We start from the raw sequence: 55,326 nt of genomic DNA on the forward strand, positions 1-55,326 counted from the left end.
ACCGTTTTATATCGGTTAGCTATAGCCTGCCTGATGTTTTGGTCCAATCGTTGGTCGCTCAAATCCAGCAGCATCTCATCCAGTTCTTTTCGCAGTACATAATCAAGCTCTTTGCACTCTTTTTCATTGAATAGCATTCCCAGCATGATAGGACCTCCTTATATAGTTAAGCGAACATGTAACGTCACTTCAATCGGATTAAAGCTGCTCTTGCCTATGTAAAGGTGATTAACCGTATTGGCGGGATCTCTAAACCGAATGTATGCTGTCTGCAAATTATGATGAACGCCCTGTCCACGCAGCTCTCTCTTTACTCTGCTAAGCTGCTTTATTAGGTATGCACATTTTCAGGGAAAATTATGACATCAGCCACAACGTAATTGTACTTTCGATCATTGCGGCGACGAGCAGCAGCACGACAACCCATACGGAAGCAGTACCCAGCTTGCGCCAAAAGCCGCGCCACTCCGCGCCTATCCCGCTTCTGCTCTCGCCCCTCGCCGTGACACTTCTCAATACCAGCCCGCCAAAAGCAAGACCATATCCGCAAGCAATCACTATGACCGGGATCTCGATGATCCCGTGAGGCAGCAGCCCTTTCACAATCAGATCAAACAGACTCTCTCCGCTCTCCCCCACGACTTTCACCAAGAAACCAATCACCATACCATTGATGATCAAGAAAAAGAACGGTATCACACCAAGCAGCAAACCTGAGAACATGACCAACACACTCTTAATGCTGTTGTTAAGAAAGATAAAGACAAAGAAGCTCCATTCCGGATGATCAGAGGAACCGAGCTGCTGGCTAATCTCCCCTAATCCTTGAAGCTGACCTAGAAGGAATTGCTCGAACCCCTCTGAGCTTGCTCCCGCCACAATTCCGGCTATAAATAAGACCGTTGCCAAGAGCAATGCCTTCCGGATGGATCTTAAATCTCTGAGAAAAATGCTAAAACGTAACATTCGAGAACCTCCTAAATTGGTATAACTCGCAAGTACGAGCATATGTTGAAAGTAAACAAGCTATTGCACACTGAAGGGAGAGGGGCGCACGTATTATGAATTCTTTTTATGTATTCAACGGCAGAAAGATTAAGCGGTTTTTCTTTGTCCTTGCCGCGGCGATCTTTGCAATCGGCGTTATTTATGTGGAGAGTGACAACATCTCGGTCTTCTCCGAGAACAACCCGTCAGCGATTTACAGCGTGTCTACGGACAAGAAACAAATCGCGCTAACGTTTGACATCAGCTGGGGCGAAAAACGCGCAGAGCCTATTTTACAGGCTTTAAAAGACAATGGAGTTCAAAAAGCAACCTTCTTCCTGTCTGCCCCATGGAGCAAAACGCATCCCGATATTGTGAATGCCATTAAAGAAAACGGGTATGAAATCGGGAGCCATGGCTTCAAGCACGACAATTACAGCACACTCACCGATGAGGAAATACGCAAGCAGATTTCTTCGGCACATACTATTTTAACCGCAATGACCGGACAAGAACCCAAATTAATACGGATGCCTAACGGGGATTTTGACAAAAGAGTGCTCGGTATAGCCCAAAGCCTTAACTACACGGTGATCCAGTGGGATACCGACTCCAGGGATTGGAAGAATATCGGCGTCGACAAAATTGTGGACCGCGTCGTCTCCAAAGCGCATCCGGGAGACATCGTGCTAATGCACGCCAGTGACTCTGTGAAACAAACCCATGAAGCACTCCCTCTCATCATCAAGGAACTTCGTAATAAAGGGTATGAGTTCGTTACGGTAACCGATCTGCTTCAACAGGGTAGCACCCAAGGCACTGAGGTTCGTGATCACGCATCATTGCAAAAGAGCATCGAGGATGCCGGCGGACTATAGAGCCCTGTAATTGAATAATGCTTAACAAAAAAAGAGCTAAGGTGTTAGCTCTTTTTTTCGTCTTGTGTAACTTTATGAAGCGTCAGAATTTGGTATGCATTACAGATCAGCAATGGTACCACCATAAAGATTGTGGCATTGCTGACTCCAATTTGCAGTACACCGATAATCTCCACAATGGAAATCGCCATCATAAAGAAGAGGGTCGGAATCCATGCATTAGCATTTGTACTCTTCACTTTGAGATAAGCAACAACAACGGCAATCACCAAAATGGAAATACCCAAAATCAAATCTTGCTGCAAGCTAGTGGATCCGCCAACAAAGGTACGGAAGAACATCAGCTCCAGCAAGGCAAGAACAGCCAACACAATCTGAATGTATTGCCAAGTCTTCCTGCGGAATATGCCTATCCCCATATAATTCAAAGTCAGGTATGCAAAAAAGCCCATCTGGGAATATACGCTCACCAATGCCCCAGAGCCCAACAAAATCAGCGGGTATATTAATAAATCGGCCATTCCCGTGAATTCGATCGCGCCATTAAACAACTGCAGGATCAGACCTACGATTAATGCCGCCACTGCCCCAACGAGCAGCGTTTTCAAAAACAATTTAGACCACTTTCGTAAGCTCAACTAACTTCCACCCCCACAGATCATTATTTTACCAACGTTCACAATAAAAAACCATTCTGAATCCGACATATTTCTGCAAATCCATCACATACTATGCGAAGAACCGTAAGAAAAACAACTATGGCGTACTTTCACAGAAGATAAACCCGCATGCAGAGGATGTTTTTCTTACGATTATCGAATTTGTTCGGCTTCGCTGAAAACTTATAAATTCAATGATTTTGAAAAAAGGAGGACAACGGTAATGAAATGGCCGTTATTTCGTTTATGTATTATCGTCTTCGTTGCTGCCGTGATGCTTACCGCTTGTGGTACAGAACAAAGTTCGTCCCCGCAGCTCGGATATAAAGAAATCAAATCCATGGTGGTCGACATTCTGAAAACCGACGAAGGTAAAAAAGCGGTAGAGGAAGCGATTAGCAGCGGATCCGGTTCCTCCGGCGGTGGCGGCTCGATGGGGATGCGGATGATGTCCGCCCAATCAGGGGATCAAATTCGGGTGGCTGTTAAGGATACACTGGTGTCGGAGGAATATAAAAAAGAAATTGAGAAGATTATGACCGATCCGAAATTTGCCGGTGATTTTGCCAAAGCCATCAATTCTGAGAGCAAGCAGCTGCATATGCAGCTCATCAAGGACCCGACATATCAAAAATCGATTCAGGATATGTTAAAGTCTCCCGATGTAATGAAATCGTTTCTTGAATTGACCAATACCCCGGACTATCGCAAACAGTCCATGACCGTGATGCAGGAAGCTATGCAGAACCCGCTGTTCCGCATGGAGGTAATGGAACTGCTCAAAACGGTTGTGAAAGACGAACTTCAGCCTAAAGTGGAGAAGAAAAAACAAGGCAAGGGACAAGGGCAAGAAGAGCAAGGCGGTAGCGGTGGCGGTGACGGTGACGGTGGCGGCGGTGGCGACGGCGGTGGCGGTAGTGAAGAAGGCAGTGGCAGTTAGGCCATTTTTCATAAACAAAACAAGCTCCCTACACAGGGAGCTTGTTTCATAATATGGATATAAGGACCTCGTCTAAACGGATTTCCCAAGCTTGGCTGCAATTCTAGCAGCTATCTCATCGTAGATCCCTGCGCTCTCGGTACCTGCCTTATACACAGATGGGGAGAAATCCGGCTCTGAAGGGTGGTTATCCGGCGCTCCTAATGGAAGCTGCGCGAGGAGCTCGGTATGAAGCGTCTCGGCGAGCTTCCCTCCGCCTCCACGACCAAATACATAATCCTTCTCCCCGCCATGGGAGCAGACATAATAGGACATATTCTCCACGACGCCCAAGATTTCATGATCGGTCTGCAAGGCCATCGCACCCGCTCTGGCAGCAACAAAAGCCGCCGTAGCATGCGGGGTGGTTACAATGATCTCTTTACTCTGGGGAATCATCTGATGCACGTCAAGAGCTACATCCCCTGTTCCTGGCGGGAGGTCAAGCAGCATGTAGTCCAGATCCCCCCAAGCGACATCCGCGAAGAATTGACGCAGCATTTTGCCAAGCATCGGCCCGCGCCAAATCACCGGACTATTCTCGCGGATGAAGAAGCCCATGGACATTACCTTGACACCAAAACGCTCAACCGGATGGATGACGCCCTCTTCGGTTACGGATGGCCCCTCTTCAATGCCCATCATGTCCGGTACGCTGAAGCCGTAAATATCCGCGTCAATCAAACCGACCTTCTTGCCTTGGCGTGCCAAAGCTGCAGCTAGATTCACTGTAACAGTGGATTTACCGACGCCGCCTTTGCCGCTTGCAATCGCAATGAAATGAACGCCGGACTGCTCGCTAAGAAGCGTATTCTGCTCCATGCCGGCAGCATGCCCTTTTGTCAGCTTCTCGCGATCGTTAGCTTCCTCCTGGGCTGCTCCGCTAACGGCATTGTCTAGAGGGCGCATGCGGATATGAATATCCTCCGCCCCCATAGCTTCAAGAATTTCTCTGATCTGCGCTTCCAGGGAAGCGCGTACATCTTCACTACTGTACGTCACGGATAATCGGACCGTGCGTTCCTTTACAACAATATCTCGAATACGCTGGAGCTCCATCAGGCTCTTCCCGGTTTCGGGATCGCGTAAAGGCTGGAGTATCTCCTGTACCGTTTCTCTAGTCAGCATATAAGCACCTCTGCTCTATGTAATGGAATAGACACTGTTTCGATATTTCCTGTCCATTATACCATTACTCTGCAGCTTGTGACGACTCGCTGGCGGACTCTCCGGAGGTATACCGCAAAATGCCATTATATACGGAAGCTGCGACCTTTCTTTGATACTTCTCATCACGCAGCAATTCGGATTCCTCGGGATGGGACAAGAAACCGACCTCTACCAGTGCAGATGGCATGCGTAGGGCTTGAAGCAAAAATATTTTGTCATCCGTTTTGGCCAGACGCTGCGTATTCTCCAGGTTATGTCTGATTTCAGCCTGAATCAATTCGGCGAGTTTTTTACTCTCTCCGTTATTCGGAGGAAAAAAGGTCTGCGCCCCTCTCCATCGATTAGATGGAATACTGTTCAGATGCATGCTGATAAACAGATCCGCTTTACTATCCTCGATCATCCGCACACGTTGTTTGAGGTCTTCCGTTTTCCGCTTGGAATACCCCTTTGTGCTTTCTGCAGCCAGGTCGTAGTCTCCTTCTCTTGTCATAATGACGAGCGCACCTGCCTGCTGCAAATAATCACGCAAATACAAGGTGATGGCCAGGTTTACATCCTTCTCTATAACACCTTGTCGGCTTACCGCCCCGCCATCTGGCCCGCCATGTCCTGCATCAAGGGCAATGACTTTACCGGCAAGCGGTAAACTCCAGGTATTCGACGTTTTGGCAGAGGGGATTTCGTATGTCACAACGATAATGAGCAGTGCCAGAAGCACAGCTCCAATCAGGGTCTGCTTAATTCTCTTCAACGATATCCACAACGTAACCTTATCCGTTCTCCGCCTGGACATAACAAAACCACCTCGTCCCATGAGTTGTTCTACTCCATCATATGGGACAAGGTGGCTAATTATGCCTTGGTTATACCGTAATCTGCTCTTTCATCCCTTCGATCAGTACTTGCGCGACTTCCGGGCGCGTAAATTCCGGCGGCGGACACTGCCCTTCGCGAAGCAAGCCACGGACCTTCGTACCGGATAAAGTCAAATGATCTTCCTTAGGATGCGGGCATGTTTTGCTTGAGGCCATGTTTCCACAAGTGGTGCAGAAGAAGCTGTGCTCGAAGAACAGCGGGGTAATACCCAACTCTTCTGCAGTGAAATTTTTAAAAATTTCCTGTGCCTCATAGGTGCCGTAGTAGTCACCGACTCCTGCGTGATCCCGGCCCACGATAAAATGGGTGCATCCATAGTTTTTACGAACCATGGCATGGAATATGGCTTCCCTAGGACCCGCGTAACGCATGGCAGCCGGAAATACGCCCAGGAAGGTGCGATCGGCGGGATAGTAGTTCTCCAACAAGGTCAGATAGCTCTTCATTCGCACATTGGCAGGAACGTCATCCGCTTTGGTCTCTCCTACAAGCGGATTGAGGAACAGTGCATCTACGATTTCCATTGCACTCTTCTGAATATATTCATGTGCACGGTGAACCGGATTACGTGTCTGAAAGCCTACAACCGTATTCCAGCCCTTGGCTTTGAACTGTTCGCGAGTCTCTGCCGGATCAAAATAAAACTCGCCAAACCGTTCCGGCTGTGGACGACTAAGTACTTGGATCGGTCCGCCTACATAGGTCGAAGGACGTTCAAAAAGCTTCTTCACGCCTGGATGCTCCGGATCATCCGTCTTAAATACTTGAACAGCCTCGACTTGCTGATCCACCTGGTAGACGCTCTCTACATCGATAACGCCATAGACGACACCATCTTCTTCGCCTACAAGTGCCGCCTTCTCGCCGACGACAAGTTTAGCCGCTGTAAACTCATCAACAGCCAGTGTAACCGGTATGCTCCAGACCGTACCGTCCGATAAACGCATAGAGGAAACCACAGACTTGTAATCCTGCTCGTTCAAAAATCCTTGCAAAGGCGAAAATGCCCCGACCCCAATCAAATCCAGGTCCGAGATGCTCCAAGCGTTTACAGGGATCTTATGAAGAGTGTCGACCTGTTTCAATAAATCTTCACGCTCTGCTCCTTGGGCTACCCGCTGTACCAGCGTGCCGCCATGAGGGAGTATGGCTGTCATGAATAATTCCTCCTTCTTATGCTGTAACTGTACAATCCTAAGTCAATCATGATTGGTTTATTTATGAAGTCCGCATTCCGTCTTCTCATGGCCTGACCAGCGTCCAGCACGTGGATCTTCTCCTGGCATCACCTGTCGTGTGCAATATTCGCAGCCAATACTCGGATAATTCTGATCATGCAGCGGGTTGTAGATGATATCGTTAGCTCGGATGTAGTTCCACACATCCTCGCTAGTCCAGCCTGCGATCGGATTGAACTTCACCAACCCGAACTTGGTATCGTACTCAATCTTCTTCGAGTTAGCTCGGGTAGGCGCTTGATCTCTTCGTATCCCTGTAATCCAAGCCTCATATTGAGACAGAATCCGAGTCAATGGTTCTACCTTTCGGATGTTGCAGCACTCAGTCGGGTTGACGCTCCATAATGCTTCACCATGCTGAGCCGCTTGCTCTTCCGGCGTAATGAGCGGAGAGACCCGCACGAATTCCAGGCCGTAACGTTCGGCCATACGATCCCGCGTTTCGTATGTTTCTGTGAAATGAAAATCGGTATCCAGATAAAAAATATCCGTCGACGGGCTAATCTTTTGAATCATATCCACCAATACCACATCTTCTGCTCCAAAGCTGCAAGCAAACGTTATATTGGGAAATGTCTTGATCGCAAATGCGATGACTTCCTCAGCTGATGCATGCTCAAGCTCTTCTGCTTGCACTCGGATCAAATCCTCTTTCTCCAGCAAATTCATGATTGATGCCTCCCCCGATATTAATCCCGATAATCCTACTGAAATAATATGAATTAAATACAGTATAAAACATTCCTAATAAATGTCAACCATCAAATCGATACCATGAAAAACGAAAAAACCCTTCCTGCATAAGCAGAAAGGGTCTTCTGTCTCTTCGATTTCCAAACATTTTGACAAATACCAATCTTAGTCTGTTGTTGCCACCGATACCTCTTTAACTTTAGTAGCAGCTCCGGCACTTTTCCCTTCCGAATCCTCGGGTTTGGGAGCAGGTGTCTGATTCGACGTCCGCAGCGGAATCTCCTTCAAGAAGAATACGAGTAGCAATGCAACGACGAGCACTAACGTGCCTGTGAGAAACACCATCGATAATGTATTTCCAAGTGCATCGCGGATACTGTCGATCATTTGCACGAATAAAGGTTGTACATCAGCAGGAAGACTTGCCTGCGTCTGCTCGATCAGCGGTTTATTCATCAGTGTCTGTGGATTAGCGAAGGAGAGCATCTTCTGGGCTAGCTGCGGATCCACAGCGCTAAAATCCGGTGCATTAGCCGACTGAAGAGATTCCTTCAGGTTCTTCGTCAGGTTATTCGACATAACCGTACCCATAACCGCGATCCCGATTGTACCGCCAAGATTACGGAACAATTGAGATGATGCCGTTGCTACACCAAGCTCTTTGTGGGGTACCGCATTCTGCGTAGCCAGTGAGAATACCGGCATACCCAAACCAAGACCGATACCGAAAATAATGGTACTAACTACAGTGAGCCAGATGTTGTCCATGAACACCATAATTCCCATGCCGACCATCATAATTGGAACTCCAAGAAGTGCGTAACGTTTATACTTACCACTCTTAGCAATAAGCTGACCTGCTACGGCACTCGTACCCATCATGAAAATCGACATAGGTATAGTTACATATCCCGCATAGGTTGGTGAAATACCAAGTACGCCTTGAACGTAGAAGGAAATATAAATCATGGCACCCATCAGACCGAAGTTCATAAAAAATCCAATCAGATTGGAAACCGTAACGACACTATTTTTGAACAAACTAAGCGGCAGTACCGGTTCCTTCGCTTTCATCTCAACAAGGATAAAGATGAGGGCTGATACGACCGAAGCCGCTATGAGACCGATAATTTGCGGTGATCCCCAAGGATATTCCGTACCTGCCCAAGAGAAGGCAAGCAGTAAAGGAACGATAGACGTTGTAAGGAACAGGGAACCCAGATAGTCAATAGACTGACCATGTTTGCGCTCGACCTTGGGAAATAACGTCCAGATCATGATAAAGGCTACTACACCCAGCGGCAGGAAGATCCAGAATAACCAACGCCATTCGATGTTATCAACCAAGTATCCGCCTAGCGTAGGACCAAGGACACTGGAGAAACCGAATACCGCTGTCATCAGCCCCATCCACTTGCCACGTTCCCGCGGTGGGAATAAGTCACCGACCGACATAAATGCGGTTGACTGAATAATACCGGCACCAATACCTTGAATACCACGATAAATAATGAATTGGTACACGTCTGTTGATGTACCCGTTAGGAAAGCCCCTAACATGAAAAATAATATACCTATCAAAATAAACGGCTTACGTCCGAACATGTCGGACAGCTTACCTACCAGTATGGTTGCGATCGTTGATGTTAACAAATAAATATTGATGGTCCATGTGTAATAATCCATGCCATCCAGAATGGCGATAATCCGCGGCATTGCGGTGCTCGTTATCGTCTGGTTAATGGCTGCGAAGAACATCGCAGCCATGATTGCTATCATAATTGAAACTTTACGTTTAAGCGTTAAATGCTCCATGCTATATGCTCCACCTCTACCCTTTGTTGTGATTGTCTTTATCTAGGTTTGACAGCATCAAGGAGAAGATTCTTCTCAAATGCCGAATGTCTTCCTCAGCGAGGATATTAAAAAAACCCTGAATCATTTCCTTCTGATCCTTCTTCACTTTCCTAATTACATCCAGACCCGGTTCCAAGAGTGTAATGTTGACAACTCTCCGGTCATCCTCAGCACGCTCTTTCTGTAAGTATCCTTCCGCAACCAATTTGTCTGTTAGACCAGTTATAGCCGGCGGTGTCAAAGACAAAGCTTCGGCAAGCTCCGATACCTTCAGAGGCCCCCTCAGCTTTAATACATACAGCACCTGAAATTGAGGAAAGCTTAAATTGTATTTCCCGGCACTCGACTTGTTCCACTCTTGAGAAATGTTCTTCAGCAGTGCCCGGAACATCGACGACACCTTGAAAATCTCTTCATTGCGATCCAACCATATCCCCCCTTCTCTTCTTCTGTGCTCCGAAAATTACTTATTTAATTAATGTTTAAATATTAATTATTTAAGTTGTTAATTAATTCGCAATTAATAATATATCTCTATTTACATATGAAGTCAAGTGGTTAACGATGTAAGTTCATCCATATGTTCATCCTTCTATCCGCAGGTTGTGCACATGGTGTGCACAACCTGTTCAATTGTGGCGACCGAATTCCACATGTGTTGTCAATGATGTGCATATCTTTGTGGACAAACTACGTTCAGATAGCATAAAAAAGCCCTTGACCGTAATGGCCAAGGGCTTGGTAAATCGTAAATATTAACGTTTGGAGAACTGAGGAGCGCGACGAGCCGCTTTAAGACCGTATTTTTTACGTTCTTTCATACGTGGGTCACGAGTCAGGAATCCAGCTCTTTTCAGAGAAGGACGGAATTCTGGATCTGCTTTCAGAAGAGCACGGGAGATACCGTGACGGATTGCTCCAGCTTGACCGGAGATACCGCCACCGTGAGCGATGACAAGCACGTCATATTTGCCCAATGTTTCTGTCAGATTCAAAGGTTGTTTAACGATCAGTTTGAGTGTTTCCAAACCGAAATATTCATTAATATCACGTTTATTGATGACAATGCGTCCTTCACCCGGTACGAGGCGTACACGTGCTACCGAGTGTTTACGACGACCTGTCCCATAGTATTGTACTTGTGCCATGAAACTGTCCTCCTTTTTAATTAACCGCGAAGTTCGTAAACTTCTGGTTTTTGTGCTTCATGTGGATGTGCTGTGCCTGCATATGCTTTCAGTCTCAGCTTCATTTTCTCGCCCATGCGAGTTTTAGGAAGCATGCCGTGAACCGCGCTTTCGATTACACGCTCTGGGAATTTCGCAATCAGGTCTTGAGCTGTAGTTACTTTCAATCCACCTGGATGCATGGAGTGACGATAGTATTTTTTGTTCTCCATCTTTTTGCCAGTGAGGTGGATTTTCTCGGAGTTGATAACAACCACGAAATCCCCTGTGTCAACATGTGGAGTGAATTGAGGCTTATGTTTGCCGCGGATCAGAGCCGCAACTTCACTTGCCAAACGGCCAAGCGTCTTGCCTTCGGCATCAACGATGTACCATTTGCGCTCAACTTCATTTGGCTTCGCCATATAGGTGGTACGCATGTATAGTTCCTCCTTGTATTCGTCCGAAAATCATCATTAATTTTCATTATTTATCTTCGTTCATGTTTAAAGCATTGTTATGTTATTGCAGTCTTGCATTCGGCATTTTCTTAACCGGGGCTGTGGGAGAGCCGTTAAGAAAACACAACTTATATAATACAGGATTACGCCCACATCCGCAAGTGTTTTTTGGTTTTCCACCTTACACCATGCGTGTTATTCAAACAAGCCGCCTATCACAGCCATAAGGAATTTCTTCTTTTTGTTGTGATAGCCCTTTCCGTGGTCTGATATCAACGGTCATTGAGATTAATCGTTTCCGGTGATATCATACTCCACTCCCCATAACATCAGGCCCTTGCCCATGGCTGTTGGACCGGCTGCTGCCCGGTTTTTGGCTTCCAGTATGACCAACATGTCATCCGGATGGCGCTTGCCTTCCCCTACCTCAATCAACGTCCCCATAATGATCCGAACCATATGCTGCAGAAACCCGTTCCCGGATACGTACGTATGAATGACTCCTTGATCTCTCGTACCCGGACGGCACATGGACGTGTCCTTCTCGATCCAAGCATCAAAAATAGTACGAACGTGGGACGGCTTCGTCGACTTCCGTGACGCAAACGTTGTATAGTCATGCGTTCCGATCAGATGAGAAAGTCCCTGCTCCATCGCTGCGATATCAAGTTTCCCATGATGGTGGATCTGGTACCGCCGGTTGAATAGATCCGGATATTGGTTTGCATTGATGGTAAAACGATAGGTTTTGCGTTTCGCTGCGTGGCGGGAATGGAATTCCATGGGTACCTCCATCGCATCCGAAACCACGATATCTTCCGGCAGCCAGGTGTTTAATGCCATACACCAACGCTCTACGGGAATTGGAGAAGCAGTGTAGAAATTGAATACTTGGGCACGAGCATGCACCCCAGCATCTGTCCGGCCAGAAGCCGTAATCTTGAGCTGTTCACCAGACAAACGGCGGATCGCTTCCTCCAAATAATCCTGAATCGTGTGGCCACCGGGCTGGGTCTGAAAGCCGTTATAATCGGTACCGTCGTAACTGACCTTCATCAGAAGATTACGCATTGCTGACCTCCTGAGTGCTTTCATCGAAAAACACTGCGCCAACGAAAGCCTGTACACATTATAAGAAAAACTTCTATCGACGTACTTTCACAGATGAGAGACCGCATTTAGCGGAAGTTTTTCTTGCGATATCAGGAAGTCACAAGCTTCGAAGTTTATACTTTCTGATATCTTAAGAAAACCTCTATCGGGGATTTTACTGATAACTTATAATTCTATATCCATCAAAAAAGAGCCCCATAGGAGCTCCTTTTCATCATGTTAAGCCGAACCCTTCGAGTCAGCCACATGACTAGAAGGCCCCGTTATTATTGCCCATGGAGTAGTCGAGACGAGTCGAACCAGATGATCGACTATATCTCGCACCACTTCCCGTTCATGGCTCCAAGAATAAACATCTACAGAGCCGGGCATACATAACTACAGTCACTTCAATGGAACAAAGCTAATTTACGCGCGATCTACCAGTTCCAAGTAAACCATTGGAGCTGCGTCACCACGACGAGGACCCAGTTTCAGGATACGAGTGTATCCGCCTGGACGCTCGGAGTAACGAGGAGCGATTTCGGAGAACAATTTTTGGATTGCATCTTGTTCACCGTCTACTGTTTCACGACGCACGAATGCAGCTACTTGACGACGAGCGTGAAGATCACCTTTTTTTGCTTTTGTGATCAACTTCTCAGCGATCGAACGAACTTCTTTCGCCTTGGCTTCAGTCGTTTGAATGCGCTCATATAAGAAAAGGTCGGTTACCAGGTCACGGAACAACGCTTTACGCGCACTGGAATCGCGGCCCAACTTTTGGTATGCCATGTGTTTTTCCCTCCTTTGCTAAGCTAAGCCGAATCTATGCTATTCTTCCGTACGAAGTCCCAGGCCCAACTCTTCAAGCTTCTCTTGAACTTCCTCCAAGGATTTGCGTCCGAGGTTCCGAACTTTCATCATATCCTCTTCGGTTTTCGTGGTCAGCTCCTGTACCGTATTAATGCCGGCACGTTTCAAGCAGTTGTAGGAACGAACGGAAAGATCCAGCTCTTCGATCGTCATTTCAAGTACTTTTTCTTTCTTGTCTTCTTCTTTCTCAACCATGATCTCTGCATCCTTCGCTTCGTCGGTCAGACCTACGAAGAGGAACAGATGCTCAGTCAAGATTTTCGCGCCGAGACTAACAGCTTCTTCCGGGCGGATGCTGCCATCCGTCCAAATTTCAAGCGTCAGTTTATCGTAGTTGGTTACTTGACCAACACGCGTATTTTCCACGCCGTAGTTAACACGGCTAATCGGAGTATAGATCGAATCGACGGGAATGACGCCGATAGGCTGGTCATCGCGTTTGTTCCGATCCGCCTGGACATAGCCACGACCGCGACTGGCAAAAATACGCATATGAAGTCTTGCACCAGGGCCGAGCGTTGCAATATGAAGATCTGGATTCAGAATCTCCACATCACTATCCGCACGGATGTCACCAGCAGTAACAACCCCTTCACCCTCCGCATCAATCTCGAACACTTTCTCTTCATCGGAATGAATTTTCAGAGACAAAGCTTTCAGGTTCAGGATGACCTCGGTCACGTCTTCCATGACACCCGGAATCGTGGAAAATTCATGCAGTACGCCATCGATTTGAATCGATGTGACTGCTGCGCCCGGTAGTGAGGATAACAAGATGCGGCGAAGCGAGTTCCCCAGCGTCGTGCCATACCCTCTCTCCAGAGGCTCAACTACGAATTTCCCATAGGTTCCATCTTCATTGACATCAACGGTCTCAATTTTCGGCTTTTCGATTTCAATCACGCAAGTACCCCTCCTTCAAACGTCGCTCCTATATGAAACTGTCATCTTATCCAGTAATCCATGTAGTAGTATGCCTAAACAACCATTATTAGCAGATTGCAACGGATTTATACCACATTAACAGGATGACTTCATTATACGCGACGACGTTTTGGTGGGCGGCATCCGTTATGTGGAATTGGTGTAACGTCTTTGATCAGGTTTACTTCGAGACCTGCTGCTTGCAGAGAACGAATTGCTGCTTCACGACCAGCACCAGGACCTTTAACCATTACTTCCACCGCTTTCATACCGTGTTCCATAGCCGCTTTGGCAGCTGATTCAGCAGCCATTTGCGCAGCGAACGGGGTCGACTTACGGGAACCTTTAAATCCAAGGCCGCCGGAGCTTGCCCAAGAAATCGCGTTTCCGTGAGGATCCGTAATCGTTACGATTGTATTGTTGAATGTGGAGCGGATATGAGCCACGCCACTTTCAATATTTTTGCGGTCACGACGTTTAGTACGTACGACTTTTTTTGGTTTAGCCATTGTCTATTATCCCCCTTTCTTATTTCTTCTTGTTCGCTACGGTACGACGAGGACCTTTACGTGTACGAGCATTCGTTTTAGTACGTTGACCACGAACAGGCAATCCACGACGGTGACGAATACCGCGGTAGCAGCCGATCTCCGTGAGACGTTTAATATTTAAGGAAATTTCACGACGCAGGTCACCTTCTACCTTAACCATACCGTCGATCGTTTCGCGCAATTTGCTGACTTCATCTTCTGTCAAATCACGGACACGAGTGTCTGCATTGATTCCAGTTTCTTTCAATACTTTCTGGGAAGTCGTTTTACCGATTCCGAAAATGTAAGTCAAGGCGATCTCAACGCGTTTGTCACGTGGTAAATCCACACCAGCTATACGAGCCATTTTACGCTACACCCCCTTCTTTAACCTTGTTTTTGTTTGTGTTTCGGATTTTCACAGATAACCATTACGTTCCCTTTGCGGCGAATGACTTTGCATTTTTCGCAAATAGGCTTTACAGAAGGTCTTACCTTCATGCTAATTACCTCCTCCAAGTTTTACGTTGTAAAACCAGCTTCGAAACTAAAGTAGTTTGTTACCGCTGCTGAGTTTTACGTCAGTAAAACCGCTTCGCAGCTTTCCTTGATTCCCCAGGGGAACCTTAAATCTATTTACGGTACGTGATACGACCTTTGGTCAAATCATACGGCGAGAGTTGTACAACCACTTTGTCTCCTGTAAGGATACGGATAAAGTGCATCCGCAACTTTCCGGAAACATGAGCGAGAATCTGATGACCATTCTCCAGCTCGACTTTAAAGGTAGCATTCGGCAACGGCTCAATGACCGTTCCTTCGACTTCAATGACATCTTCTTTAGCCACAGTTAGTCTCCTTTCTGATCTGCCTTGGATTTATCGGATACAAACCGGTCCAGTGCGAAACGCAGTTTACCGTTTGTAACCCGACCGCTTTCTTGCAAACTGTTTACCACTTCACTGCTAATGTAGGATTGAGGTTCAAGATGAAGAACGTTCTTCTTCTTGGCCCCGTCAAACTTGCGTTTGTCCCCATCCGCGATCCACACGAACCTGCTGTCCTCAATCGAAACGATAACGGCATACTGTCCGGCATCTCTGCCTTTCAGTATCTTAACAATCTGACCGGGTTGAAGCGTGAATTCATTATTCAATTTCATCACCCTATTCCGGCAGCTTCGTCAAAATTTCCATGCCATCCGGCGTGACTGCTACCGTATGCTCGAAGTGAGCACATAGTGAGCCGTCTACCGTTACAACCGTCCAGTTGTCTTCCAGCGTCTTGACATTCCGCTTCCCCGCGTTGACCATCGGCTCGATCGCGAGCACCATGCCCGGTTTGAGTCTTGGTCCACGGTCAGGGATGCCATAGTTCGGAATTTGCGGATCCTCATGCAGTTCGGTACCCACACCATGACCAACGTACTCCCGGACGACAGAGAAACCTGCATCCTCGATATGACGCTGTATGGCATGAGAGATTGTAAACAAGCGGACATCGGGTTTGATTAGCGCAAGTCCAGCATAGAGCGATCCTTCCGTTACGTCCAGCAGACGCTGGGCCTCTTCGGAAATCTCTCCTACCGCGTAGGTCCATGCCGAGTCACCATGGTAACCCTGGTACTGTGCACCGATATCAAACGTAACGATATCACCCTCGATTAATTTGCGTTTGCCTGGAAATCCATGCACCAATTCTTCGTTGACTGATGCGCAAATGCTGGAAGGAAATCCGTTGTAGCCTTTAAAAGATGGCACAGCGCCTTGGCTTCGAATGAACTTGTCGGCCATAAGGTCAAGTTCCCCGGTCGTAATGCCCGGTTCTACATGAGCGGCAAGGAGTTTGTGGCATTCTGCCACGATCCTTCCTGCTTCTCTCATCAAGCTCAGTTCCGTTTCGGATTTACAAATGATCATTATACTTAACCTCTCAGTATAGACGCAATTTGTGATGAAACCGCGTCGATTTCCTGATCACCATCGATTTGACGCAAAAGACCTTTGTTCTCATAAAACGTGAGGAGTGGTGCTGTTTTGTTGATATATTCGTCTAAACGAATGCCGACGCTCTCTTCGTTATCATCGGAGCGCTGGTACAATTCGCCGCCGCATTTATCACAAATGCCTTCCTGTTTAGGAGGATTAAAGATCACATGATAAGTCGAACCACAGTTTTTGCAAATCCGGCGGCCAGTAAGGCGAGCCAGAAGCTTTTCCCGATCAACTTTCAGGTTGATGACGTGATCGAGACCAGTATTCAAGCGGGCGAGAATGTCATCCAGCGCTTCCGCTTGCGAAAGGGTTCTTGGAAAACCGTCCAATAAAAAACCTTTTTCGCAATCGGACTGCTGCAGACGCTCTTCCACAATACCAATCGTTACGTCATCCGGTACCAGCAGACCTTGATCCATGAATTCCTTCGCTTTAATCCCGATGGGAGTTCCTTGTTTGATCGCGAGACGAAATGCATCGCCCGTTGAAATATGAGGAATACCGAATTCATTCACGATGTTTTCTGCTTGCGTCCCTTTTCCTGCCCCAGGAGGACCCATGAATAAGATGTTCACCTTACGTCACTCCCTCCCCTTGATTGACTAGCAAGAACAACACAATAGGCGCCGGGAAGCGATACAGACCACTCGCCGGAACCTATCGCCTATTTATTGATAAAACCTTTGTAGTGACGTTTGATCAGTTGGCTTTCGATCTGCTTCATCGTATCCAGTGCAACACCGACGACGATCAAGAGTGAAGTACCACCGATCTGAACCGTACGAGGAAGACCTGCAAGTGATCCAAAGAACACCGGAAGCACAGAGATCACGGCCAAGAACAACGCTCCTGTCATGGTCAGACGGGTCATAACCCGAGTCAGATACTTCTCGGTAGCTTTACCAGGACGAATGCCCGGAACATAGCCGCCGTTCTTCTTCATATTATCAGCCATTTGGTTCGGATTCATCTGCACGAAGGTGTAGAAGAACGTGAAACCAATGATCATGAGTACATACAGTACCATTCCAAGCGGGCTGTCATAAGCCAGGTTCGCCGTAATCCACTTCGCCCAATTCATGTGTGCCCAGAAGCTGGCTAGGATAACCGGGAATTGCAGCAATGACATCGCAAAGATTACCGGGATAACGCCTGCACCGTTAATCTTGAGTGGAATGTGTGTGTTCTGTCCGCCGTACATTTTGTTTCCTACAACACGCTTCGCGTATTGAACCGGAATTTTACGGATACCTTGCTGAATGAATACAACACCGGTAATGATCAAAATCAAAATCAGAAGGATGATAACACCCTTCAGAATGTTCATAAACACTTGACCATCCTGAATGAAATTCGATTCGATCGTTGTCCGAATGTGCATTGGAATACCAGCAGCGATACCACCAAAGATAATGATCGAAATACCGTTACCGATTCCGCGTTCCGTAATCTGTTCGCCGAGCCACATCAAGAATGATGTACCTGCGGTAAGCACAATTGCGATCACGACAAAGTCGATAGTGGTTGCTCCAGGCACCATATCCATGCCATACAGGCGGTTAAACCCGACAGACATACCGAACGCCTGAATCAATCCCAATATTACCGTACCATAACGAGTAATTTGAGCCAACTGCTTCTTCCCGTGTTCCCCTTGTTTGTTCCATTCCGCAAACTTTGGAATGACGTCCATCGACAACAACTGCACGATAATGGACGAAGTAATATATGGAAATATCGAAAGGGCGAAGATCGAAAACTGCGATAGTGCGCCCCCCGAGAACGTGTTAAGAAGACCGAACAACTCATTGCCTGCCTGATTCGTCTGGGTAAAAACATCTTTGTTAACGCCGGGAACTGGAACAAATGATCCAATACGGAAGATGATCAGAACGAATAAGGTGAACAAAATACGCTTGCGAAGGTCATCCACACGCCATATATTTTTCAGGGTCTTAAACATTAGATCACCTCGGTTTTACCGCCGGCAGCCTCGATCTTCTCTACCGCAGATTGAGAAAACTTATTAGCTTTTACAGTCAAAGAAACGGTAACTTCACCGTTGCCAAGAATTTTGATTCCGCTCTTTGTATTGTTAACAATACCGCTCTCAACCAAAACTTCTGGAGTCACTTCAGTACCTGCTGCAAAGCTGTTAAGTTCTTCGATGTTCACAATCGCGTACTCTTTCCGAGTTGGGTTTACGAAACCGCGCTTCGGAAGACGACGGTACAATGGGTTCTGTCCACCTTCGAAGCCTGGACGTACACCACCGCCGGAACGAGAGTTTTGTCCTTTGTGACCGCGACCCGATGTTTTACCCGTACCACTACTAGTACCGCGTCCAACGCGCTTGCGCTCTTTGCGGGATCCAGGTGCTGGGCTCAGCTCATGTAACTTCATCGTTCGTTGCACCTCCTTAATATGTCCGGGAATACGTTGCCCGGGATTAACCTTCGATTTCTTTAACAGAAACCAGGTGATTTACTTTCTTGATCATTCCGCGAATTGCAGCATTGTCGCTTTGAACCACGGAATGGTTGAGTTTACGAAGTCCGAGTGTTTTCACGGTTGCACGCTGATCCTCTGGACGACCAATCACGCTGCGTACGAGGGTGATTTCAAGTTTAGCCATGAGATTCCCTCCTTAACCCAACAGCTCTTCGACGGATTTGCCGCGAAGCTTGGCAACATCTTCAACACGCTTCAGGCGGGACAATCCCTCCAAAGTCGCATTGACCATGTTCATGGAGTTCGAAGAACCTAGAGATTTTGTCAAAATGTCGCCTACGCCAGCCAGTTCAAGTACTGCACGAACCGGTCCGCCAGCGATAACTCCAGTACCTTCAGATGCCGGCTTCAACAATACTCGGCCTGCTCCGAAGTGACCTGTTACGAGGTGAGGAATAGTTGTTCCAACAAGTGGAATGTGAATCAGGTTTTTCTTAGCATCTTCAATACCTTTGCGGATTGCATCCGGTACTTCGCCTGCTTTACCGATACCTGCTCCTACCCAACCTTTGCCATCACCGACAACTACCAGTGCGCTAAAGCTAAAGCGACGTCCGCCTTTTACAACTTTAGCAACGCGGTTAATGTTTACTACTCTTTCAGTCAGTTCTAAAGTGTTAGGATCTACACGCAAGTCGTTTACCTCCTTTTGAAAATATCTTAGAATTCAAGGCCTGCCTCGCGAGCTGCCTCTGCAAGTGCTTGAATACGTCCATGATACAAGTATCCACCGCGATCGAATACGATCACTTTGTAACCTTTGTCTGCAGCACGTTTTGCAACGAGTTCGCCGACTTTACGAGCGGATTCAACGCTTCCGCCGTTCTTGATATCAGTAGCCAATTCTTTATCCAACGTAGAAGCTGATGCCAAAGTCACGCCAGCCACATCGTCGATCAATTGAGCATAGATGTGTTTCGAAGAACGGAACACGTTCAGACGTGGACGTTCTGCTGTGCCTTGGATTTTCTTACGGACACGCAGGTGTCTTTTCAGACGAGCTTTGTTCTTGTCTTGTTTCGTGATCATGTTTCCATTTCCTCCCTTCAGTTTTGCCTTAAGAGCTTCGCTTTTAGACGCATCGGGTAAGTATGGGAGAAGAAGTAAGTTATCCACCAGGTGAGACCCCGGTTAGCTAACTTATTTCTTCTTACCAGCTTTACCTTCCTTACGGATAATGCGTTCACCTTCGTATTTAATACCTTTACCTTTGTATGGCTCAGGCTCACGTACGGAACGGATCTTAGCTGCGTATGCACCTACGCGCTCTTTATCGATACCGCGAACGGTGATTTTTGTGTTTGTTGGTACTTCGAATTCGATACCAGCTTCCGGTGTAATTTCAACTGGGTGGGAGTAACCCACGTTCAGAACGATTTTATCTCCGGTTTTGCTTGCACGGTACCCGACACCTACCAACTCAAGGTTTTTCGAGAATCCTTCAGTTACACCGTTGACCATATTTGAGACAACGCTGCGGGTCGTGCCGTGAAGAGAGCGATGTGTTTTGTTGTCGGAAGGACGAACAACATTGATCTCGTTGTTTTCTACTGTAATTTGCATGTCTTTATGCAGTTCACGAGTCAAGGTACCTTTAGGTCCTTTTACAGTGATTACAGTGTTATCCAGTGTGACTTCCACACCGTTAGGAATAGCAATTGGTTTACGACCAATACGGGACATTCATTACACCTCCTATCTTGTGACGTTGATTACCATACGTAGCAGAGAACTTCTCCGCCAGCTTTGGATTGACGAGCTTCTTTGTCGGTCATAACTCCCTTAGACGTGGAGATGATCGCAATACCCAAACCACCAAGTACGCGAGGTACTTCGTTGCTCTTCGTGTAAACGCGAAGACCTGGTTTGCTGATTCTTTTCAGACCTGTGATTACACGTTCGTTGTTGGAACCATATTTCAGGAATACACGAATGATCCCTTGTTTATTGTCTTCCACAAACTCTGCATCACGGATGAAGCCTTCACGCTTCAAAATGTCAGCGATTTGTTTTTTAATCGTCGAAGCAGGCATTTCTACTGTTTCGTGGCGAACCGTGTTCGCGTTACGAATACGAGTTAGCATATCTGCAATTGGATCGGACATAGTCATGTAGGATAAACCTCCTTCCCGTTTATAAACTTCTTACCAGCTTGCTTTTTTCACGCCAGGAATCTGGCCTTTATAAGCTAATTCACGGAAACAAATTCTGCAAATTTTAAACTTCTGCAGTACCGAATGTGGGCGACCACAACGTTCACAACGGGTATATGCCCGTACTTTATATTTCGGTGTACGTTGTTGTTTAACTTTCATCGAAGTTTTTGCCACTTAGCCTGACACCTCCTAAATAGTTTCGGAGAAAAGGACAACCGTCTTATTTCGCGAAAGGCATGCCCAGTTGAGCAAGCAGTTCACGGGATTCTTCGTCGGTTTTAGCTGTCGTTACGATAACGATGTCCATACCGCGAACTTTATCCACTTTGTCATACTCAATTTCAGGGAAAATGAGTTGCTCTTTCAGACCGAGCGTATAGTTACCGCGTCCGTCAAATGCTTTCGTGGACACGCCTTGAAAGTCACGTACACGTGGAAGTGTAACGTTGAACAGCTTGTCGAGGAAGTAGTACATACGCTCACCGCGCAGTGTTACCTTCACACCGATAGGCATGTTCTCACGCAGTTTGAATCCCGCGATGGATTTCTTCGCACGGGTGATAACCGGTTTTTGACCAGCAATCAGCTGCATGTCGTTCACAGCGGAATCAAGCACCTTCGAGTTAGCTACAGCGTCACCTACACCCATGTTGACGACAACCTTCTCGATTTTTGGTACTTGCATTACTGTCTTATAGCTAAACTTCTGCATCAGAGCAGGAGTTACTTCGTTCAAAAAACGTTCTTTCATTCTTGCTGCCATGATTCAAGGACCTCCTTTCTAAACCGTCTTATTTATCGATAACTTCTCCGGATCTTTTTGCTACGCGAACTTTTTTACCGTTGTCCAGTACTTTGTAACCGATACGGGTTACTTTTCCGCTCTTCGGATCAACGTGCATAACGTTCGATACATGGATCGGAGCTTCCTTCTCGATGATACCGCCTTGTGGGTTCATTTGGTTTGGCTTCTGGTGCTTCTTGATCATGTTCACACCTTCAACCAAAACACGATTTTCACGAGGGTACGCTGCGATGACACGGCCTTTTTTGCCTTTGTCTTTACCGCTGATGACGATAACAGTATCATCCTTTTTCACGTGCAGTTTGTTGCTATGGGATTCCAGATCTTTTTTCACTTTAGGCATTCGTTACACCTCCTATGACTAGCCAGTTCAACTATTTATCGGGTTCCCGAAAAGTTACGTCACTTTTTGGGGTGTTATTTAGATTACTTCCGGAGCCAAGGAAACGATTTTCATGTAGTCTCTTTCGCGAAGTTCGCGAGCAACTGGTCCGAAAATACGAGTTCCGCGTGGGCTTCTGTCGTCTTTAACAACAACAGCTGCATTCTCGTCAAATGAGATGTAGGATCCGTCTTTACGACGTACAGAACGCTTCGTACGAACGACTACCGCTCTTACTACATCACCCTTTTTGACAACGCCGCCTGGTGTTGCTTGTTTGACGGAACATACGATCAAATCACCGATTTGAGCTGTACGACGACCAGTACCACCCAATACGCGGATACACATCAGTTCCTTCGCACCGGAGTTGTCAGCAACAGCTAAACGTGTAAATGGTTGAATCATTTAAATTTCCTCCTTCCATCAAAAACTGATCATATCTTAGATGATAACCGCTTTTTCAACCACTTCTACCAATCTCCAGCGCTTGTCTTTGGAGAGAGGGCGAGTTTCCATGATTTTAACGGTATCTCCGATTTGAGCTTGATTGTTCTCATCATGCGCTTTAAATTTTTTCGTGTATTTAATGCGTTTGTGATACAAGTCATGCTTCTTATAAGTTTCAACAGCTACAACAATGGTTTTATCCATTTTATCGCTGACAACTTTACCAATTTGCACTTTACGAGCATTGCGTTCTTCGCTCATTTGTTAGCCTCCTTCCTGAATTCAGAACAGTGAGTTCCGTTTCATTAACTAATCCCAAGTTCTCTTTCACGGATAACGGTTTTAGCACGAGCTATTTCTTTGCGAACGTCACGGATCCGAGTCGGGTTGTCAAGCTGGCCTGTGGCCAATTGAAAACGGAGGTTAAAGAGTTCCTCTTTAAATCCGGCGATTTTTTGCTCGATTTCTGCAGTGGTTAAGTTGCGCAGTTCATTAGCTTTCATTTGCTTCACCACCCACTTCTTCTCGTTTCACAAACTTCGTTTTAACAGGCAGCTTGTGAGCGGCGAGACGCATCGCTTCGCGGGCGATTTCCTCGGACACGCCTCCAAGTTCAAACATGATCTTGCCTGGTTTTACAACGGCAACCCATTTCTCTACGTTACCTTTACCGCTACCCATCCGCACTTCAAGAGGCTTTTGAGTAATCGGCTTATCTGGGAAAATCTTGATCCATACTTTACCGCCACGACGAATGTAACGAGTCATCGCGATACGAGCAGCTTCGATCTGACGGTTCGTGATCCAGCCTGGTTCTGTAGCTTGCAGACCGAATTCGCCGAAGTTCAGTTCAGTACCGCCTTTAGCTTGACCTCTCATATGGCCGCGCTGTTGTTTGCGGTGTTTTACACGTTTTGGTACCAACATGATTAGTTGCCTCCTTCCTGAGCAGCTTGTTTCTTAGCCGTAGGAAGAACCTCTCCACGATAGATCCATACTTTCACGCCGATACGGCCGTAAGTCGTATGCGCTTCTGCTGTACCATAGTCGATGTCTGCACGAAGCGTATGAAGTGGAACAGTTCCTTCACTGTAGCCTTCCGTACGAGCAATCTCGGCTCCGCCAAGACGTCCGCTGACCGATGTTTTAATCCCTTTAGCTCCAGAGCGCATAGTTCTTTGAATCGCTTGTTTCAGTGCACGACGGAAAGACACACGACGTTCCAACTGTTGTGCAATGCTTTCAGCAACAAGAATAGCGTCCAGTTCAGGGTTTTTAATTTCAGAAATGTTGATGTGAACTTTTTTACCGCCGGCAATTTTAGTCACTTGTCCGCGCAGTACTTCTACTTCGGAACCACCTTTACCGATAACCATACCAGGCTTCGCAGTGTGGATCGTCACGTTCACACGATTAGCCGCTCTCTCGATTTCGATACGAGATACAGCGGAGTCTTTCAATTTATTTTTCAGGTATTCACGGATTTTCACGTCTTCCAGCAAAAGATCACCGAAGTCTTTGCCTGCATACCATTTGGATTCCCAATCACGGATAATACCGATACGGAGTCCTACTGGATTTACCTTTTGGCCCACACGTTTTCCCTCCTTATTTTTCAGCTACCACCAAAGTAATGTGGCTGGTGCGTTTATTGATCCGGCTTGCACGTCCCATCGCACGCGGGCGGAAACGTTTCATAGTCGGTCCCTGGTTGACATAAGCTTGCGTCACAACCAATTTAGTTACATCCAAAGAGTAGTTATGCTCAGCGTTTGCGATAGCCGAGTTCAAAAGCTTCTCAACAACCGGAGATGCAGCTTTCGGAGTGTGACGAAGAATTGCGATCGCTTCGCCCACTTGCTTACCGCGGATCAAGTCAACAACGAGTTGAGCTTTACGAGGAGCAATACGAATCGATCTAGCATGTGCTTTTGCTTCCATATGTTTAACCTCCTCTCAAACAAAGAGCTTCATTAATTATCTTCTTGTTTTCTTATCATCTTCATGACCTTTGTAAGTACGAGTTGGAGCGAACTCACCCAACTTGTGTCCTACCATGTCCTCTGTTACATATACAGGTACATGTTTACGGCCATCGTATACTCCGAACGTGTGACCGATAAATTGCGGGAAAATAGTGGAGCGGCGGGACCAGGTTTTGATCACAGCCTTTTTGCTTGCGCTGTTCATGTCCTCCACTTTTTTGAGCAGATATCCGTCAATAAAAGGTCCTTTTTTCAAACTACGGCTCATATTGAAATCCTCCCTTCACCAAATTGTCTCGTTACCTTCGAGCCTGTCACGAAGTTATGCACAATCGCGCATTACTTCGTGCGGCGGCGAACGATATATTTGTCAGAAGCTTTACCTTTTTTACGTGTTTTGTAACCAAGGGTTGGTTTACCCCATGGAGACATAGGCGATTTACGTCCGATTGGAGCGCGGCCTTCACCACCACCGTGAGGGTGATCGTTAGGGTTCATTACCACACCACGTACTTCAGGACGTTGTCCAAGCCAGCGGCTACGACCAGCTTTACCGATTTTGATCAACTCATGGTCTTGGTTACCCACAGAACCGATGGTTGCACGGCAAACTTTCAGGATGCGGCGAACTTCACCGGAAGAAAGACGAACAGTTACGTACTTATCTTCTTTACCGAGAAGTTGAGCTTCTGTACCAGCAGCACGAACCAATTGTCCGCCTTTACCTGGTTTCAATTCGATGTTGTGGATAACGGTACCTACCGGAATGTTTTCCAGTGGAAGTGAGTTACCAATCTTGATGTCAGCACCTACTCCAGATACTACTTGGTCTCCAACTTTCAGACCTTTAGGAGCGATGATATAACGCTTTTCACCATCTACATAGTGAATCAGAGCGATGTTGGAAGTACGGTTCGGGTCGTATTCGATTGTAGCAACGCGACCTGGAATGCCGTCTTTATTCCGTTTGAAGTCGATGATACGGTATTTACGCTTGTGTCCGCCGCCATGGTGACGAACTGTAATTTTACCTTGGTTGTTACGGCCAGCTGTTTTGCTCAGCGGAGCCAGCAACGATTTCTCCGGCTGATTCGTGGTGATTTCTTCGAAAGTCGACACGGACATGTTGCGTCGAGCCGGGGATGTCGGTTTATACTTTTTAATAGGCACTGAATTTTCCCTCCTTACTTAAGAAATTCTTATTCAACCGATTCAAAGAACTCGAGCGGTTTGCTGTCTGGAGCCAAAGTCACGATCGCCTTTTTCCATTCGGTTGTGTAACCGGAATAACGGCCATAACGCTTTGGTTTAGCAGGGACACGCATCGTATTCACGTTCGATACTTTAACTTTAAAAATAGATTCGACAGCTTGCTTGATCTCGGTCTTGTTAGCGCGGATATCCACTTCAAAAGCATATTTCAGCTCTGCCATGTAGTCAGCCGTACGTTCCGTGATCACCGGGCGCTTGATTATATCGCGTGGGTCTTTCATTACGCGAGCACCTCCTCTACCTTCTGAACTGCTTCCTTCGTAATGATCAGTTGATCGTACGACATTACGTCAAGAACATTAATGCCGTCAGCCGCTACGAATTTCACACCAGGAATATTACGTGCGGAAAGGGCTACATTATCATCATAGCTTGGAGCAACGATCAGAGCTTTACGGCCTATTTTCAGGTTGCTAAGGATGTTAGCAAACTCTTTCGTTTTCGGCGTATTCAGCGTCAATTGATCCAATACGATAATTGCGTTGTCAATCACTTTGGAAGACAATGCGGATTTGATAGCCAAACGACGAACTTTCTTAGGAAGTTTAAACGTGTAGCTGCGCGGAGTTGGTCCAAATACCACACCGCCGCCTTTCCATTGTGGAGAACGGATCGAACCTTGACGAGCACGGCCAGTACCTTTTTGTTTCCAAGGCTTACGTCCGCCGCCGCGTACTTCAGAACGTCCTTTTACTTTGTGGGTACCACGACGAAGGGAAGCGCGCTGCAACAATACTGCACTGTGCAGTACGTGTACGTTCGGCTCGATGCCGAACACAGCTTCATTCAATTCTACTTCGCCAACTTGGCTACCGCTGACATTATAAAGTGCTACTTTAGGCATTCTTTGTTCCTCCTTTCTTCAGGCGATTATTTCTTCACCGTTTCTTTGATTTGAACGAAACCTTTTTTAGGTCCAGGTATGGAGCCTTTAACAAGGATTACGTTACGCTCTGTGTCGACTTTGACAACCTCGAGCTTTTGAATCGTAACTGTCTCATTGCCCATGTGACCTGGCAGGCGTTTTCCTTTAGGAACACGGTTTGCCTGGATCGAACCCATGGAACCTGGTCTACGGTGATAACGGGAACCGTGAGACATTGGTCCGCGGCTTTGGCCCCAACGTTTGATTACACCTTGGAAACCTTTACCTTTGGAAATACCCGTTACGTCAACAAATTCGCCTTCTGCGAAGACATCAGCCTTCAGCTCTTGTCCAACCTCGACACTCGCGAGGTCAACACCGCGAATTTCGCGAACGTAGCGCTTAGGCGCAGTGTTTGCTTTTTTCGCATGGCCTGCTTCTGGTTTGTTAGATCTGTTCTCTTTCTTATCAGAGAAACCGACTTGAATCGCTTCGTATCCGTCGTTTTCCAGATCTTTCTTTTGAAGAACAACACAAGGACCTGCTTCGATAACCGTTACAGGAATTACAACACCCTCAGGGGTAAACACTTGAGTCATTCCGAGCTTTCTACCTAAGATACCTTTCATGTTGACACCTCTTTTCTCTTCTCTAATTCATTATGCAATGCTTACAGTTTGATTTCGATATCTACACCGGACGGCAGGTCCAAGCGCATCAAGGCATCCACAGTTTGTGGAGTCGGGTTCACGATGTCGATCAAGCGTTTATGTGTACGCATTTCGAACTGTTCCCGAGAATCCTTATACTTGTGCACCGCACGGAGAATGGTAATTATTTGTTTCTCAGTTGGAAGCGGGATCGGACCGGATACACCAGCACCCGAACGTTTTGCTGTCTCAACAATTTTCTCAGCGGATTGATCAAGAACTCTGTGGTCGTATGCTTTCAAGCGAATACGAATTTTTTGCTTTGCCATTTTATTCCCTCCTTCTATCGCCCAATTTGGTATCGGACATACTCCGCGAAAATTTTCCAACCACCCACCTCATGGCAAAGGGGCCGGGTGTGTCGGTAACCTCTCACATCATCGCAACGTCGCAGAACAACATTCACTATTATATATAAAAGATAGGCGTATTGCAAGCACTAATTCATAATTTTATGTATTTACATCTTTAACCGAAGGTTGCAGAACTTGGCTAATAGATTTCATCGCTTTTCGCATATCATATTGTAACGCACTCTCTATTCTATATAATAGAAAGTTTCGAATTAAATAACTGATATCCATCAGAGAATGTAATCAGATTATTGGGGCTGATCCCTAAAGAAAAGAGCCTGATCCAAAGGATCAGACTCTTTTATCAGGACATCACATTGTTGCTCGTTACAATACACTGTTGCTATATTCAAGGCTATTCGTAAGCCTTAATTATTTAATGATGGAAGCAACGGAACCAGCACCTACGGTACGGCCGCCTTCACGAATGGAGAACTTAGTTCCTTCTTCAATCGCGATTGGGTTGATCAGGTTAACCGTTACAGTGATGTTATCACCAGGCATAACCATTTCAGAACCCTCTGGCAAGTTGATCACACCAGTTACGTCCGTAGTACGGAAGTAGAACTGTGGACGGTAGCCAGTGAAGAAAGGCTTATGACGTCCGCCTTCTTCTTTGCTCAGTACATATACTTGAGCTGTGAATTCTGTGTGTGGTTTAACGGAAGCAGGCTTAGCAAGTACTTGACCGCGCTCGATTTGAGTACGCTCAACACCACGAAGCAATGCACCGATGTTGTCTCCAGCTTGTGCGGAATCCAGCAATTTACGGAACATCTCAACGCCCGTAACAACGGATTTCTTAGTTTCTTCAGCGATACCAACGATTTCGATCTCGTCACCAACTTTGATCGTACCACGCTCTACACGACCTGTAGCAACGGTACCACGACCAGTGATGGAGAATACGTCCTCGACAGGCATCAAGAAAGGCTTGTCAGTGTCGCGCTCAGGCAATGGGATGTACTCGTCGATTGTTTTGAACATTTCAACGATTTTTTGTGCCCATTCGCCATCTGGGTTTTGCAGAGCTTCACGAGCGGAACCACGAGTGATCGGAGTGTCGTCGCCTGGGAAGTCATACTCGTTCAGCAGGTCGCGAACTTCCATCTCAACCAATTCCAAGAGCTCTTCGTCTTCAACCATGTCGCATTTGTTCAAGAATACAACGATGTAAGGAACGCCTACTTGGCGGGACAACAGGATGTGCTCACGAGTTTGCGGCATTGGGCCGTCAGCTGCGGATACAACCAGGATTGCTCCGTCCATTTGAGCTGCACCAGTGATCATGTTTTTAACATAGTCAGCGTGACCTGGGCAGTCAACGTGCGCATAGTGACGAGCGTCAGTTTCATACTCTACGTGGGAAGTAGAGATTGTGATACCGCGTTCGCGCTCTTCTGGAGCTTTGTCAATTTGATCGAAAGACATTGCAGCACCACCGTAAGTTTTGGACAATACAGATGTGATTGCAGCTGTCAAAGTTGTTTTACCATGGTCAACGTGACCGATAGTACCGATGTTAACATGGGGTTTCGTACGTTCGTATTTAGCCTTTGCCATTTGAACAATTCCTCCTTAAGGGGATATATATGTTGGGCCGGAAGCGGAGTTAACGGGATGTTGGTCCCGCCTCCTATCCAGCAGGTAAAACGTTATTACTCTCCGCCTTTGATCTTGGACACAATTTCATCGGAGATATTCTTAGGAACTTCTTCGTAGTGGGAGAGTTCCATGGAGAACACACCGCGTCCTTGTGTACCGGAGCGAAGGGTAGTGGAGTAACCGAACATTTCGGAAAGAGGTACTTTCGCACGGATAATTTGAGTACCACCACGGGAGTCCATACCTTCGATACGTCCACGGCGGGAGTTCAGCATACCCATTACGTCGCCCATGTATTCCTCAGGCACGGTAACTTCAACTTTCATAATAGGCTCGAGCAGGACAGGCTTACACTTGTCTTTAGCTGCTTTCAAAGCCATGGAACCGGCGATTTTAAACGCCATTTCATTGGAGTCAACATCATGGTATGAACCGTCGACGATGGTTGCTTTAACGTCAACAAGCGGGAAGCCGGCGAGTACACCGTTCTTCATTTGCTCTTCAATACCTTGTTGAGCTGGACCAATGTATTCTCTTGGTACAGAACCACCGACAACCTTGCTCTCGAATTGGTTACCGCTACCTGCTTCCAGAGGTTCGAACTCAACCCATACGTGACCGTATTGTCCACGACCACCGGACTGACGAACGAATTTACCTTCAACGCGAGCTGGTGCACGGAATGTTTCGCGGTAAGCTACCTGTGGTTTACCCACGTTAGTTTCTACCTTGAACTCGCGACGCATACGGTCGATGATGATGTCCAAGTGAAGCTCACCCATACCTGCCAGGATCGTTTGGCCTGTTTCTTCATCAGTATGTGCACGAAGAGTTGGATCCTCTTCAGTCAACTTACCGAGAGCCACACCCAATTTATCTTGGTCAGCTTTTGTTTTAGGCTCAACTGCGATTTCGATAACCGGATCAGGGAAGTTCATGGACTCCAAGATAACCGGGTCCTTCTCATCACATAGTGTATCACCTGTACCCGTATCTTTCAAACCTACGGCAGCTGCGATATCTCCGGCGAATACTTCGGAAATTTCTTGACGGCTGTTCGCATGCATTTGAAGGATACGACCAATGCGCTCACGCTTACCTTTAGTTGCATTCAGTACGTAAGAGCCGGATTGCAGTACACCGGAATATACGCGGAAGAATGTCAGCTTACCAACATAAGGGTCCGTAGCGATTTTGAATGCCAAAGCCGAGAACGGCTCTTCATCGGAAGAATGCCGGATAGCTTCAGTTCCATCTTCATGGGTACCCTTGATGTCTGGAACATCAGTTGGAGCCGGCAAATAATCGATTACGGCATCAAGCATCAACTGAACGCCTTTGTTACGGTAAGAAGATCCACAGATAACTGGGAAGATCTTAACTTCGACAACACCTTTACGCAGAGCAGCTTTCAACTCAGCTATGGTGATTTCTTCACCTTCAAGATATTTCATTGTCAAGTCTTCGTCAAGTTCTGCTACCTTCTCAACAAGCTCGTTGCGAAGCTCTTCCACTTGATCCTTGAATTCTGCTGGAATTTCGGTTTCTTCGATGTTTTGACCAAGGTCATCCTTATACATAAAGGCTTTTTCCTCGATAACATCGATGATGCCAATGAAATCATTCTCTGCACCGATCGGAAGCTGAATCGCTACCGCGTTCGCTTGCAGACGCTCTCTCATATCTTTAACTACGTTCAAGTAGTCGGCACCGATAATATCCATTTTGTTTACGTATGCGATCCGCGGTACACCGTAACGGTCTGCTTGTCTCCAAACCGTCTCCGACTGAGGTTCTACGCCCTCTTTCGCACTGAATACACCTACTGCCCCATCCAATACACGAAGGGAACGTTCAACTTCTACTGTGAAGTCAACGTGCCCCGGGGTGTCGATAATATTAACGCGGTGACCCTTCCAAGAAGCGGTAGTCGCGGCGGAAGTAATGGTAATTCCGCGCTCCTGCTCTTGCTCCATCCAGTCCATAGTAGCGGAACCCTCATGGGTTTCACCGATTTTATGAGTACGGCCTGTGTAGAACAAAATCCGCTCTGTTGTGGTCGTTTTACCAGCATCAATATGCGCCATGATCCCGATATTACGTGTATTTTTCAAGGAGAACTCTCTTGTCGCCATGCGAATAGTCTCCCTTCAAAATTAAAGTGTAAAATTAGTTGCTGAATCCTACCAACGGTAGTGAGCAAACGCTTTGTTCGCTTCAGCCATTTTGTGTGTATCTTCGCGTTTCTTAACGGAAGCGCCTGTGTTGTTGGAAGCATCGATGATCTCAGCCGCCAAACGCTCTTCCATGGTTTTCTCGCCGCGGTTGCGGGAGTAGTTTACGAGCCAACGTAATCCAAGGGATGTACGTCTCTCTGGTTTAACTTCGATTGGAACCTGGTAGTTAGCACCACCGACACGACGAGCTTTAACTTCCAATACTGGCATGATGTTCTTGATAGCTGCTTCAAACACTTCCATCGGATCATTACCAGTACGTTCCTTGATGATGTTGAACGAATTGTAAAGGATGCTTTGAGCAACACCTCTTTTACCATCCAACATGATGCGGTTGATCAGACGAGTTACCAGCTTGCTGTTATACACTGGATCTGGCAGCACGTCTCTTTTAGTTACTGGACCTTTGCGTGGCATGGATATCCCCCTTTCTTCAGTCATGAGTCATGTTACGAAAACATGAGCATCAATTAGCTTTTTGCTTTAGGACGCTTCGTGCCGTATTTGGAACGAGCTTGCATCCGGTTGTTTACACCAGCGGTATCAAGTGCGCCGCGAACGATATGGTAACGTACACCCGGAAGGTCTTTTACCCGTCCACCGCGAACCAATACAACACTGTGCTCTTGCAAGTTATGTCCGATACCCGGAATGTAAGCCGTCACCTCAATGCGGTTCGTCAAGCGAACACGAGCATATTTACGAAGTGCGGAGTTCGGTTTTTTCGGCGTCATTGTGCCTACACGAGTGCATACACCGCGTTTTTGCGGAGCGCTCAAGTCGGTCTCCTCACGTTTCAAAGCGTTAAAACCTTTTTGAAGAGCTGGAGATTTCGATTTGTAAACTTTAGCTTGACGGCCCTTGCGAACCAGTTGGTTAATTGTTGGCATGCTAGCCACCCCCTTCCCGTATTTATCATCCTAATTACAACCCCGTTTAAGTCCACAGACCCAGGCGGTTCATAAAAGGACAAATGAAAAGTTTTTGCCGAGAGAAGTAACGCCTTCTCCAACAAAAACGATTTCTCAAATCATGATTTCAAGACAGCTACCATAGCTGCACCAACTTCAATACCGCATGCTTCTCCAAGCTCTATCATCGTGGGTACATAGTTGATATGCACACCATTCTTATCACACTCGGATACGACTTTTGAAATCAAACGTTGGTCGCAATCTTCAGCCACATAAACCTCTGCAGCCAAACCGGATTCAACGGCCTTCATCGTTTGTTTGGTGCCAATCTTGATGTGTGCATCCTGTAATCCTTTATCATTAGACACAAGTCATTCCTCCAAAAGAACAGGGAACAAAGAAACTATTCACGCACCTTTGCTATATTAGCATCTGCCCTAAGCGATGTCAAGCTATTAAATCAGGAAAAAGAAACATTGGGACGGAGAAATTCAGCATCTTACGACGCGAAAATCTCCCCGTCACCTGACTGTCTCTTAATCTATAGAAGCTGTTTCGAGTTCCTGACTTTCGTCATTCACATCGTTTTGTCCCGCGAACTTCACGCTGCGATATCGGTTCATACCCGTTCCCGCAGGGATCAGCTTACCAATGATAACATTCTCTTTCAGACCAAGCAGTTGATCGACTTTACCTTTGATTGCAGCGTCAGTCAACACGCGAGTTGTCTCCTGGAAGGAGGCCGCTGACAAGAACGAATCGGTTTCGAGAGATGCTTTTGTAATTCCGAGGAGAACCGGTTTGGCAACCGCTGGTTCTTTTCCGGAGAGAATAGCGTCTTTATTGGCTGTCTCATATTCATGCATATCCACGAAGGAGCCTGGCAACAGGTTCGTATCTCCCGCATCAACGATACGGAATTTACGCAGCATCTGTCTGATCATAACTTCAACGTGCTTATCGTTAATTTCTACGCCTTGGTTACGGTATACGCGTTGTACTTCCTGAAGGATGTAGTTCTGCACACCACGGATACCTTTGATGCGAAGCATTTCCTTCGGATCAATGGAACCATCGGTGAGTTCATCCCCGGCTTCAATGTGCTTGCCTTCGCTTACGCGCAGACGGGAACCGTAGGTAACTGCGTAAACCTTAGTTTCAGCTTCACCTTGAATTTCGATTTCACGACGGTCCTTCGTTTCGCGGATTTCTTTAACCACACCATCAATCTCACTAATGGTCGCTTGACCTTTAGGATTACGGGCTTCAAAGAGCTCCTGGATACGCGGAAGACCTTGTGTAATATCATCACCGGCAACGCCGCCTGTGTGGAACGTACGCATCGTGAGCTGTGTTCCCGGTTCGCCGATGGATTGAGCTGCGATAATGCCAACCGCTTCACCAATCTCAACATGCTTACCAGTAGCCAGGTTACGACCATAACATTTTTTGCAGACGCCATAACGTGCACGGCAGCTCAAGATGGAACGAATTTGCAGCTTCTCAACACCAGCTGCTACGATTTCCTCAGCTTTGTCGGAGTCAATCAATTCGTTGCGATTCACGATGATCTCTTTCGTTTCCGGATGACGAACGGTTTCAAAGGCATAACGTCCCTCGATACGGTCATAGAGATCCTCGATAACCTCTTTACCGTCCTGAATACGGCTAACAGTAAAGCCTTTATCCGTGCTGCACTCATCTTCGCGAACGATAACATCCTGGGCCACGTCAACAAGTCGACGAGTCAAGTAACCGGAGTCAGCGGTACGAAGCGCTGTATCGGCAAGACCTTTACGCGCACCGTGCGTGGACAGGAAGTACTCGAGTACCGTCAGTCCTTCACGGAAGTTCGATTTGATTGGGAGTTCGATGATACGACCCGACGGGTTCGCCATCAGACCCCGCATACCACCGAGCTGAGTGATCTGCGATTTGTTACCCCGTGCTTTGGAATCCACCATGAGCATGATGGAGTTAAAGCGGTCCATCGATTTCATGAGTACATCCGTAATATCGTCTTTGGTCTTGGACCAGATATCGATAACACGGTCATAACGTTCTTCATTCGTAATCAAGCCGCGGCGATATTGGTTCGTTACCACTTTAACCTTCTCGTCGGACTCTTTCAGAATTTCATTCTTCTCGTCAGGTACGATAACGTCGGATACCGCAACGGTTACGCCAGCACGAGTAGAGTATGTGAAACCGATCTGCTTGATTTTATCCAAAATCACAGAGGTTTCGGTTGTATGGTACGTTTCAAAGCAGCGTGCAATGATGGAACCCAGATATTCCTTACCAACAGCACCGCTGATTGGCAGTTCTTGGATCACTTTTTGAATATCTGCACCCTTCTCATATACGAAATACTTCTCAGGCGTACCTTGCAGCAGGTTCGTACGAGTCGCTTCATTGATATAAGGGAAGCTGGCAGGGAAAATCTCGTTAAAGATAATCCGGCCGATCGTCGTAACCAACATCGCATTCTGCTGTTTTTCCGTAAAGCATGTTTTGCCCAGGGCTTTAACCGGAATCGCTACGCGTGCATGCAGACCAGCTGCTTCACGCTGATAAGCGGAAACTGCTTCGTTCACGCTGCCCAGAATCATGCCGGTACCTTTCTCTTCCTTGTTATCCATCGTGAGATAGAAGGAACCCAGTACCATATCCTGAGAAGGCGTAACAACTGGCTTACCGTCTTTCGGGTTCAGAATGTTACCCGATGCCAGCATCAAAAGACGCGCTTCAGCTTGAGCTTCGGCAGACAAAGGAACGTGAACCGCCATTTGGTCACCGTCAAAGTCAGCGTTATATGCTGTACATACGAGCGGATGAAGACGGATCGCATGGCCCTCAACCAGAATCGGTTCAAATGCTTGGATACCGAGTCTGTGAAGCGTCGGTGCACGGTTCAGAAGAACCGGATGCTCTTTAATAACCTCTTCGAGCACATCCCATACTTCTGGACTTACACGTTCTACTTTGCGCTTCGCACTCTTGATATTATGTGCAAGGCCTTTGTTGACCAATTCTTTCATAACGAACGGCTTGAAGAGCTCAAGCGCCATTTTCTTAGGCAGACCGCATTGGTACATTTTCAGGTAAGGACCTACAACGATAACGGAACGACCAGAATAGTCAACCCGTTTACCGAGCAAGTTCTGACGGAAACGTCCTTGTTTACCTTTCAGCATGTGGCTGAGGGATTTAAGCGGACGGTTACCAGGACCTGTGACCGGACGACCGCGACGGCCGTTATCGATCAGTGCATCGACAGCTTCCTGCAGCATGCGCTTCTCGTTCTGTACGATAATATCCGGCGCACCGAGATCCAGCAATCTTTTCAGACGGTTGTTCCGGTTAATAACGCGACGGTACAGATCGTTCAAGTCGGAGGTCGCAAAGCGTCCACCATCAAGTTGAACCATCGGACGAAGCTCCGGTGGAATGACTGGCAGCACATCCATGATCATCCACTCCGGATTGTTGCCGGAGTTACGGAACGCCTCAATCACTTCCAGGCGTTTGATGGCCCGGTTGCGGCGTTGACCCTGTGCAGTGCGCAGTTCTTCTTTAAGGAACTCAAGCTCTTTGTCAACATCGATGTCTTGAAGAAGCTTCTTAACCGCTTCAGCACCCATGCCTGCTTGGAATCCGTAGCCGTACTTTTCACGGTAGCTGCGGTATTCCTTCTCGGACAACAGCTGCTTCTTCTCCAGCGGTGTATCTCCTGGATCGGTTACAACATAAGATGCGAAGTAAATGATCTCCTCAAGAGATCTTGGGGACATATCCAGAGCCAGACCCATACGGCTTGGAATCCCTTTGAAATACCAAATATGCGATACAGGAGCCGCAAGCTCGATATGGCCCATCCGTTCACGACGGACTTTAGCGCGTGTTACTTCAACGCCACAGCGATCGCAGACTACTCCCTTATAACGGACACGCTTATACTTACCGCAATGACATTCCCAGTCCTTCTGCGGACCGAAAATCCGCTCACAGAACAGGCCTTCTTTCTCCGGCTTCAATGTACGGTAGTTAATCGTTTCCGGCTTCTTCACCTCTCCGCGAGACCAAGAGCGAATTTTTTCCGGTGAAGCAAGACCGATTTTCATGTACTCAAAATTGTTAACGTCCAACAAGGAGCAACCCTCCTCAACCTAGTCCTATTTATGTGCTATACGACCATAACACCACCGCCGACCTATAAGCCGACGGGGGTGAATGATTGACCGTTATTCCACTCCGACTTCAGTGCCTTCCAAGTTAAGGCTCAGTTTATCACCTTGAGCATCGTCTTCGTCGTCGAGTTCTTTCATCTCGATTTCCTCTTCATTCTCGCTCAGGATTTTGACATCCATACCGAGAGACTGAAGCTCTTTAATCAATACCTTGAACGATTCAGGAACACCCGGTTCCGGAACGTTCTCGCCCTTGACGATGGATTCGTAGGTTTTCACCCGGCCGACCACGTCATCCGACTTGACGGTAAGAATTTCTTGCAGCGTATAGGCAGCACCGTAAGCTTCAAGTGCCCATACTTCCATCTCACCGAAGCGCTGTCCACCGAACTGAGCTTTACCACCCAGCGGCTGCTGCGTAACGAGTGAGTATGGTCCCGTAGAACGGGCGTGAATTTTATCATCAACCATGTGCGCGAGTTTGATCATATGCATGACGCCGACGGTAACTTCACGTTCAAAACGTTCACCCGTCCGTCCGTCGTACAACACGGTCTTACCATTGCGCTGCATGCCTGCTTCTTCCATCGTATCAAACACGTCATACTCGCTTGCGCCGTCAAATACCGGTGAAGCCACGTGAATGCCGAGCTGGAGCGCGGCCATACCCAAGTGAACCTCGAGCACCTGACCGATGTTCATCCGTGATGGAACCCCTAGAGGGTTCAATACAACTTGAACCGGTGTGCCATCTGGCAGGAACGGCATATCTTCTTCAGGCAAAATACGGGCAACGACACCTTTGTTACCGTGACGTCCGGCCATTTTGTCACCTTCGGAAATTTTACGTTTCTGTGCGATGTAAACGCGAACCAGTTGGTTAACGCCCGGCGGCAATTCGTCACCGTTCTCACGTGTAAACACCTTCACATCCACAATGATCCCGTCACTACCGTGAGGAACGCGCAGCGAGGTATCGCGCACTTCGCGAGCCTTCTCACCAAAGATCGCATGCAGGAGACGCTCTTCTGCCGTCAGTTCGGTTACACCCTTAGGCGTTACCTTACCCACGAGGATGTCTCCGGCGCTGATTTCGGCACCGATGCGGATAATTCCGCGCTCGTCAAGGTTCTTCAGTGCTTCTTCCCCTACGTTAGGAATATCACGCGTAATTTCTTCTGGTCCGAGCTTCGTGTCACGAGCTTCGGATTCGTACTCCTCGATATGAATCGAAGTGTACACATCCTCTTTGACCAGTTTCTCGGAGAGAAGAATCGCATCCTCGTAGTTGTAACCTTCCCAAGTCATGAACGCCACAACGACGTTGCGGCCCAGTGCCAATTCGCCCATCTCCGTGGATGGACCGTCTGCGAGAATATCACCTTTTTTGATGACATCGCCGCGTTTAACGATTGGACGCTGATTGATGCATGTTCCTTGGTTCGAACGCATAAATTTGTGTAATTTATGTTTAATAAGATCGCCTTTGACTTCTTGTCCGTCGACATTTTCCACACGGCGGACCCAGATTTCATTAGCGGATGAACGTTCAATAATCCCGTCATGTTTGGACACAATACATACACCGGAGTCTTTTGCAGACTTGTGTTCCATTCCAGTTCCGACCAGCGGAGCTTTAGGAATAAGAAGTGGAACAGCCTGCCGCTGCATGTTGGATCCCATCAGCGCGCGGTTGGAGTCATCGTTCTCAAGGAACGGAATGAGCGCCGTCGCTACCGACACTACCTGCTTCGGCGAAACGTCCATGTAGTCTACACGGTCGCTCGGCATAGGAAGGATGTTATCGGATTGCTTGTTATAACGGACGATAACCATTTCGTCAGTGAAGGTACCATCTTCGTTAAGCTCGGCGTTCGCCTGGGCAACGATATAGTTATCCTCTTCGTCTGCAGTCAGGTAATCGATTTGGTCCGTTACTTTACCGGTCTTCGGATCCACCCAACGATACGGAGCTTCAATGAAGCCATATTCGTTGATGCGCGCAAACGTCGACAAGGAGTTGATCAGACCGATGTTCGGTCCCTCCGGCGTCTCGATCGGACACATACGGCCATAGTGACTGTGGTGAACGTCCCGCACTTCAAAGCCCGCACGCTCACGCGTCAAACCGCCGGGTCCGAGAGCAGACAGACGACGTTTATGCGTCAGTTCCGCAAGCGGGTTGGTCTGATCCATGAACTGGGATAGCTGGGAGCTGCCGAAGAACTCTTTAATCGATGCGATAACCGGACGTATGTTGATGAGCGCCTGCGGCGTAATCACATTAGCATCCTGAATCGACATTCTTTCACGAACGACACGTTCCATCCGGGACAAACCGATACGGAACTGATTTTGAAGCAATTCGCCTACAGAACGCAGACGACGGTTACCCAGGTGATCGATATCATCCGTATTGCCGATTCCATGCAGCAAGTTGATGAAGTAGCTGATAGAAGAAATGATATCCGCCTGCGTAATGTGCTTCACGGATTTATCAATGTTTGCGTTCGCGATGACCTTCACGACTTTTGCATCCTCGATTGGAGAGAATACATCGATCGTTTGCAGCGGGATATCCTCGCTGTCCATCACACCGCCGGTAACATGATAATTCTTAAAGCCTACGCTCTTCTCAAGATAAGGCATGATCTCGTCCAAAAGACGACGGTCAACGGTTTGACCAGCTTCTGCAATGATCTCACCCGTATCGATGTCTATCAAACTCTCTGCCAAACGTTGATTAAAGAGACGGTTCTTAATATGAAGCTTCTTGTTGATCTTGTAACGACCAACGTTAGCCAAATCATAACGCTTCGGATCGAAGAAACGGGCAACAAGAAGGCTCTTCGCATTCTCTAGTGTTGGCGGCTCACCCGGACGAAGACGTTCATAGATTTCGATGAGCGCTTTTTCCGTGGAGTCGGTGTTGTCTTTATCCAGCGTATTTTGAATATATTCATCATTGCCCAGAAGATCCAAAATCTCGGCATCTGTACCAAAACCAAGTGCACGTAAAAGTACCGTTACAGGGATTTTACGGGTACGGTCGATCCGGACATAGATAATGTCCTTCGCGTCCATCTCCAGTTCAAGCCAAGCGCCGCGGTTAGGGATAACTGTTGCAGTGTACGTCGTCTTACCGTTTTTATCCACTTTTGTGCTGAAATAGACGCTGGGAGAGCGAACCAACTGGCTGACAATAACCCGTTCGGCACCATTGATAATGAATGTTCCGGTTTCCGTCATTAACGGGAAGTCTCCCATGAACACTTCCTGCTCCTTGACCTCTCCGGTCTCCTTGTTAATGAGCCGGACTTTCACGCGGAGCGGCGCCGCATAAGTAACGTCGCGTTCTTTCGCGTCATCGACGGTGTATTTCGGTTCTCCAAGGCTGTAGTCAATGAACTCTAGTACCAAATTACCTGTGAAATCCTGAATCGGCGAGATGTCCTGGAACATTTCGCGGAGTCCTTCCTCCAAAAACCATTCATAAGATTTTTGTTGGATTTCAATCAGGTTCGGAACTTCGAGTACCTCGTTAATACGAGCATAACTTCGCCGAGTGCGTCGACCATATTGAACAAGATGTCCTGCCAACTTAAACTCACCCCTCATGTCTACTCACTTTAAAAATTTCATTGCGAACCTCTGTTTGTAACACTATAATGGAACATACAGAGGACACTCCCATAAATAGAGAAAAGCCCTTATCGAATACCTTTTCGAAAAAAGAGCAGCTTATCCATGGTTATGATAATCATCTCATATCCTGTAGATTTGCCCAAAATGTACATATTATACGTCAATATGATCGACTTTATGCATCTTTCCACACATTAAGTCTTGACATTTCAGCCAACTAAAGACAAAGAGACCATCCTAATACTGACATTTTATAATAATACCATACCAGCATACCCAAGTCAACAGCCTAGTCGAACTATTTTAAGAAGATTTAGTCGCTCTGAATATCCGGTATCCTTTATCCTTCGTTACTTCTTCAACCTGATGAAATAAACTCTCCAGTTTCGCTTTCGCTGAAGGTGCGCCTTGCTTCTTCTGAATCACAACCCACAGTTGCCCATTCTCACGCAAATGCTTCCACGATTCTTCGAATATAGCATGTACCGTCTCTTTCCCGGCACGGATCGGCGGATTGGTTAGAACCACGTCAAATTGCTGATCCTGAACCGCGGCAAACAAATCGCTCTCCAAGATGGTCACATTGGATATACTATTACGTTTCGCATTCTCCTTGGCTAATTCGACAGCGCGGCTATTGATGTCGATCATCGTCACATGTCCTTGCGCAGCCATTCTTGCCGCCGACAGACCGATCGGACCATATCCACAGCCTACATCCAACACTTGGGCATGCTGGTTAAAATCCATAGCCTCTATTAATACCTTGCTGCCATAATCCACGCCACTCTTAGAGAATACGCCCGCGTCACTGATAAAGTTGAAAGTCTGCCCCCGAAGCTCCGTCTTTAACTCCTTACGGTCATGAGCAATTTCCGGCTGATTCGAGTAATAATGTTGATTCGGCATCATTTCCTCCGTCTTGAATCAAAGTCTACCCGCCTAAGATATTTCACTCTTAAGCGCTCTAATTTCAGTATAACCTTAGTTGCGGAGAATCAGTACCTTGTGGTCTCCCCGCCACAATAACAAACCCCTTGAACAAATATTCAAGGGGTTTGATTCTTGCTGACGTGAATCTCAAGAAGCTAATTACTTAACTTCTACGGATGCGCCTGCTTCTTCCAATTTAGCTTTAACAGCTTCTGCTTCTTCTTTAGCTACTTTTTCTTTCAATGGTTTTGGAGCGTTGTCAACCAGTTCTTTTGCTTCTTTCAAGCCAAGACCTGTGATTTCGCGAACCACTTTGATTACGTTGATTTTGGACGCGCCTGCGCTAGTCAGGATTACGTCAAATTCGGATTGCTCAGCAGCTTCAGCTGCACCAGCGCCACCTACAACAGCTACTGGAGCTGCAGCAGTTACACCAAATTCTTCTTCGATTGCTTTTACAAGATCGTTCAGTTCCAGAACAGACATACCTTTAATTGCTTCCAAGATTTGCTCTTTGCTCATTTAAGTTGAACCTCCATTTATTATTAAGATTTTATAGTTGTTGTTACACAGCTTCAGCAAGACAAAGCTTATGCGCCTTGTTCTTCCTTCTCAGCAACAGCTTTAACTGCAAGCGCGAAGTTGCGCACTGGAGCTTGAAGCACGCTGAGGAGCATGGAGAGGAGACCTTCGCGGGACGGAAGTTCTGCCAGAGCTTTGATTTCGCTCTCTCCGATTACACGGCCTTCTACTACGCCGCCTTTCAATTTCAACGCGTCGTTTTTCTTAGCAAAATCGTTAAGGATTTTTGCTGGAGCGACAGCGTCATTGGTACCAAATGCAACAGCTGTTGGACCAGTCAGGACTTCGTCCAGATCAGACAGCTCTGCTGCCGCAGTTGCACGGCGAAGCAGTGTGTTTTTCAGTACTTGGAACTCGACGCCAGCTTCACGAAGCTGTTTACGAAGTTCAGTTACTTGCGCAACGTTCAGTCCGCGATAGTCAGCAACTACTGTCGATACGCTTTCGCGCAGTTTAGCAGCAACGACATCAACCGCTTCTTGTTTCGCTTGGATCACTTTTGCGTTTGCCAATGATTACACCTCCTGGTTGTATTAGTAGCGTAAGAGCACCAAGCTCTCCGCTCTTCCTACGGGCACTAAAAAAGCCTCCGTAGAATCACGAAGGCCTGATGAATCATCATTTGGCCGGTGTAACCGGACAAATTGTTGACGTTCTATCATAACACCTCGGTAGGAAATTAAGCCTGCTTAGGGCACCTACTGTCTACGGTAAGCATATTCAACTTTAAGGGTCAGTCTCGAAGACTCACAACTGTTACATAATATCAAACTTCATTGACCAAAGTCAATGGTAATATTATCTGTAAACGGTTGTGTTCACGCGAGCGCTTGGTCCCATAGTCGAGGAAACAGCGATACCTTTCAGGTAAACACCTTTAGCAGCAGCTGGTTTCGCACGATTCAATGCATCGATGAGAGCTTTAAGGTTCTCATTCAATTGAGCTGCATCGAAAGACACTTTACCGATTGGCGCGTGAATTTGACCTGCTTTGTCCAGACGGTACTCGATTTTACCGGCTTTGATTTCTTGAACAGCCTTAGCAACATCGAATGTAACCGTACCAGCTTTAGGGTTAGGCATCAGGCCTTTACCACCGAGCAGACGGCCAAGTTTACCGACTTCACTCATCATATCAGGTGTAGCTACGCAGACATCAAACTCGAACCAGCCTTGTTGAATTTTGTTGATCATGTCTTGATCGCCAACAAAATCAGCGCCAGCTGCTTCTGCCTCTTTCGCTTTTTCACCTTTTGCAAATACCAGAACGCGTTGTGTTTTACCTGTGCCGTGAGGCAAGACAACAACACCACGAACAGCCTGGTCTTGTTTACGTGGGTCTACACCCAAACGTACAGCCGCTTCAACAGTTTCGTCGAATTTGGCAGTTGCAGCCTTCTTCACAAGCTCTACAGCTTCCAAAGGCTCATAAGTTGCTTCGCTGTCAATCAGCTTCGCAGCTTCAACGTATTTCTTACCGTGTTTAGCCATGTTTGTTTTCCTCCTTTGTGGTGTTAGCGGAAATTCCTCCCACATAATCCGAACCTCGTTCGGTTTCAATCGAGAGACAATTAGTCTTCGATTGTGATACCCATACTACGGGCAGTACCTTCTACCATCTTCATTGCAGCTTCAACAGATGCAGCGTTCAGGTCAGGCATTTTTGTTTCAGCGATTTGACGAACAGCGTCACGCTTAACAGTAGCCACTTTCTTCTTGTTAGGCTCGCCGGATCCTTTTTCGATCTTAGCAGCCACGCGAAGCAGAACAGCAGCCGGTGGAGTTTTAGTGATGAATGTAAAGGAACGATCTTCAAACACCGAAATTTCAACCGGAATGATCAGACCAGCTTGATCAGCAGTACGTGCGTTGAATTCTTTACAGAATGCCATGATGTTGACACCCGCTTGACCCAATGCAGGACCTACTGGAGGAGCCGGATTCGCTTTACCTGCAGGAATCTGCAGTTTCACAATCTTGATAACTTTCTTAGCCATGGTTGACACCTCCTTGCATCAATAGTGGTAGCGGACGCTTTGACACGCCCTCCCACAAGAAACCTGAAGAATTAAATCTTCTCCACTTGAGTATAATCCAACTCCAGCGGGGTTTCCCGTCCAAACATGTTGACGTGAACTTTCAACTTGCTCTTTTCAGCCAAAATCTCTTCCACGGAGCCCACAAAATTCGCAAAAGGACCAACCTTGATACGAACGGATTCCTTGATGTCGAATTCGATCTTCGGTTTCGGCTCTTCCATGCCCATATGCTTCAGAATCTGTTCTACTTCTTCTGGAAGCAAAGGCGTCGGTTTAGAACCGGACCCTGTCGAACCAACAAAACCGGTCACTCCTGGTGTATTGCGGACAACATACCAAGAATCATCGGTCTGAATCATTTCGACCAAGACATATCCCGGGTAAACTTTACGCATGACGGTTTTTTTCTTGCCGTCTTTGTTTACGATTTCTTCTTCCATCGGAACAAGAACGCGGAATATTTTGTCCTCCATGCCCATGGACTCGACACGTTTTTCCAAATTGGCTTTGACTTTATTCTCATACCCAGAGTAGGTATGAACTACGTACCATCTTTTTTCCATATCAAGCCACCTGGGACCCTTCTAAATTATCGCTTCGATCACAGCGGAAATACCGATGTCTACAACCCAAAAATAAATCGTGACAAACACTATGGTGCCGAGAACAATTAAAGTATAGTTCGTCAGTTCTTTACGATTGGGCCAGCGAACTTTTTTAAGTTCCGCCCAGCTTTCAGAGAAAAAGGAAAACAGAGACTTGAAACCACGTTTCACGCCGACTACACCTCCAAAAGAAAACTATCTGGTTTCGCGATGAGGAGTTTGCTCGTTACAGAACTTGCAAAATTTCTTCATCTCCATGCGGTCGGGGTGATTTCGCTTGTTTTTGGTGGTTGTGTAGTTTCTTTGTTTGCAGCTTGTACAAGCCAAAGTGATAATTACCCGCATGATGTGCACCTCCCGAAGACGTCCTTCTTTGTCAGAAGAATCGATATTGATCCTAGTAGAAACAACCTTGTTCTCATCGAAACTCGGTTATTTCTGCGAGATGAATAAAACCGTTGTTCCAAAAACTGTAACAACGATCCATTCATAAAACACGCGAATTTAGGCCTACCTAAAACACTTTATCACAAGGGTAGCGCCATTTCAAGCCTTTTTCTCTCTGATTGTGGGCTGCAATAAATGCCATTGCCAGCTAGACCAGGGAATTCGTCCCCGGAATATTGTAAACACCTCGCTGTAAAAAACTGTGGCGTTTCACAGTCTTTGTCCATCCTGCATAGCATTTAGTCTATATCCAGTATGTTCAATCTTTCAACAGATGAAACACCAAATATTACACATTTTGCTTTTGCGAAAATGGACATCCTTGATTATCGTCCTATCCTGTCTGCCAACTAAAAATAATGGCGACAAAGTATACGGAGATCCTTCGCCGGCCATCCTGATTTAAAAAGCAATCAGGCAATTAAAAAAAGGCTCTGATTGAGCCTTCTGCTTCTTATCCGACACTTGCTATTAATTATCCCTGACTTCCAGATAACGTTCAAGCTTGCGCTTTACCCGCTGGAGTGCATTGTCAATCGATTTTACATGACGCCTTAAATCTACCGCAATCTCTTGATAGGATCGACCGTCCAAATAGAGCATCAGGACTTTCCGTTCCAGATCGCTTAAGATTTCTGACATCTTGTCTTCCAGGCCGACAAATTCCTCTTGATTAATAATCAGTTCCTCCGGATCGCTTACCGCAGTGCCACAAATGACATCCAACAGTGTACGGTCCGAATCCTCATCATAAATCGGCTTGTCCAATGAGACATACGAATTGAGCGGAATATGCTTCTGTCTCGTAGCGGTCTTAATTGCCGTAATGATCTGTCTAGTAATGCAGAGCTCGGCAAAGGCCTTGAACGAAGACAGCTTATCCCCTTTAAAATCACGAATTGCCTTGTACAGCCCGATCATGCCTTCCTGGACAATATCTTCCCGGTCAGCACCAATCAGAAAATAGGAGCGGGCTTTAGCACGTACAAAATTCCGGTATTTATTGATCAAATACTCCAGCGCCCCGCTATCACCCTCGCGGACCGCCTCGACAATGTCTTCATCGCTTATCACATCATACCCTGACAACATGACTTCCTTGAGGTCCACACTCAATAGAATCCCTCCGGCCCGGAACGCACGGTAGCCCGTCACTCGCTTGAAATATATGACAAGTATATATGATGTCTACTAGACCGTCAACCACGTTCTACCTAAAATAGACCGATAATAACATTTAATGTAAACTTTTTCGTAGATTCATATACCGTTTTCATTCTCCAAATGAGCCGACCTTTCGTCCCTATTGTGTAAAACAGTTCTATTCCCTTCGCCAGCGCTCGAACATCTGTCTCACATCCGGCGGCAACTTCCCGTCAAGTGTATTCCGGCTCTTGGTCTGCTCTTTCGTTATTTTCTGCTTCACTTCGCGCTCGCTCTGTTCCACTTCGTTTAGCAATTCCCGGGCGGACAACCTGAGTGCTCCCCGAGCAAAAATCACATGCTGCTCAATTAAATCGCTGGTCGCCACATAAATTTTTCGCCGGCGGTGGCTGAACTCTCCGACTAGTCGTTCAATGCACTCATCTGCGGTTTCTTTTTCCTTAGTAAAAAACACCTGAACCTTGCCTTGCGTGTAGGATTTCCCCAGCCCAGGGACCCGGTATGCGTCAAAAATCACCACGACTCTGAGGCCGGAATACGCCTGGTAATCCGCTAATTTCTCCAGCAGCAGGTCTCGCGCATCATGCATGCTGCTATTGGCGAGCTTCGCAAGATATGGCCAGCCGCCGATCATATTATAACCGTCGACCAGCAGCACATCCCGCCAATCGGCCATCATTGCTAACCTTGAAGGCGGCGACGGCGAAGCACTTCGTACATAACGACACCTGCGGCAACCGAGGCGTTAAGCGAGTTGATTTTTCCGGCCATCGGCAGTTTCACAAGCACATCGCATTTTTCACGGATCAGACGCCCCATTCCTTTACTTTCATTACCGATAACGATAGCAACCGGCCCGTCAAAAACCTCAGTGTCATACAATTCCTGAACAGCATCAACGACCGTCCCGACAACCCACACGCCCATTTCCTTCAGCTGATCGATGGTTTGGCCCAGATTGGTCACTCTGGCTACGGGTACATACTCTACTGCGCCAGCAGATGTTTTGGATACCGTCGCCGTTACTTGTGCGGATCTGCGCTTAGGCAGTATGACGCCATGAGCACCCGTGCAGTCTGCCGTACGGAGAATCGAGCCCAGATTGTGCGGATCCTCGATCTCGTCAAGCAGCAGCAAGAAAGGCGGTTCGCCCTTTTCCTCCGCAACCTTCAGCAAATCTTCCACTTCCACATAGGCATACGGTGCCGCTTGGGCAACCACGCCTTGATGCTGTACCCCTGGAACCATCTGATCCAGCTTGCGTTTGTCCACATGCTGAATGACAATGCCCAGTTTCTTCGCTTCCGCGATGATCGGCAGGGTCAGATGTTTTTGCGCATTTTCGGCAATCCATATTTTATTGATCGTACGTCCTGATTTGAGCGCTTCCGTTACGGAGTGCTTACCAGCTACTACTTCCTCTTCTTGCAACATGTAGGTCTCCTCCTGCATATCAGCCGGCGTCCCCCTTGAGAAACACCGGCTGTATCGTTTCAATGTTGATGCTCTATTGCCTGACGGTCTATTTAACAGACCCCTCAATAAACTCGATGCTCTTCCCAATGAGCTCGCGGAGACGATCCTGCTCCCCCGTATAATATAAATACCCAACGAGCGTCTCAAATGCCGTTGCATGCCGATATTCGAGCACGTCGGCATTTTTGGGGATGCTGCCTGATTTGGCATTGCGTCCTTGACGCACAACATCGCGTTCTTCTTCCGTCAGCTCCGGATCCAGATAAGCCAATATTCGGCTCTGTGCCTTCGCCGACACAAATCCTGTTGCTGTCCGGTGCAAGTGATGGGGGCGGAGATTCGCTCTTGATATCAAAAACTGCCGCACCGCCACCTCATAAATGGCATCTCCGATATAGGCAAGCACGATGGGCGGGATTAACCGGGCCGGCTTCGACGGCGGAAAACCGAACCAGCCTACTGCGGGATCATGATGCTCAGGCCCGCTCATTTACGCCGCCAGCGCATACCTTGCGCCGTATCCTCAAGCACGATGCCTTCGTCCGCCAGCTTGTCGCGGATTTCATCCGCTCGCGCCCAGTTTTTATTCTTCCGGGCTTCGATACGTTCGGCAATCAGAGCTTCAATCTCCTCATCCAGCAATTCATCCGTGCCTGTATTTACGATGCGCAGCACGCCGTTCATTTCGTTGAAAGCACGCAGCACTTCATGCAGGTCAGCCGCAGGAATCGAAGCTTCCTTCAGCAGCTGATTCGCCTCGCTGGCCCATTGGAACATGGCGGTGATGGCATCCGGCGTGTTGAAATCATCCTGCATTTTCTGGTGGAATTCGACAAGGACGGCCGATATTTTATCCGCAACTTCCTGGCTTACGTTACCGTCCTTCGAACCGATCGCGGTACTCAATCGATGCTCGACATTAGCCGCCGCATTCGCCAGACGTTCCACGCTGTTCTGTGCCTGCTCCATCACCTCATCGCTATAATTCAGCGGGTTGCGGTAGTGGGTGGACAACATGAAATAGCGGACAGCTTCTTTTGTATATTGTTCACGAAGTTCCTTAACCAATACACCATTACCTAGCGATTTCGACATTTTCTCGTTATTGATGCGGATATAACCATTGTGCATCCAATAGTTCGCCAGCGGTTTGCCTGTCAGCGCCTCGGACTGCGCCACTTCGCATTCATGGTGCGGAAACTGCAGGTCTTGACCGCCGCCATGGATATCCAGCGTATCCCCGAGATAACGACGGGCCATGGCGGAGCACTCAATATGCCAGCCCGGGCGGCCGTCGCCCCAAGGGCTGCTCCAGTAGATCTCTCCGGGCTTCGCAGCTTTCCATAGCACGAAGTCCTCCGGGTTTTCTTTCCGCTTATCCACTTCAATCCGGATACCGAATTGCAGCTCATCGAGATTTTGCTGGGACAGCTTGCCGTAATCGTCAAATTTGCGAGTCCGGTAGAAGACATCTCCCCCGTTCTCATAAGCAAAGTCGCGGTCAATGAGTTCCTGGATGAATTCGATAATGCTCTCCATATTGTCCGTTACCCGCGGATTTAATGTCGCTCTTGGTATGCCAAGACCGTCCAGATCCTCGTAATAGGCGTGTATAAACTTATCCGCAACCTCCGGAACGGTAGTCCCGGTTTGCTCCGCTTTCCGGATCATTTTGTCATCCACATCCGTAAAGTTCACCACGTAATTCACATCATTACCCTGATTCTCAAAATAAGCTCGAACCACGTCGAAAAAGATCATCGGACGGGCATTCCCGATATGGATATAATCGTACACGGTAGGACCGCACACGTAGATCTTTACCTTTCCAGGTTCCTGAGCAACAAACGTTTCTTTCATACGGGTTAACGTGTTATAGATTTGAAGTGCCATAGGGTATCATCTCAATCCTTTCATTCCATCGCTTATTGTTCCTTCACGGCTTACGGGTTTACTCTTCTTTGGCCGAAGACACAACGACCTCGGATACCATGCCTTTAGGCTGGTTTCGTTTGCTCTCATGAAGCTCCGCCCGGAGCTGATCGATCTCCTTCTGCATTGAACGCAGCATATCCACAATCGGATCGGGCAGATTCGTGTGATCCAGCCGGTCGCGCACCCGCTCCCCGTTCTGTTTCACGATTTTTCCCGGATTGCCGACAACGGTGCTGTTTTGGGGGACTGGTCTTAGTACGACTGCATTGGAACCAATGTTACAGTTATCCCCAATCGTAAAGGAACCTAGCACTTTCGCCCCCGATCCGATGACCACGTTGTTGCCGATGGTCGGGTGCCGCTTGCCTTTCTCCTTACCGGTTCCACCAAGCGTAACCCCTTGGTAGATCACCACGTCATCCCCAATCTCACAGGTCTCTCCAATGACAACCCCCATCCCATGGTCTATGAACAGCCGATGCCCGATACGGGCTCCCGGATGAATCTCAATCCCTGTCATAAACCGGCTGAACTGGGAGATCAACCGGGCCAGCGTATACCATCGCCGCTTAAATAATGCATGAGCTACCCGGTGCGCCCACAGTGCGTGAAGCCCCGAGTAGGTGAATACCACTTCAAAAAGTCCCCGGGCAGCCGGGTCATTCTCGAACACTGTCCGAATATCCGATTTCATCTGTTTAAACATGAACGCTCCCTCTTTCCCCTCTTCCAATCGCGCATGCAACTTGCCATCCATCGTTATTCCTGTAAATAAAAAACGCCCCTGCAGCTTATCGCTGCAGAGGCGCTAGACCGCGGTTCCACTCTGCTTAGAACCGGCACAAGCCTCCTCCCTTCGACAGGGACGGATTCTACCGATTCTCTTCATGTCATTAACGGCAGACGACCGGCATGATCTAACGATTGTGTTCGCTTCAACCATGCAGCTCACAGGTGCATTTCCGCTGCAGGCGACGGGACAACTCTCAGCCGGCAAATTCAAGTGGTCCTTGTCTTCTGCCGATTGTCCTCTCTGGAACGTGCCTGTTTTACGCGTACTTCTCCTGATCGTAGCTTTTGTACGTTTATATTTGTTGATCTAGGTGAGGGAAACAACGCTCTATAGAACGCTGCGCTGACGGATTGTGCTTCCGATCGCTGTTGCCTTCCGATTTCTTTAACGATATCACATAGGTGGAAATCGGAAGACAAAGGCGAACGCTTCGCTTCTACAGCACAATTCCGTCCTCTCCGCTGCTTCTCCGTATGAGTTGTTGCTACCTAACCTAGATCAAAGAATATTTCACTTATAGTTTGGTGTAATTATAACTGATGATATACGGGCTGACAAGGAACGTTTATCGAGGAAGCGCCCGAATTATGCGCCCTTGATCTGAGAACGCAAACGGTCAAGCACGCGATCCCTGCCAAGCAGCCAAATCGTCTGGTTCAGGTCCCGGCCATGGGTTTGTCCCGTCAAGGCTACGCGGATCGGCATAAAGAGCTGTTTGCCCTTAAATCCGGTCTCCTTCTGGACTTCCTTGATCAGTGCCGCAATCTTCGGAGCGTTAAACTCATCCGACTGCTCGATCTTCGCAAGGAATGCCGACAATACGGCGGGCACCTGCTCGCCGCCCATCACTTCAATCCCTTCGGCATCCAGCTCCAGATGTGTGCGGAAGAACACTTCCGACAGATCCACGATATCCGAAGCAGCAGTCAACTGCTCCTGATAGAGCGCCACGAGCGCGCGTGCCCATTCCTCTTGCTCGGCCGTAAGCTCGGACGGCAAGCGGCTGGCTTTCTGCAAATGCGGAATGGCTAGATCGGCAATCCGTTCCGGATCCGCATTCTTGATATACGTGTTGTTCAGATGAGCCAGCTTGTTCGTATCGAATACCGCAGGGCTCTTGGATAATCGATGCTCATCAAAGATCGAGATCAACTGCTCTTGGGAGAACACTTCCTCTTCCCCTTCCGGAGACCAGCCAAGCAGCGAGATGAAGTTGAACAGCGCTTCAGGCAAATAGCCAAGCTGGTCATACTGCTCAATGAACTGAATAATCGATTCATTACGCTTGCTCAGCTTCTTATGATCCTCGCCCACGATCAGGGTCATATGTCCGAACTGAGGCGGCTCCCAGCCAAAGGCTTCATAGATCATCAGCTGACGCGGCGTATTGGAGATATGATCCTCCCCGCGGAGCACATGGCTGATCTTCATCAGATGATCGTCCAAAGCTACAGCGAAATTGTAGGTAGGAATGCCGTCTTTTTTAACGATGACGAAGTCGCCCGTCTCTTTGCTGTTAAACGAAATCGTGCCCTTCACCATGTCATCGAACGTGTAGATACGATCTTCCGGAACGCGGAAGCGGATGCTGGCCACACGGCCTTCGGCCTCAAGTGCCTGACGCTGCTCTTCCGTCAAATCCCGATGCTTCCCGGAATAGCGCGGTGTTTCGCCGCGAGCCATCTGCTCTTCCCGCTCCTGCTCCAGCTCTTCCTCCGTGCAATAACAGCGGTAAGCAAGCCCGCGATCCAGAAGGTCCTGCCAATATTCTTTATAAATATCAAGACGCTCGGTCTGGCGATAAGGTCCGTACTCGCCTCCGACATCCACGCTCTCATCCCAGTCCATGCCCAGCCACTTCAAGTATTTCAGCTGGCTTTGCTCTCCGCCTTCTACGTTGCGTTTCACATCCGTATCCTCGATGCGGATAATGAATTTCCCGTTGTTCTTGCGAGCAAATAAATAATTGAATAATGCCGTTCTGGCATTGCCGATATGTAAATGTCCCGTTGGACTCGGTGCATAGCGCACGCGGACTTCTCCGGTCATTGTAACCCCTCCGCTTCCCTATTCTTTCAAGATTCCTCGCTCAAAAAACTCCCTTATTGAACACATACTTCAAGATGATAGCATACCTTTTACGAGGCAGACAACCGATTGCGCGGCGATACCTTCGCCCCTGCCAGCAAACCCGAGCTGCTCGGTGGTGGTCGCTTTCACGTTAACCTGATCCACCTCGGCATCCAGCGCTTTGGCGATCACTTCCGCCATCTGCGGAATATAAGGCGCCATCTTCGGCTTCTGCGCAATAATTGTAGAATCGATATTACCAAGTCTATACCCGCGTTCCTTCGCCATGACCCATACCTGCTCCAAAAGCTTCAGGCTATCGGCGTCTTTAAAGGCAGGATCGTTATCAGGAAAATGACGACCAATGTCGCCAAGCCCAAGCGCTCCCAAAATCGCGTCCGTTACGGCGTGCAGCAGCACGTCGGCATCGGAGTGCCCGAGAAGCCCCTTGTCATAAGGAATCGTGACACCTCCGATGATGCACGGCCTTCCTTCTACGAGCTGATGTACGTCAAACCCCTGTCCTACTCGAATCATCCCATGTCCTCTCCCTTACGGTTCTCTAAAAAAGCTGCATATTCCAGATCCTCCGGTGTGGTGATCTTAATATTGCTGTATTTCCCCTCCACCACGGTTACCGGATGTCCTGCTCGCTCCATCAGCATGGCATCGTCAGTGCCTGTAAACCCATCCTTCGCAGCAGCCTCATGTGCAGACAGCAGGTCGGAAAGACGAAAAGCCTGTGGGGTCTGGACGGCCCACAGACTTTGACGGTTCGGGGTGCCTGTAATCAGCCCCTTACCGTTCACCTGTTTAATCGTATCCTTCACGGGGACCCCAAGTACCGAGGCGCCCTCACGGATTGCCGCATCGCGGCAGGCTTCAATTTCCTCTTGCGTTACAAACGGCCTTACGCCGTCATGTATCATTACCCACTCTGAAGAAATTTGCTTGATGCCCTGGTATACGGACTGCTGCCTCTCGCTTCCCCCGGGGATTACAGCGGACACCTTGTTCAAACTGTATTCCTGAATCCAGGATTCGCAGCGAGGGACATCCTCCATCCCCGTCACAAGCACAATTTCCTGCAGCCATGGTATCCTGCTGAATGCTTCAAGCGTATGAACGATAATGGGCTTTCCGTTCAGAGCCAAGTACTGCTTGCTCTCCCGGGTGCCCATCCTCGTTCCTTTTCCCGCCGCTACAATAACAGCGCCGAAGTTACTCATCAAGCACCAAACTCCTGTCTCACCCAACACGTCCCAAACGGACGAATAGCGGATATGTATATCCCCATCATACCCCTTTACTGGGCTTTTTCCAACAGTTTTGGTTTCGCGAAGATCATCCGGCCCGCTGAGGTTTGCAGTACGCTGGTAACGAGCACCTCCATCATCGTGCCGATGTACTCGCGACCGCCTTCCACGACGATCATCGTACCGTCATCCAAATAAGCGACGCCTTGACCATGCTCCTTGCCGTCCTTGATAATCTGTACCAGAATTTCCTCCCCTGGCAGAACCACCGGCTTCACCGCGTTGGCGAGATCATTAATGTTCAGTACCGACACACCCTGCAGCTCACATACCTTATTCAAGTTGAAATCATTCGTGACCACTTTGCCTTGCAGCACTTTGGCCAGCTTCACCAGCTTGCTGTCGACTTCGGATATTTCCTCAAAGTCCCCTTCATAAATGAGCACCTTGACGTCCAGCTCTTTCTGGATTTTGTTCAAAATATCAAGACCCCGCCGGCCGCGATTTCGCTTAAGAAGGTCTGAGGAATCCGCAATATGCTGAAGCTCCTCCAGAACAAACTCAGGAATGACAATCGTTCCTTCGATAAATCCGGTCTTGCAAATATCCGCAATTCTCCCGTCAATGATAACACTCGTATCCAAAATTTTATGTTCCTCTATGCGCCGGCCCTCAGGCTCAGCAGCTTGACTCCACTTGCCCGACATCCATAGAGAAGCCAGTTCATCCTTCTTTTCCAGTCCAATGCGAAACCCGATGTAACCACCGAGCAGCGTAATGCCAACCTGCAGCAGCTGCCCTGCTTGTCCGAGCAAGGACAACCCTGGTGACAGCAATACAGACAGCAGCAGGCCGCTCAACAGTCCGGCAGTACCCGCAGCCAGCTCATTCATCGGAATCCGGGAGAACGAAGAGATCAGGCTGTGCAGCCATCTCGTTACCCGATCCGCTGACAGCACGCCGATCATGCCAAACAATAATCCTCCAAGCACCGCGAAGGCTCCGCTTCCCGCTGCAAATAAACCTTGTCCAAAAATAGGCGAGAGCCCTGAGAAAGACCGTTCCATTGTATGATATAACGTATACCCGCCCCATGCTCCGCATAATACTGTAAATGCTAAAATAGCTTTTTTTACCATGAGCTTCCGCACACCTCCTTTTTATACATAAATATCTTTGCTTCTATTTTCCAGTATGGTCCAATTTATAAAGTCGTAATCGTGCCGACCCATCTTTTTTAAGATAAAAGTTTTCAGTGAAACCAAATGAATTGGATAATCGCAAGAAAAACATCCTCAAATATGCAGTCTATCTTCTGTAAAAGTGCGCCTATTGACGCTTTTTTATCCTATTTCCATATCCCCATATCCTACCGGTTTTGCCTACCCCCATCAGGCTTTGACGTGTACTTACATCAACCTCACAAATGGAATTGACCGCCTTCGGACACCTGAAATTGGTTGAAATCGCCTGAAGTAGTGGAATATAATGAACTCAATTCATAATATCGAGGTGGATGTATAAATGAGCGCTCCTAGTTTACAGGCTTTTCAGGACCAAGTT

At 47.6% G+C, this 55,326-nt stretch carries 72 protein-coding genes and 1 other annotated feature (2 of these 73 running past the window's edge); of the genes, 4 read left to right on the forward strand and 68 right to left on the reverse strand.

Annotated elements, in window-relative coordinates:
* On the reverse strand, positions 1-146 hold the 5' portion of the coding sequence (locus MHH48_RS31435; protein WP_009592811.1) for a hypothetical protein. It extends 85 nt beyond the left edge of the window; only the first 146 of its 231 coding nucleotides appear in the window; it begins with the start codon at positions 144-146; the stop codon falls past the left edge of the window.
* A 211-nt stretch (positions 147-357) separates the two neighbouring features.
* Positions 358-966 (reverse strand): stage II sporulation protein M, encoded by a 609-nt coding sequence (locus tag MHH48_RS31440; RefSeq protein ID WP_076326204.1) that lies wholly within the window; start codon positions 964-966, stop codon positions 358-360.
* Between the two features lie 95 nt (positions 967-1,061).
* Here MHH48_RS31440 and pdaB point away from each other — a divergent pair, with 95 nt between their 5' ends.
* A complete protein-coding gene (gene pdaB / locus MHH48_RS31445; RefSeq protein ID WP_076326205.1) occupies positions 1,062-1,865 on the forward strand; it encodes a polysaccharide deacetylase family sporulation protein PdaB in 804 nt (267 codons plus the stop codon).
* 44 nt (positions 1,866-1,909) lie between these two features.
* Here pdaB and MHH48_RS31450 read toward each other — a convergent pair whose 3' ends face one another.
* Entirely contained in the window at positions 1,910-2,503 is a 594-nt protein-coding gene (locus MHH48_RS31450; RefSeq protein WP_076326206.1) for a KinB-signaling pathway activation protein, read from the reverse strand.
* A 244-nt stretch (positions 2,504-2,747) separates the two neighbouring features.
* Here MHH48_RS31450 and gerD point away from each other — a divergent pair, with 244 nt between their 5' ends.
* On the forward strand, positions 2,748-3,464 hold the full coding sequence (gerD, locus tag MHH48_RS31455) for a spore germination lipoprotein GerD (protein ID WP_076326207.1): 717 nt from the start codon (positions 2,748-2,750) through the stop codon (positions 3,462-3,464).
* A 72-nt stretch (positions 3,465-3,536) separates the two neighbouring features.
* On the opposite strand, the gene MHH48_RS31460 is transcribed toward gerD, so the two are convergent.
* From MHH48_RS31460 to cysE, 61 genes are all read right to left on the reverse strand, one after another.
* Positions 3,537-4,631, reverse strand: coding sequence for an Mrp/NBP35 family ATP-binding protein (locus MHH48_RS31460; protein ID WP_076326208.1), 1,095 nt, complete (start codon positions 4,629-4,631; stop codon positions 3,537-3,539).
* Between the two features lie 64 nt (positions 4,632-4,695).
* Complete coding sequence (cwlD, locus tag MHH48_RS31465) at positions 4,696-5,469, reverse strand: N-acetylmuramoyl-L-alanine amidase CwlD (RefSeq protein ID WP_076326209.1); 774 nt, start codon at positions 5,467-5,469, stop codon at positions 4,696-4,698.
* Positions 5,470-5,539: 70 nt separating this feature from the next.
* Positions 5,540-6,709, reverse strand: coding sequence for a sulfate adenylyltransferase (gene sat / locus MHH48_RS31470; protein WP_076326210.1), 1,170 nt, complete (start codon positions 6,707-6,709; stop codon positions 5,540-5,542).
* A 57-nt stretch (positions 6,710-6,766) separates the two neighbouring features.
* A complete protein-coding gene (locus tag MHH48_RS31475) occupies positions 6,767-7,459 on the reverse strand; it encodes a phosphoadenylyl-sulfate reductase (protein WP_076326211.1) in 693 nt (230 codons plus the stop codon).
* A gap of 189 nt (positions 7,460-7,648) precedes the next feature.
* Entirely contained in the window at positions 7,649-9,298 is a 1,650-nt protein-coding gene (locus MHH48_RS31480; RefSeq protein ID WP_076326212.1) for an MDR family MFS transporter, read from the reverse strand.
* Between the two features lie 16 nt (positions 9,299-9,314).
* Positions 9,315-9,767, reverse strand: a complete 453-nt coding sequence (locus MHH48_RS31485; protein WP_076326213.1) for a MarR family transcriptional regulator — start codon at positions 9,765-9,767, stop codon at positions 9,315-9,317.
* A 328-nt stretch (positions 9,768-10,095) separates the two neighbouring features.
* Complete coding sequence (rpsI, locus tag MHH48_RS31490) at positions 10,096-10,488, reverse strand: 30S ribosomal protein S9 (protein ID WP_006212891.1); 393 nt, start codon at positions 10,486-10,488, stop codon at positions 10,096-10,098.
* A 20-nt stretch (positions 10,489-10,508) separates the two neighbouring features.
* A complete protein-coding gene (rplM, locus tag MHH48_RS31495; RefSeq protein WP_076326214.1) occupies positions 10,509-10,946 on the reverse strand; it encodes a 50S ribosomal protein L13 in 438 nt (145 codons plus the stop codon).
* A gap of 309 nt (positions 10,947-11,255) precedes the next feature.
* Positions 11,256-12,038: a tRNA pseudouridine(38-40) synthase TruA gene (truA, locus tag MHH48_RS31500; RefSeq protein WP_076326215.1), complete on the reverse strand. Its 783-nt coding sequence runs from the start codon at positions 12,036-12,038 to the stop codon at positions 11,256-11,258.
* A gap of 450 nt (positions 12,039-12,488) precedes the next feature.
* The gene (rplQ, locus tag MHH48_RS31505) at positions 12,489-12,854 is read right to left on the reverse strand and encodes a 50S ribosomal protein L17 (RefSeq protein WP_071221011.1); all 366 of its coding nucleotides are present in this window, start codon (positions 12,852-12,854) and stop codon (positions 12,489-12,491) included.
* A 39-nt stretch (positions 12,855-12,893) separates the two neighbouring features.
* Complete coding sequence (locus MHH48_RS31510) at positions 12,894-13,838, reverse strand: DNA-directed RNA polymerase subunit alpha (protein WP_071221012.1); 945 nt, start codon at positions 13,836-13,838, stop codon at positions 12,894-12,896.
* Between the two features lie 134 nt (positions 13,839-13,972).
* Entirely contained in the window at positions 13,973-14,368 is a 396-nt protein-coding gene (gene rpsK, locus MHH48_RS31515; RefSeq protein ID WP_006212896.1) for a 30S ribosomal protein S11, read from the reverse strand.
* 19 nt (positions 14,369-14,387) lie between these two features.
* Complete coding sequence (rpsM, locus tag MHH48_RS31520; protein ID WP_006212897.1) at positions 14,388-14,756, reverse strand: 30S ribosomal protein S13; 369 nt, start codon at positions 14,754-14,756, stop codon at positions 14,388-14,390.
* Between the two features lie 20 nt (positions 14,757-14,776).
* Entirely contained in the window at positions 14,777-14,890 is a 114-nt protein-coding gene (gene rpmJ, locus MHH48_RS31525; RefSeq protein ID WP_003333770.1) for a 50S ribosomal protein L36, read from the reverse strand.
* A gap of 131 nt (positions 14,891-15,021) precedes the next feature.
* On the reverse strand, positions 15,022-15,237 hold the full coding sequence (gene infA / locus MHH48_RS31530; protein WP_006212898.1) for a translation initiation factor IF-1: 216 nt from the start codon (positions 15,235-15,237) through the stop codon (positions 15,022-15,024).
* Between the two features lie 2 nt (positions 15,238-15,239).
* On the reverse strand, positions 15,240-15,551 hold the full coding sequence (locus MHH48_RS31535) for a KOW domain-containing RNA-binding protein (RefSeq protein ID WP_083659844.1): 312 nt from the start codon (positions 15,549-15,551) through the stop codon (positions 15,240-15,242).
* 4 nt (positions 15,552-15,555) lie between these two features.
* Positions 15,556-16,308, reverse strand: a complete 753-nt coding sequence (gene map / locus MHH48_RS31540; RefSeq protein ID WP_076326216.1) for a type I methionyl aminopeptidase — start codon at positions 16,306-16,308, stop codon at positions 15,556-15,558.
* A gap of 5 nt (positions 16,309-16,313) precedes the next feature.
* Entirely contained in the window at positions 16,314-16,958 is a 645-nt protein-coding gene (locus MHH48_RS31545) for an adenylate kinase (RefSeq protein WP_009589204.1), read from the reverse strand.
* Positions 16,959-17,047: 89 nt separating this feature from the next.
* Entirely contained in the window at positions 17,048-18,346 is a 1,299-nt protein-coding gene (gene secY / locus MHH48_RS31550; RefSeq protein ID WP_076326217.1) for a preprotein translocase subunit SecY, read from the reverse strand.
* On the reverse strand, positions 18,346-18,786 hold the full coding sequence (rplO, locus tag MHH48_RS31555) for a 50S ribosomal protein L15 (RefSeq protein WP_006212903.1): 441 nt from the start codon (positions 18,784-18,786) through the stop codon (positions 18,346-18,348). Before rplO ends, secY begins: the two co-directional genes overlap by 1 nt.
* A 46-nt stretch (positions 18,787-18,832) precedes the next feature.
* The gene (rpmD, locus tag MHH48_RS31560) at positions 18,833-19,018 is read right to left on the reverse strand and encodes a 50S ribosomal protein L30 (protein ID WP_076326218.1); all 186 of its coding nucleotides are present in this window, start codon (positions 19,016-19,018) and stop codon (positions 18,833-18,835) included.
* A gap of 12 nt (positions 19,019-19,030) precedes the next feature.
* The gene (gene rpsE / locus MHH48_RS31565) at positions 19,031-19,528 is read right to left on the reverse strand and encodes a 30S ribosomal protein S5 (protein WP_009589212.1); all 498 of its coding nucleotides are present in this window, start codon (positions 19,526-19,528) and stop codon (positions 19,031-19,033) included.
* Between the two features lie 26 nt (positions 19,529-19,554).
* The gene (rplR, locus tag MHH48_RS31570; protein WP_076326219.1) at positions 19,555-19,923 is read right to left on the reverse strand and encodes a 50S ribosomal protein L18; all 369 of its coding nucleotides are present in this window, start codon (positions 19,921-19,923) and stop codon (positions 19,555-19,557) included.
* A gap of 111 nt (positions 19,924-20,034) precedes the next feature.
* The gene (rplF, locus tag MHH48_RS31575; protein WP_076326220.1) at positions 20,035-20,577 is read right to left on the reverse strand and encodes a 50S ribosomal protein L6; all 543 of its coding nucleotides are present in this window, start codon (positions 20,575-20,577) and stop codon (positions 20,035-20,037) included.
* Between the two features lie 29 nt (positions 20,578-20,606).
* Entirely contained in the window at positions 20,607-21,005 is a 399-nt protein-coding gene (rpsH, locus tag MHH48_RS31580; RefSeq protein WP_006212908.1) for a 30S ribosomal protein S8, read from the reverse strand.
* 33 nt (positions 21,006-21,038) lie between these two features.
* Complete coding sequence (locus MHH48_RS31585; protein ID WP_074961883.1) at positions 21,039-21,224, reverse strand: type Z 30S ribosomal protein S14; 186 nt, start codon at positions 21,222-21,224, stop codon at positions 21,039-21,041.
* A gap of 46 nt (positions 21,225-21,270) precedes the next feature.
* On the reverse strand, positions 21,271-21,813 hold the full coding sequence (gene rplE / locus MHH48_RS31590; RefSeq protein WP_076326221.1) for a 50S ribosomal protein L5: 543 nt from the start codon (positions 21,811-21,813) through the stop codon (positions 21,271-21,273).
* A 28-nt stretch (positions 21,814-21,841) separates the two neighbouring features.
* Positions 21,842-22,198, reverse strand: coding sequence for a 50S ribosomal protein L24 (gene rplX, locus MHH48_RS31595; protein ID WP_076326222.1), 357 nt, complete (start codon positions 22,196-22,198; stop codon positions 21,842-21,844).
* A 78-nt stretch (positions 22,199-22,276) separates the two neighbouring features.
* Positions 22,277-22,645 (reverse strand): 50S ribosomal protein L14, encoded by a 369-nt coding sequence (rplN, locus tag MHH48_RS31600; protein WP_006212911.1) that lies wholly within the window; start codon positions 22,643-22,645, stop codon positions 22,277-22,279.
* Positions 22,646-22,681: 36 nt separating this feature from the next.
* The gene (gene rpsQ, locus MHH48_RS31605) at positions 22,682-22,948 is read right to left on the reverse strand and encodes a 30S ribosomal protein S17 (RefSeq protein ID WP_009589223.1); all 267 of its coding nucleotides are present in this window, start codon (positions 22,946-22,948) and stop codon (positions 22,682-22,684) included.
* Between the two features lie 44 nt (positions 22,949-22,992).
* Positions 22,993-23,190, reverse strand: coding sequence for a 50S ribosomal protein L29 (gene rpmC / locus MHH48_RS31610; protein WP_007132561.1), 198 nt, complete (start codon positions 23,188-23,190; stop codon positions 22,993-22,995).
* The gene (gene rplP / locus MHH48_RS31615; RefSeq protein ID WP_009589221.1) at positions 23,180-23,614 is read right to left on the reverse strand and encodes a 50S ribosomal protein L16; all 435 of its coding nucleotides are present in this window, start codon (positions 23,612-23,614) and stop codon (positions 23,180-23,182) included. The genes rpmC and rplP overlap by 11 nt, the downstream gene beginning before the upstream one ends.
* Positions 23,615-23,616: 2 nt before the next feature.
* A complete protein-coding gene (gene rpsC / locus MHH48_RS31620) occupies positions 23,617-24,282 on the reverse strand; it encodes a 30S ribosomal protein S3 (RefSeq protein ID WP_006212915.1) in 666 nt (221 codons plus the stop codon).
* Between the two features lie 13 nt (positions 24,283-24,295).
* Positions 24,296-24,628: a 50S ribosomal protein L22 gene (gene rplV / locus MHH48_RS31625; protein ID WP_015737624.1), complete on the reverse strand. Its 333-nt coding sequence runs from the start codon at positions 24,626-24,628 to the stop codon at positions 24,296-24,298.
* A gap of 36 nt (positions 24,629-24,664) precedes the next feature.
* Positions 24,665-24,940 (reverse strand): 30S ribosomal protein S19, encoded by a 276-nt coding sequence (gene rpsS, locus MHH48_RS31630; protein ID WP_023964919.1) that lies wholly within the window; start codon positions 24,938-24,940, stop codon positions 24,665-24,667.
* Between the two features lie 71 nt (positions 24,941-25,011).
* Positions 25,012-25,842, reverse strand: a complete 831-nt coding sequence (gene rplB, locus MHH48_RS31635; protein WP_076326223.1) for a 50S ribosomal protein L2 — start codon at positions 25,840-25,842, stop codon at positions 25,012-25,014.
* A 29-nt stretch (positions 25,843-25,871) separates the two neighbouring features.
* On the reverse strand, positions 25,872-26,165 hold the full coding sequence (gene rplW / locus MHH48_RS31640) for a 50S ribosomal protein L23 (RefSeq protein ID WP_006212919.1): 294 nt from the start codon (positions 26,163-26,165) through the stop codon (positions 25,872-25,874).
* Entirely contained in the window at positions 26,165-26,788 is a 624-nt protein-coding gene (gene rplD / locus MHH48_RS31645) for a 50S ribosomal protein L4 (protein ID WP_076326224.1), read from the reverse strand. Before rplD ends, rplW begins: the two co-directional genes overlap by 1 nt.
* A 26-nt stretch (positions 26,789-26,814) precedes the next feature.
* Positions 26,815-27,438: a 50S ribosomal protein L3 gene (gene rplC / locus MHH48_RS31650; protein ID WP_076326225.1), complete on the reverse strand. Its 624-nt coding sequence runs from the start codon at positions 27,436-27,438 to the stop codon at positions 26,815-26,817.
* 41 nt (positions 27,439-27,479) lie between these two features.
* A complete protein-coding gene (gene rpsJ / locus MHH48_RS31655; protein WP_006212922.1) occupies positions 27,480-27,788 on the reverse strand; it encodes a 30S ribosomal protein S10 in 309 nt (102 codons plus the stop codon).
* A 456-nt stretch (positions 27,789-28,244) separates the two neighbouring features.
* Positions 28,245-29,435: an elongation factor Tu gene (gene tuf / locus MHH48_RS31660; protein ID WP_076326226.1), complete on the reverse strand. Its 1,191-nt coding sequence runs from the start codon at positions 29,433-29,435 to the stop codon at positions 28,245-28,247.
* 95 nt (positions 29,436-29,530) lie between these two features.
* Complete coding sequence (gene fusA, locus MHH48_RS31665; protein ID WP_076326227.1) at positions 29,531-31,612, reverse strand: elongation factor G; 2,082 nt, start codon at positions 31,610-31,612, stop codon at positions 29,531-29,533.
* Positions 31,613-31,660: 48 nt separating this feature from the next.
* Positions 31,661-32,131 carry a 30S ribosomal protein S7 gene (gene rpsG / locus MHH48_RS31670; protein ID WP_006212929.1) on the reverse strand — a complete coding sequence of 157 codons (471 nt, stop codon included), beginning with the start codon at positions 32,129-32,131 and terminating at the stop codon, positions 31,661-31,663.
* A 53-nt stretch (positions 32,132-32,184) separates the two neighbouring features.
* On the reverse strand, positions 32,185-32,604 hold the full coding sequence (gene rpsL, locus MHH48_RS31675) for a 30S ribosomal protein S12 (protein WP_006212930.1): 420 nt from the start codon (positions 32,602-32,604) through the stop codon (positions 32,185-32,187).
* 140 nt (positions 32,605-32,744) lie between these two features.
* Positions 32,745-32,996 (reverse strand): ribosomal L7Ae/L30e/S12e/Gadd45 family protein, encoded by a 252-nt coding sequence (locus MHH48_RS31680; protein ID WP_006212931.1) that lies wholly within the window; start codon positions 32,994-32,996, stop codon positions 32,745-32,747.
* A gap of 168 nt (positions 32,997-33,164) precedes the next feature.
* A complete protein-coding gene (gene rpoC / locus MHH48_RS31685; RefSeq protein ID WP_076326228.1) occupies positions 33,165-36,779 on the reverse strand; it encodes a DNA-directed RNA polymerase subunit beta' in 3,615 nt (1,204 codons plus the stop codon).
* 93 nt (positions 36,780-36,872) lie between these two features.
* On the reverse strand, positions 36,873-40,418 hold the full coding sequence (gene rpoB / locus MHH48_RS31690; protein WP_076326229.1) for a DNA-directed RNA polymerase subunit beta: 3,546 nt from the start codon (positions 40,416-40,418) through the stop codon (positions 36,873-36,875).
* Positions 40,419-40,766: 348 nt separating this feature from the next.
* Entirely contained in the window at positions 40,767-41,372 is a 606-nt protein-coding gene (locus MHH48_RS31695; protein WP_076326230.1) for a class I SAM-dependent methyltransferase, read from the reverse strand.
* A 183-nt stretch (positions 41,373-41,555) separates the two neighbouring features.
* Positions 41,556-41,918: a 50S ribosomal protein L7/L12 gene (gene rplL, locus MHH48_RS31700; RefSeq protein ID WP_076326231.1), complete on the reverse strand. Its 363-nt coding sequence runs from the start codon at positions 41,916-41,918 to the stop codon at positions 41,556-41,558.
* Positions 41,919-41,986: 68 nt separating this feature from the next.
* On the reverse strand, positions 41,987-42,490 hold the full coding sequence (gene rplJ / locus MHH48_RS31705; protein ID WP_090914113.1) for a 50S ribosomal protein L10: 504 nt from the start codon (positions 42,488-42,490) through the stop codon (positions 41,987-41,989).
* Between the two features lie 58 nt (positions 42,491-42,548).
* Positions 42,549-42,707, reverse strand: a sequence feature (ribosomal protein L10 leader region).
* 69 nt (positions 42,708-42,776) lie between these two features.
* Entirely contained in the window at positions 42,777-43,469 is a 693-nt protein-coding gene (rplA, locus tag MHH48_RS31710; RefSeq protein ID WP_009591966.1) for a 50S ribosomal protein L1, read from the reverse strand.
* Positions 43,470-43,549: 80 nt separating this feature from the next.
* Positions 43,550-43,975, reverse strand: a complete 426-nt coding sequence (gene rplK, locus MHH48_RS31715; RefSeq protein ID WP_076326233.1) for a 50S ribosomal protein L11 — start codon at positions 43,973-43,975, stop codon at positions 43,550-43,552.
* 71 nt (positions 43,976-44,046) lie between these two features.
* Positions 44,047-44,580: a transcription termination/antitermination protein NusG gene (gene nusG, locus MHH48_RS31720; protein WP_006212939.1), complete on the reverse strand. Its 534-nt coding sequence runs from the start codon at positions 44,578-44,580 to the stop codon at positions 44,047-44,049.
* 21 nt (positions 44,581-44,601) lie between these two features.
* Positions 44,602-44,793 carry a preprotein translocase subunit SecE gene (secE, locus tag MHH48_RS31725; RefSeq protein WP_006212940.1) on the reverse strand — a complete coding sequence of 64 codons (192 nt, stop codon included), beginning with the start codon at positions 44,791-44,793 and terminating at the stop codon, positions 44,602-44,604.
* A gap of 24 nt (positions 44,794-44,817) precedes the next feature.
* Positions 44,818-44,967, reverse strand: coding sequence for a 50S ribosomal protein L33 (rpmG, locus tag MHH48_RS31730; RefSeq protein WP_006212941.1), 150 nt, complete (start codon positions 44,965-44,967; stop codon positions 44,818-44,820).
* Between the two features lie 573 nt (positions 44,968-45,540).
* Positions 45,541-46,185: an RNA polymerase sporulation sigma factor SigH gene (gene sigH / locus MHH48_RS31735; RefSeq protein WP_006212942.1), complete on the reverse strand. Its 645-nt coding sequence runs from the start codon at positions 46,183-46,185 to the stop codon at positions 45,541-45,543.
* Positions 46,186-46,390: 205 nt separating this feature from the next.
* Complete coding sequence (locus tag MHH48_RS31740; RefSeq protein ID WP_076326260.1) at positions 46,391-46,909, reverse strand: NYN domain-containing protein; 519 nt, start codon at positions 46,907-46,909, stop codon at positions 46,391-46,393.
* Between the two features lie 5 nt (positions 46,910-46,914).
* The gene (rlmB, locus tag MHH48_RS31745; protein WP_076326234.1) at positions 46,915-47,667 is read right to left on the reverse strand and encodes a 23S rRNA (guanosine(2251)-2'-O)-methyltransferase RlmB; all 753 of its coding nucleotides are present in this window, start codon (positions 47,665-47,667) and stop codon (positions 46,915-46,917) included.
* Positions 47,668-47,755: 88 nt separating this feature from the next.
* On the reverse strand, positions 47,756-48,199 hold the full coding sequence (locus tag MHH48_RS31750; RefSeq protein WP_076326235.1) for a Mini-ribonuclease 3: 444 nt from the start codon (positions 48,197-48,199) through the stop codon (positions 47,756-47,758).
* Positions 48,196-49,602: a cysteine--tRNA ligase gene (gene cysS / locus MHH48_RS31755; protein WP_076326236.1), complete on the reverse strand. Its 1,407-nt coding sequence runs from the start codon at positions 49,600-49,602 to the stop codon at positions 48,196-48,198. Before cysS ends, MHH48_RS31750 begins: the two co-directional genes overlap by 4 nt.
* A 58-nt stretch (positions 49,603-49,660) precedes the next feature.
* The gene (cysE, locus tag MHH48_RS31760) at positions 49,661-50,350 is read right to left on the reverse strand and encodes a serine O-acetyltransferase (RefSeq protein ID WP_076326261.1); all 690 of its coding nucleotides are present in this window, start codon (positions 50,348-50,350) and stop codon (positions 49,661-49,663) included.
* Between the two features lie 181 nt (positions 50,351-50,531).
* Between cysE and MHH48_RS31765 the strand changes: the two genes are divergently transcribed.
* Positions 50,532-50,747, forward strand: coding sequence for a hypothetical protein (locus MHH48_RS31765; protein WP_144023524.1), 216 nt, complete (start codon positions 50,532-50,534; stop codon positions 50,745-50,747).
* A 275-nt stretch (positions 50,748-51,022) separates the two neighbouring features.
* Here MHH48_RS31765 and gltX read toward each other — a convergent pair whose 3' ends face one another.
* The 4 genes from gltX to MHH48_RS31785 all read right to left on the reverse strand — a co-directional run bounded on the left by gltX (position 51,023) and on the right by MHH48_RS31785 (position 54,902).
* Positions 51,023-52,486 carry a glutamate--tRNA ligase gene (gene gltX / locus MHH48_RS31770; protein WP_076326237.1) on the reverse strand — a complete coding sequence of 488 codons (1,464 nt, stop codon included), beginning with the start codon at positions 52,484-52,486 and terminating at the stop codon, positions 51,023-51,025.
* Between the two features lie 69 nt (positions 52,487-52,555).
* The gene (ispF, locus tag MHH48_RS31775; protein WP_076326238.1) at positions 52,556-53,044 is read right to left on the reverse strand and encodes a 2-C-methyl-D-erythritol 2,4-cyclodiphosphate synthase; all 489 of its coding nucleotides are present in this window, start codon (positions 53,042-53,044) and stop codon (positions 52,556-52,558) included.
* Positions 53,041-53,736 (reverse strand): 2-C-methyl-D-erythritol 4-phosphate cytidylyltransferase, encoded by a 696-nt coding sequence (gene ispD, locus MHH48_RS31780; protein ID WP_076326239.1) that lies wholly within the window; start codon positions 53,734-53,736, stop codon positions 53,041-53,043. Before ispD ends, ispF begins: the two co-directional genes overlap by 4 nt.
* A 77-nt stretch (positions 53,737-53,813) precedes the next feature.
* Positions 53,814-54,902 carry a PIN/TRAM domain-containing protein gene (locus tag MHH48_RS31785; protein WP_076326240.1) on the reverse strand — a complete coding sequence of 363 codons (1,089 nt, stop codon included), beginning with the start codon at positions 54,900-54,902 and terminating at the stop codon, positions 53,814-53,816.
* 385 nt (positions 54,903-55,287) lie between these two features.
* On the opposite strand from MHH48_RS31785, the gene MHH48_RS31790 reads away from it, so the two are divergent.
* Positions 55,288-55,326: the 5' portion of a DUF1573 domain-containing protein gene (locus tag MHH48_RS31790; RefSeq protein ID WP_076326241.1), read on the forward strand. Its footprint extends 357 nt past the window's final position; only the first 39 of its 396 coding nucleotides appear in the window; it begins with the start codon at positions 55,288-55,290; its stop codon lies beyond the right edge, outside the window.

Source organism: Paenibacillus sp. FSL F4-0100, from assembly GCF_037993005.1.
GTDB lineage: Bacteria > Bacillota > Bacilli > Paenibacillales > Paenibacillaceae > Paenibacillus_AQ.

What these genes read in the sequence shown, in the direction of transcription:
- MHH48_RS31440 (WP_076326204.1), bottom strand. Translation starts at nt 966, where the DNA reads ATGTTACGTTTTAGCATTTTTCTCAGAGATTTAAGATCCATCCGGAAG.
- pdaB (WP_076326205.1), top strand. Translation starts at nt 1,062, where the DNA reads ATGAATTCTTTTTATGTATTCAACGGCAGAAAGATTAAGCGGTTTTTC.
- gerD (WP_076326207.1), top strand. Translation starts at nt 2,748, where the DNA reads ATGAAATGGCCGTTATTTCGTTTATGTATTATCGTCTTCGTTGCTGCC.
- MHH48_RS31460 (WP_076326208.1), bottom strand. Translation starts at nt 4,631, where the DNA reads ATGCTGACTAGAGAAACGGTACAGGAGATACTCCAGCCTTTACGCGAT.
- cwlD (WP_076326209.1), bottom strand. Translation starts at nt 5,469, where the DNA reads ATGTCCAGGCGGAGAACGGATAAGGTTACGTTGTGGATATCGTTGAAG.
- sat (WP_076326210.1), bottom strand. Translation starts at nt 6,709, where the DNA reads ATGACAGCCATACTCCCTCATGGCGGCACGCTGGTACAGCGGGTAGCC.
- MHH48_RS31475 (WP_076326211.1), bottom strand. Translation starts at nt 7,459, where the DNA reads ATGAATTTGCTGGAGAAAGAGGATTTGATCCGAGTGCAAGCAGAAGAG.
- MHH48_RS31480 (WP_076326212.1), bottom strand. Translation starts at nt 9,298, where the DNA reads ATGGAGCATTTAACGCTTAAACGTAAAGTTTCAATTATGATAGCAATC.
- rpsI (WP_006212891.1), bottom strand. Translation starts at nt 10,488, where the DNA reads ATGGCACAAGTACAATACTATGGGACAGGTCGTCGTAAACACTCGGTA.
- rplM (WP_076326214.1), bottom strand. Translation starts at nt 10,946, where the DNA reads ATGCGTACCACCTATATGGCGAAGCCAAATGAAGTTGAGCGCAAATGG.
- truA (WP_076326215.1), bottom strand. Translation starts at nt 12,038, where the DNA reads ATGCGTAATCTTCTGATGAAGGTCAGTTACGACGGTACCGATTATAAC.
- rplQ (WP_071221011.1), bottom strand. Translation starts at nt 12,854, where the DNA reads ATGGCATACCAAAAGTTGGGCCGCGATTCCAGTGCGCGTAAAGCGTTG.
- rpsK (WP_006212896.1), bottom strand. Translation starts at nt 14,368, where the DNA reads ATGGCTAAACCAAAAAAAGTCGTACGTACTAAACGTCGTGACCGCAAA.
- rpsM (WP_006212897.1), bottom strand. Translation starts at nt 14,756, where the DNA reads ATGGCTCGTATAGCTGGTGTGGATTTACCACGTGACAAACGCGTTGAG.
- rpmJ (WP_003333770.1), bottom strand. Translation starts at nt 14,890, where the DNA reads ATGAAGGTAAGACCTTCTGTAAAGCCTATTTGCGAAAAATGCAAAGTC.
- MHH48_RS31535 (WP_083659844.1), bottom strand. Translation starts at nt 15,551, where the DNA reads ATGAAATTGAATAATGAATTCACGCTTCAACCCGGTCAGATTGTTAAG.
- map (WP_076326216.1), bottom strand. Translation starts at nt 16,308, where the DNA reads ATGATCATTTGTAAATCCGAAACGGAACTGAGCTTGATGAGAGAAGCA.
- secY (WP_076326217.1), bottom strand. Translation starts at nt 18,346, where the DNA reads ATGTTTAAGACCCTGAAAAATATATGGCGTGTGGATGACCTTCGCAAG.
- rplO (WP_006212903.1), bottom strand. Translation starts at nt 18,786, where the DNA reads ATGAAGTTACATGAGCTGAGCCCAGCACCTGGATCCCGCAAAGAGCGC.
- rpmD (WP_076326218.1), bottom strand. Translation starts at nt 19,018, where the DNA reads ATGGCTAAACTTGAAATCACCCTCGTACGCAGCGTGATTGGTCGTCCA.
- rplR (WP_076326219.1), bottom strand. Translation starts at nt 19,923, where the DNA reads ATGATCACGAAACAAGACAAGAACAAAGCTCGTCTGAAAAGACACCTG.
- rplF (WP_076326220.1), bottom strand. Translation starts at nt 20,577, where the DNA reads ATGTCCCGTATTGGTCGTAAACCAATTGCTATTCCTAACGGTGTGGAA.
- rpsH (WP_006212908.1), bottom strand. Translation starts at nt 21,005, where the DNA reads ATGACTATGTCCGATCCAATTGCAGATATGCTAACTCGTATTCGTAAC.
- rplE (WP_076326221.1), bottom strand. Translation starts at nt 21,813, where the DNA reads ATGGCAGCAAGAATGAAAGAACGTTTTTTGAACGAAGTAACTCCTGCT.
- rplX (WP_076326222.1), bottom strand. Translation starts at nt 22,198, where the DNA reads ATGCCTAAAGTGAAAAAAGATCTGGAATCCCATAGCAACAAACTGCAC.
- rplN (WP_006212911.1), bottom strand. Translation starts at nt 22,645, where the DNA reads ATGATTCAACCATTTACACGTTTAGCTGTTGCTGACAACTCCGGTGCG.
- rpsQ (WP_009589223.1), bottom strand. Translation starts at nt 22,948, where the DNA reads ATGAGCGAAGAACGCAATGCTCGTAAAGTGCAAATTGGTAAAGTTGTC.
- rpmC (WP_007132561.1), bottom strand. Translation starts at nt 23,190, where the DNA reads ATGAAAGCTAATGAACTGCGCAACTTAACCACTGCAGAAATCGAGCAA.
- rplP (WP_009589221.1), bottom strand. Translation starts at nt 23,614, where the DNA reads ATGTTGGTACCAAAACGTGTAAAACACCGCAAACAACAGCGCGGCCAT.
- rplV (WP_015737624.1), bottom strand. Translation starts at nt 24,628, where the DNA reads ATGGAAGCAAAAGCACATGCTAGATCGATTCGTATTGCTCCTCGTAAA.
- rpsS (WP_023964919.1), bottom strand. Translation starts at nt 24,940, where the DNA reads ATGAGCCGTAGTTTGAAAAAAGGACCTTTTATTGACGGATATCTGCTC.
- rplW (WP_006212919.1), bottom strand. Translation starts at nt 26,165, where the DNA reads ATGAAAGACCCACGCGATATAATCAAGCGCCCGGTGATCACGGAACGT.
- rplD (WP_076326224.1), bottom strand. Translation starts at nt 26,788, where the DNA reads ATGCCTAAAGTAGCACTTTATAATGTCAGCGGTAGCCAAGTTGGCGAA.
- rplC (WP_076326225.1), bottom strand. Translation starts at nt 27,438, where the DNA reads ATGAAAGGTATCTTAGGTAGAAAGCTCGGAATGACTCAAGTGTTTACC.
- rpsJ (WP_006212922.1), bottom strand. Translation starts at nt 27,788, where the DNA reads ATGGCAAAGCAAAAAATTCGTATTCGCTTGAAAGCATACGACCACAGA.
- tuf (WP_076326226.1), bottom strand. Translation starts at nt 29,435, where the DNA reads ATGGCAAAGGCTAAATACGAACGTACGAAACCCCATGTTAACATCGGT.
- fusA (WP_076326227.1), bottom strand. Translation starts at nt 31,612, where the DNA reads ATGGCGACAAGAGAGTTCTCCTTGAAAAATACACGTAATATCGGGATC.
- rpsG (WP_006212929.1), bottom strand. Translation starts at nt 32,131, where the DNA reads ATGCCACGCAAAGGTCCAGTAACTAAAAGAGACGTGCTGCCAGATCCA.
- rpsL (WP_006212930.1), bottom strand. Translation starts at nt 32,604, where the DNA reads ATGCCAACAATTAACCAACTGGTTCGCAAGGGCCGTCAAGCTAAAGTT.
- MHH48_RS31695 (WP_076326230.1), bottom strand. Translation starts at nt 41,372, where the DNA reads ATGCCGAATCAACATTATTACTCGAATCAGCCGGAAATTGCTCATGAC.
- rplL (WP_076326231.1), bottom strand. Translation starts at nt 41,918, where the DNA reads ATGAGCAAAGAGCAAATCTTGGAAGCAATTAAAGGTATGTCTGTTCTG.
- rplA (WP_009591966.1), bottom strand. Translation starts at nt 43,469, where the DNA reads ATGGCTAAACACGGTAAGAAATACGTTGAAGCTGCGAAGCTGATTGAC.
- rplK (WP_076326233.1), bottom strand. Translation starts at nt 43,975, where the DNA reads ATGGCTAAGAAAGTTATCAAGATTGTGAAACTGCAGATTCCTGCAGGT.
- nusG (WP_006212939.1), bottom strand. Translation starts at nt 44,580, where the DNA reads ATGGAAAAAAGATGGTACGTAGTTCATACCTACTCTGGGTATGAGAAT.
- rpmG (WP_006212941.1), bottom strand. Translation starts at nt 44,967, where the DNA reads ATGCGGGTAATTATCACTTTGGCTTGTACAAGCTGCAAACAAAGAAAC.
- MHH48_RS31740 (WP_076326260.1), bottom strand. Translation starts at nt 46,909, where the DNA reads ATGGCCGATTGGCGGGATGTGCTGCTGGTCGACGGTTATAATATGATC.
- rlmB (WP_076326234.1), bottom strand. Translation starts at nt 47,667, where the DNA reads ATGTTGCAAGAAGAGGAAGTAGTAGCTGGTAAGCACTCCGTAACGGAA.
- MHH48_RS31750 (WP_076326235.1), bottom strand. Translation starts at nt 48,199, where the DNA reads ATGAGCGGGCCTGAGCATCATGATCCCGCAGTAGGCTGGTTCGGTTTT.
- cysS (WP_076326236.1), bottom strand. Translation starts at nt 49,602, where the DNA reads ATGGCACTTCAAATCTATAACACGTTAACCCGTATGAAAGAAACGTTT.
- cysE (WP_076326261.1), bottom strand. Translation starts at nt 50,350, where the DNA reads ATGTTTAAACAGATGAAATCGGATATTCGGACAGTGTTCGAGAATGAC.
- MHH48_RS31765 (WP_144023524.1), top strand. Translation starts at nt 50,532, where the DNA reads ATGTCATTAACGGCAGACGACCGGCATGATCTAACGATTGTGTTCGCT.
- gltX (WP_076326237.1), bottom strand. Translation starts at nt 52,486, where the DNA reads ATGACCGGAGAAGTCCGCGTGCGCTATGCACCGAGTCCAACGGGACAT.
- ispF (WP_076326238.1), bottom strand. Translation starts at nt 53,044, where the DNA reads ATGATTCGAGTAGGACAGGGGTTTGACGTACATCAGCTCGTAGAAGGA.
- ispD (WP_076326239.1), bottom strand. Translation starts at nt 53,736, where the DNA reads ATGAGTAACTTCGGCGCTGTTATTGTAGCGGCGGGAAAAGGAACGAGG.
- MHH48_RS31785 (WP_076326240.1), bottom strand. Translation starts at nt 54,902, where the DNA reads ATGGTAAAAAAAGCTATTTTAGCATTTACAGTATTATGCGGAGCATGG.